Genomic DNA, 57396 nt, shown 5'->3' with positions numbered 1-57396 from the left:
TGCCGTAATGGCCGACGAACACGAGACCGAAAGCAAGGCATGGGCAATTGAGGCCGCCGCGGCAGAGGCGGCGTCGCGTGCTGCCGAGGAGGTGCATCGTCCTCCCGTAGTGCCGATGGAGCGCGTGGTCGATCGCGATGTTATCGAGCGGGGCGAGCGCGCTGGTCGCAAGCGCAGCCAGGAGCCGGGCTTTCCGCGCTTTTTTGCCGAGCTCAATTTGGGTCTGATCCTCACGGCCTTTGCCATCGTCGCGTTTAAAACCCCTAATCACTTTGCTTTTGGCGGCACCTCGGGCGTGTCGGTCATTCTGTCCACGCTGTTCCCGACCCTGCCCGTCGGCGTTTTTATGTGGATTATCAATGCGGTCCTGGTCGTTTTGGGCTTTATCTTTTTGGAGCGCAAGGCAATCCTGTGGAGCGTCTTTGCCTCGTTTGCGCTGTCCGCCTATGTCTCGCTGTTTGAGCTCTTTATTCCGACCGATGTCTCGATGACGGGCGATATGTGGCTCGACCTGTGCTTTGCCGTGATTCTGCCGGCGCTCGGCAGCGCCATCGTCTTTGATATTGGTGCCTCGACGGGCGGCACGGACATCCTCGCCATGATTCTCAAACGCCGCACGACGCTTGAGATCGGCCGTGCCCTGCTGTTGGTCGATATCGGCATCGTGACCATCGCGGCCTTCTTGTACGGCCCGCGCGTCGGTCTGTATTGCGTGCTCGGCCTGTTTGCCAAGACGCTTGTGGTCGACAAAGCCATCGAGAGCATCCACCTGCGTAAAGTCTGCACGGTCATTTGCTCCGAGCCCCTTAAGGTCGAGGAGTTTATCGTCAAGCATCTCAACCGTACGGCGACTATCAGCCGCGGCTACGGTGCTTTCTCGGGCAAGTGCGTGACGGTGATCATGAGCGTGCTAAGCCGTCGCGAGGCCGTGCAACTGCGCCGCTATGCGCGCGAAGTCGATCCGGGTGCCTTTATCACGATCGTCGACAGCTCCGAGATCGTCGGCAAGGGTTTCCGCGGAACGAACTAACGCGGTCGAGCTCATCAAACAATCGAATAGCGCCCTGCGCGTTGCAAATACGTCATGTTGGAGCATTTGTCCCCACATTGGGTGATAATGATGCTAAAACATCGTTTGCGATCCAGATGATTCGCTCATGATACGAAGGGATGATTTCGATGTTCTGTTCGCAGTGTGGTGCCCCCATGGGCGTCAACGACAAGTTCTGTGGCGCGTGCGGTGCTCCTAATGCCGGTGCCGCAGCCTCTGCCCCTCAGGGTCAGCCCCAGCAGTTTGTTCCGCAACCGCCCGTGGCGAATGCGTCCAAGGGCTGTGTGGCTCAGGCGTTTGAGGATATGACCAAGACGCCGGGCGTGCTGCAGCGCGTGTGCCAGATTGCCTTTTTACCGGCGCTGATTTGTGTTGTGTCGGTACTCGTGCTGTTTATTCCCGTTATTGGCGGCATTGCAGCTGCCATCGGCTTTTTGGCAGCTTGCATTGCGAGCGTGTGTGGTTCCGGCTTTGGTATTGAGTGGGGTCGCGATCTGTCGCTCAAGGTTGATGGCGGTATGGATCGACCACTCATGCGTTCCACGTCGTTTGGCCTCGGAGTCTTTTCGAGCGTTATCTCGGTCGTGCTCGAGGTTATCGCTGCCATTCCCGTTATCGGTGTAGTGCTTTCGCTGGTGGAGAGCGTGGTAATTGGCGCCGCGGGCTCGTATTCGTATTACGGCTCCTATGCACTCGAGGCAGCGCTGTTTGGCTCGCTTGGCCTGCTTGTCCTGGCTATGATTGCCACGGCGGTCTTGGGGGTCTTCTTTAAGATGTTCGCCGACATTGCCGTGATGCACTTTGCGGTGACCGGTCGTGTCGAGAGCGCGTTTTCGCTCGACAAGGTCTGGGCGGCGTTTAAGCACAACAAGACCAAGCTGTTCTGCGCTTCGTTCCTTCCCGAGTTTTTGACGGGTCTGGTCGCCAACGTTGTCACATGGATCTTGACGATCGTCTTTGGTGCCATCGCCGGAATTGGCGCGTACGGCTATTACTATCGCCCCACGGGTATCGAGGCGATCGTCTCCGGTGGTGGCCTTATACTCGTGCTGTTCCTGGTGCTGGTCGCTTTCGTCACCGTATTTCTTACGGTCTTTGGCAAGATGCTCAAGCACCGTGCCATTGGCTATTGGGTTGCACGTTATGCAAGCGAATGGGCCGACGAGGACAAGGACGACGTCCTGACTTTTGTGCTGCCGTTTGAGAAGAAGTCTGCTCCGGCTGGTTTTAGCGCCGACGCAGCGCCCGTATCCGATTCCGCTGCGGCGCCGGCGCCTGCGCCCGAGCCCGAGCCCGCGCCCGTGCCTGAGCCTGAGCCTGAGCCCGAGCCCGCGCCCATGCCGGAACCGGAGCCCGAGCCTGCACCTGAGCCCGAGCCTGCGCCAAGCTCCGACGAGGACCCGCAGGACGAGTAACCCTGCCACCTGCCATTTGGGGACGGGGTAGAAACGGTAGAAATAGCGCTTGACAAATAAGCGGGGGCGGACGTGCCGAAGCGTCCGCCCCCGCTTTGATATCGCGATGTGGCTATGACTGCGAGACGGTCGCGAATCGGCTACTCGTCGTGCTTCTCCTCGCGGCGCGCGGCGGCGCGTGCATCGTGGATGCCCTTGATCGCGGCGTGGCGAGCCGTGCGGGCATCGTGGATGGCGTCACGAGCCTCGGCGGTCGTCGCCTTGGCAGAGCGCAACTTGGCGGCCAGATCGGGGTTGGTTTCGGCGACCGCGGTGATCGCGGGGCCGTCGAGCTCCTCTTGCGTGGGCTCGGCCAAAAAGTCGATGGCATACTGGGCGGCCACCATGGAGCCCTTGGCCAGCACCGACTCGTCAATCTTGTAGAAGCAAGAATGTTGGGCGTACGTGGCGCCAATCTGGGGGTTGCGCGTGCCAACAAAGGCGAGCACGCCCGGTACGCGGCGCAGATACTCCGAGAAGTCCTCGCCCGAAAGTGTGCCGCGATAATGGCCTTCGCCGGCTGCACCCAGGCACTTGACCACGGCCTGACGACAACGCTCGCTCGAGGCGACGTCGTTTTCGACCTTGTAGTTGGCGATGGTGTAGTCGGTGAGTTCGGCCTCGGCGCCCAGGGCCGCCGCAGTGTGCTCCACGATGCGGCGCATAAGTTCGGGCATCTCCTCATGCGTCTTGTCGCCATAGGTGCGCACCGTGCCGGCGAGGTAGGCCGTGCCGGCGATAACGTTGCGCGCGGTGCCGCCGTGCAGTTCGCCAACGGTGATGACGGCGGGTTCGTAGGGGCTAATCTCGCGCGAAACGATGGTCTGCAGGGCATTGACGATCTCGGCGGCCACCATGACGGCGTCGTGGCCGCGCTGGGGCATGGCGCCGTGGCACGAGGTGCCGCGGACATCGATGCGGAACCAGTCGGTATTGGCCATGCGCGGGCCGGGCTCGCAGCTTACGGTGCCGGCGTCGACCTCGCTCCAGATGTGCGCGGCGTAGGCGCCGTCGACGCCGTTGAGGACACCCGTGCCGATCATGAGCTTGGCGCCCTGGCCGTTTTCCTCGCTGGGCTGGAAGACGATGCGGACTTCGCCGTGGATGTCGTCGGTCATATGGCGCAGGATTTGCAGCGTGCCGAGCATCATGGCGATATGGCAGTCGTGGCCGCAGGCGTGCATGCAGCCCTCGTTGACGCTGGCGAACTCTTCGCCGGTCTGCTCGGTGACGGGCAGGGCGTCGATGTCGGCGCGCAGCAGGATGCGGCGGCGTGGCGTGCCGTCCTCGCGATAGGCGTCGGGCGCGGTGCCGCGAAGGGTTGCCACAAGGCCCGTCTTAAGGGGACGCTCGTAGGGGATATTCATGGCGTCGAGCTGGTTGGCGATGTCAGAAGTCGTGCGCTCCTCGGCAAGGCTCAGCTCCGGGTGCTTATGGAAGTGGCGGCGCTGCTTGATGATATAGGGTTCAAACTCGGTAGCGATATCTTTGATGGCTGCGGTGACGTCGTCAGCCGCACGAGCCTCGGTCGCCGCCATAATCTGCTGTGCCTTGGTCTTCGTCATGGTCGATTTGCTCCTTGCTGGGTTGATCGCAAAATCGTACAGGCTCTCTCCAGTATGCCACCTGCCGCTAGGGCTGGTAAAGTTGCCGTTTGCCGCTTGGGGTTTTGTTGCAAGGGCGGGGGAGTACACTCGGGGGTGTTGAATTTCCTGCCAGAGATGGGGATGCCCATGCAACATATCGATCGGATTATCCGCTCCAAGAACGTCTTTACCGCGCAAGACGGCATCGATACTGCCCGCGAGCTGGCGATTGCCATCGCAGGCGACCGTATCGTCGCAGTCGGCAAGCCCGATGACGTGATCGCCGCCGCTCCCGCCGCCACGCCGGTTATCGACTACGGCGAGCAGTTTGTCTGCCCCGGTTTCCATGACGCTCATCTGCACTTCTTCCATACCTCGGTCGGTTCCTCGCCGTACATGCTCATGGATATGGGCACGTCCGAGGCGGCGCTGGTGCAGCACGCGCTCGAGTTTTCCCAGGACCTGCCCGATGACGCTTGGGTTGTGACGCAGGGCTGGCGCGACTACCGTTGGGACCCGCCCGCGCATCCTACCAAGGCGTCGCTCGATGCGGCATTCCCCGATCGCCCCTGCGTTATGTATTCGGGCGACGGGCACACGCTGTGGCTCAACAGCCGCGCACTCGAAGCCCTCGGCGTGACACGCGACAGCGAGCCTCCGGCGGGTGGTAGCTACGACAAAGATGCAAATGGCGAGCTTACGGGTATCGCCCACGAGGCGGCTGCTATGCAGCTGCTGCCGCGCTGCCTGGAGTGGCTGGGCGAGGACCGCATCGCGAGCGCTTACGCCGACCAGATGAAGCGTATGGCCGAGCAAGGCATCACCTCAATCTGCGATATGTCGCTCATGCCCACGCCGGGCTGCGACTTTATTCGCGACGATGTTTACGACAAGCTGCAGGCCTCCGGCAAGCTGGGCATCCGCGCCCATCTGTTTCCCACGCTGCTGGATGACCAGTCGCGCTTGGAAGAACTCCAGACCCGCTACGCGAACAACGCGCTGCTCTCGGCGCCAGGCTTTAAACAGTTCTTCGACGGCGTGTCGAGCGAGCATACCGCATACCTCACTGAGCCCTATACCAACCCGCGCTTCCCGGGCGACCAGGGCCGCCTGACGGTCCCTGTCGAGCGTATGCGCAAGTTGGTTTTGGCGGCAGCCGAGCGTGACCATACCGTGCGCATCCACGTTATCGGCGACGGTGCCATCCATGCCGCACTCGATATCTTTGAGGAGGCGGCAGAGCTCTACGGCTTGCCCCAGCACGGCCATAACACACTCGAGCATCTGGAGAACCTCCTGCCCGAGGACATCGACCGCCTGCGCAAGCTCAACGTGGTCGCCTCGAGCCAGCCCTGCCACATCACGCTCGATCCGGGTGGCCCAGAGCGCGACCTTGGCCTGGAGCGAAGCCGAATCATGTGGCCGTTCGCAACCTATAAGCAGCGCGGCATCCGCCAAGCCTTCGGTACTGACAGCCCTATCACGTCCGTTACCAGCATGAACGTGCTCTACACGGCTATTACGCGCCAAGACCCCAAAAGCCACTGGCCCGAGGGCGGCTGGCTGCCGAGCGAGCGCATCGATGCGGCAACGGCCCTGCGCAACTACACCCTGGGCAGCGCCTACGCGGCAGGCGACGAGCAAAACCTCGGCAGCCTGGAACCCGGCAAATACGCCGACCTGGTAGTCCTGGACCAAAACCCACTCATCATCGACCCCCAAGAGCTGCAAGCCACCAAGGTTCAGGCCACCTACCTGGCGGGCAACTTAATCTACGAGCGCTAACCTCATACCCCACTCATAAGGGGCACGTTTCAGCAACGTGTCCCTTTCTTATTCGCACCATCCGCATCGCCATTTTGCTGCACTGACTTTTCTGAATGCCGGGTCCGAATTAGTTAACCTGGCTCCCGTGTGGCTCCGGAGGGGCGGGGCATAAGGTTTATCGCGAGTTCCGCACGAGCCGAAGGCCACTTAATGTGGCCTTCGTGCGAGCAGGACTGCCCGAGCAGGAAACCTTATGCCCCGCCCCTCCGGAGCCACACGGGAGCCACTGCTAAGTTATCCCCCGGCATTCAGAAAATCTAAGTGCCAAAAAATAAGATTTTTTGACTCCGTGTTGTATAACCCGTCATTCGTGGGTACCATTCAACGCGTACGCAAACAAAAAGGGTTAATCCGCGCGGCATGACCGCGCGGCCCACAAAGGAGGAAACAAGCATGTCGTCTTTGAAGCCGCTTGCAGATCGCGTCCTGGTCAAGCCCGACGAGGCCGAGCAGAAGACCGCTTCTGGTCTGTACATCGCCAGCAACGCTCAGGAGAAGCCGCAGCGCGGCACCATCGTTGCCGTGGGTGCCGGTAAGGTCAACGACAAGGGCGAGCGCATCCCCATGGACGTTCAGGTCGGCGACGTTGTCATTTACGGTAAGTTTGGTGGCAACGAGGTCAAGGTCGACGGCGAGAAATATCTGCTGATGCGCGCCGACGACATCTACGCCGTCGTCGAGGCCTAGTCTCGTCAGAATCTCTGATTCGTCTTTGAGCGCGCTCGCCGCATAGGACTCGGAAGCGGCGACGCGAGTCACATTTCTTTTGGAGGATTACTCACCATGGCAAAGAACATTACGTTCAACACCGATGCCCGCGCTAAGCTCGCCAAGGGCGTCAACACTCTGGCCGACGCCGTTACCGTCACCATGGGCCCCAAGGGCCGCTATGTCGCTCTGCAGCGCACGTTCGGTGCTCCGACCATCACCAACGACGGCGTTTCCGTCGCTAAGGAGATCGAGCTCGAGGACAACATCGAGAACATGGGCGCTCAGCTGGTGAAGGAGGTCGCCACCAAGACCAACGACACCGTGGGTGACGGCACCACCACCGCAACCCTGCTCGCTCAGGCTATCGTCAACGACGGTCTGCGCAACGTCGCCGCCGGCGCCAACCCGCTGGCCATCCGTCGCGGCATCGACAAGGCCGTAAACGCCGCCGTCGCCGAGATGAAGAAGCAGGCCAAGCCGGTCGAGACCAAGGAGCAGATCGCTTCCGTCGGCACCATCTCCGCTGGTGACCCCGAGGTCGGCGAGAAGATCGCCGAGGCCATGGAGGTCGTGGGCAAGGACGGCGTCATCACCGTCGAGGATTCCCAGACGTTCGACATCACCATCGACACCGTCGAGGGCATGCAGTTCGACAAGGGCTATGTCTCCGCTTATTTCGTCACGGACAACGACCGCATGGAGGCCGTGATGAAGGATCCGTACATCCTCATCACCGACCAGAAGATCTCCAGCGTTCAGGACATCATGCCTGTTCTCGAGGCTGTCCAGCGCGCCGGCCGTGGCCTGCTCATCATCGCTGAGGACATCGACGGCGAGGCTCTGCCGACCCTGGTCCTCAACAAGATCCGTGGCGCCCTCAACGTCTGCGCCGTCAAGGCCCCGGGCTACGGCGATCGCCGCAAGCGCATCCTCGAGGACATCGCCGTCCTCACCGGTGGCCAGGCCGCTCTGGACGAGCTGGGCGTGAAGGTCGCTGACATCACCGCCGATATGCTCGGTACCGCTAAGTCCGTCACCATCTCCAAGGACAACACCGTCGTCGTCGGCGGCGCTGGCTCCAAGGAGGCCATCGACGCCCGCATCGCTCAGATTAAGGGCGAGATGGAGAACACCACCTCTGACTTCGACCGTGAGAAGCTCCAGGAGCGCCTGGCCAAGCTCTCCGGTGGCGTTGCCGTCATCAAGGTCGGCGCTGCTACCGAGTCCGAGCTCAAGGAGATCAAGCACCGCGTCGAGGATGCCCTGCAGGCTACCCGCGCTGCTGTCGAGGAGGGCATCGTCGCCGGCGGTGGCGTCGCCTTCATGGACGCTGCTCCTGCGCTCGATGCTGTCGAGATCGACGACCCCGAGGAGAAGATCGGCGTCGACATCGTCAAGAAGGCTCTGACCGCTCCGGTCGCCACCATCGCCAAGAACGCTGGCTTTGAGGGCGCTGTCGTGGTCGACAAGGTTGCCGAGCTGCCCGCCGGCCAGGGTCTCAACTCTGCCAACGGCGAGTGGGGCGACATGATCGAGATGGGCGTCCTCGACCCCGTCAAGGTCAGCCGCGTCACCCTGCAGAACGCTGCTTCTGTCGCCAGCCTGATCCTCATCACCGAGGCCACCGTCTCCGATGTGCCCAAAAACACTCAGCTTGAGGACGCTATCGCTGCTGCTACCGCTGGTCAGCAGGGCGGCGGTATGTACTAAGGCCGACAAGGTCTAGAACTCCCACCGGGAATCCGGGGGCGTGACGGGGGCTTCTCTCCGGAACGTCCTCGGATTCCCTGCGTTTACGGCCTTGAGGTCGGCGGGCGGAGAAGGACGTGGTCGATAGGGATACGTGTCCCCTTCGCTGTTTCGCGCCTTGCGCGAAAGGCGCGCTACTTTGGGATGGATGGGGAACGTGGTTGTTGCGGTGGCTTTTCCCTTTTGCTGTTTCGCGGCTTTGCCGCGAAAAGCGCAGCACTTTGGGATGGGCGGGTACGTTATTGTCGCGCTGCTCTGTCCCGGCCGCATTTCTAGAGCGTTTCCCCCGCCATAAATTACCCTTGGCATACTTGCGCGAAAGCCTACTGGTGCTACACTTGCAATTGCTGTTTCAGGGCGGGGTGAAATTCCCCACTGGCGGTAAATCGGGCGGTGCTAAAGGGGTGCCGTGGCGCAGTCGAGGTGCCTGCGGCCGAGCCGATGAGTCCGCGACCCGTGTGTGCGTTGGTTCGCATGCCGGCTGAACTGGTGAGATCCCAGTACCAACGGTTAGAGTCCGGATGAAAGAGGCAGGTGATCTTATGTCTGAACAGTCGCAGCATATCCATTTTGAGAACACGAATAGGTGGAGCACCAAACAGCTCGTTACCATGGCGCTGATGTGTGCCTTGGGCGCCCTGTTTATGTACGTGCAGCTGCCTATCCTTCCTTCGGCGCCGTTTTTGACGTATGACCCGTCGCTGGTGCCGGCGATGGTGTGCGGTTTTGCGTATGGTCCTGGCGCCGGTACTGCTGTTGCCGCTATGGCGATTGTTATCCATGCGCTTACCACGGGCGATTGGGTCGGCGCACTTATGAACCTGGTTGCTACGCTGGGCTACATTCTGCCCGCGGCTATCGTGTACCAGAAGATGCATACCTATAAGGGTGCCGTGATTGGCCTGGTGCTCGGCGTCATTGCCGCTACGGCGTTGTCTATGGTCGCAAACCTTACCATTGGCGTATGGTTCTGGTATGGCTCGGTCGATGTGATCGCCCCGCTCATGGTTCCTGCCGTGCTGCCGTTCAACCTTATCAAGACCGTCCTTAACTCGGTATTGACACTTGCGGTGTACAAGGCGGTCTCCAACCTCATCACGCCTAAAAAGGACCAGGTCAAAGGCCGCGCATGATTGAGTGTCAGGGCGTTTCCTTTAGCTATGACGGTGCCGTACCGGCACTCGACGGCGTCGATCTGAACATCGAGGACGGGGAGTTTTTCTGTATCCTCGGTGGCAATGGGTCGGGCAAGTCGACGTTTGCCAAGCATCTGAATGCGCTGCTGCAGCCCGATGCGGGCACGGTACGCATCAACGGCATGGATGCGTCCGATCCCGAGCTGGTCTACGACATTCGTTCGACCGCGGGCATGGTATTCCAGAATCCCGATGACCAGCTGGTGGCAACGCTTGTCGAAGATGACGTTGCGTTTGGTCCCGAAAACCTTGGCGTGCCATCTGCACAAATTGCGCAGCGTGTACGCGAGGCGCTGAAGGGCGTGGGCCTGGTGGGCTTTGAGCGCCACGAGACCCATGCGCTTTCGGGCGGTCAAAAGCAGCGTGTGGCGCTTGCCGGTGTGCTCGCCATGGAACCGCGCGTGCTCATTTTGGACGAGGCGTCCTCGATGCTCGATCCGCGCGGGCGCAAGGGCCTTATGAAGGCCTGTCACGTGCTGCACGAACGCGGCATGACCATCGTGATGATTACGCACTTTATGGAAGAGGCCGCCGAGGCCGATCGTGTCGCGGTGTTTCGGGCGGGGCGCGTTGCCATGCTCGGTACGCCCGAGGAGATTCTGACGCGGGCAGATGGGCTCGTGGAGCTCAACCTGGATATGCCGGCGTCGTGCTGCTTGGGCATGGCGCTTCGTGCGAAGGGCGTGCCCGTTCATGCGCGGGTGCGCGAGGCGGATATGGTCGCCGAGATTGCGCAGGTATATGCCGACCGGAGTGGGGAAGACACCGCAGGGCGGCCTTCTGCATCCGATTCTCGTGTGCTCGACAACGTCTCCTCTGCAACCGACGGGACAGCCGTGTCGGAGCCCGTCATCGAGATTTCGCACCTCTCGCATAGTTACTCGCTGAGTGCCCGCGAGCGCCGTCGATGGCGCAAGCGCTCGGCCACTGCGGGCAAATCGAATAAACAGGCTCTCTGGGGAAACGACCCCAGCAGCCCGTGGGCGCTGCGCGATGTATCGCTGACGGTGCGTCGCGGCGAGTTCCTGGGCTTGGCAGGTCATACCGGTTCGGGTAAGTCGACGCTAGTCCAGCATCTCAACGGTTTGATTCGCCCCCAGGAGGGATTCGTTCGCGCGCTGGGGCTCGACCTGGCAAACAAGAAAGATGCCGCCGCGGTTAAGGCCAAGGTCGGCGTGGTGTTTCAATATCCCGAGCGTCAGCTGTTTGCCGAAACCGTGACGCAGGACGTGGCGTTTGGCCCGCACAACCTTGGCTTGCCGCAAGATGAAGTCGACCGTCGCGTCGAGTCGTCGCTCTCGCGCGTGGGCCTCGACCTTTCTACGGTCGGCGACAAGAGTCCCTTTGAGCTTTCGGGCGGTCAGCAACGGCGTGTGGCATTCGCCGGTGTGCTCGCCATGGAGCCCGAAGTCCTGGTGCTCGATGAACCCATGGCGGGGCTCGATCCGGCTGCGCACAGGGATTTCCTTGAGCTTATCGATCGACTTCACCGCGATGGCCTGACCGTTGTCATGGTTTCGCATAGTATGGATGACCTGGCCAATTGCTGCGACCGCATCGTCGTGATGAACGAAGGTGCGGTGTTTGCAGAGGGAACCCCCGCGCAGGTGTTTGCACATGCCGATGAGCTCAAGTCGATCGGCTTGGGCGTACCTGCTGCCCAGCGCATGGCGTTGGCGCTCGCGGAGGCGGGCGTGCCGCTGCGTTGCGGCGGGCTCTATACGGTTGAGTCGCTGGCAGACGAGTTGGTGGACCTGCTAATCGGTCGCTCGGACGGTCCTTCTAACGTCGCGGACATTGCTAAATCCAAGACGGTCGCGCGAGAGGAGGGCTGCTAATGGAGGCGTTTTCGTTTGGCAGCTACTATCCGAGCGATAGTGCGATCCATCGCCTGGATCCGCGCACCAAGCTGCTCCTGGGCTTTGTGTTTTTAATCACGACGCTGACCGTCGGCGGCTTCCGCGGACTGGCTCCTGTCGCAATTTTCGTCGTGCTGATCTATGCCGTGTCCCGGGTGCCGGCTCGTCGCGTTCTGTCGTCGATGGCGCCGCTGCTGGCAATCGTCGTCGTGGTCGCGGTGCTCAACTTGTTTACCGATCAGAGTGGGCGCATCCTGTGGCAGCTCGGCTTTTTGCAGATAAGCGAGGGCTCGCTGCATTCCGCCGTCTTTATGGCATGCCGCCTGACCTTGATGATGGCCGGCATGAGCGCCATTACGCTCACCACGCCTACGCTCGACCTCACCGCGGGCTTTGAGCGCCTGCTCGCACCGTTTGCGCGCGTGGGGCTCCCTGCGCATGAGCTCGGCATGATCATGGGCATCGCGTTGCGCTTTATGCCGCAGTTTGCCACCGAGATGAAGCAGACGGCGGACGCGCAGGCAAGCCGCGGCGCACGCGTAACAGGTGGCCCGCTCGGCGGCGTGCGTATGCTCGGCAGTGTGGCGATTCCACTGTTCACGGGCGTGTTCCGTCATGCCGAGACGTTGTCTGCCGCCATGGATGCACGCTGCTATCACGGCGAGCAGGGCCGCACGCGTCTGCATGCACTTGCATTTCGCCGCGGGGATGCGCTGGCTGCGGTTGTGACGATGCTGCTGCTTGCGTGTGTTATCGTCGTCAACCTTCAACTTGTTTAGGCGCGATTCGAGCGCAAGAAAGGGGCCCCTATGACCGACAACGACCGCACGGCTCAGCTTGAGCGCGCCTGTTCGTATCTCAGGCGCATTCCGGCGTGGTATCTGGCCACGACCGATGTGACCGACGGGCATCAGCCTCGCGTGAGGCCGTTTTCGTTTGCCATGGTCGATGACGGTAAGCTGTGGTTTTGCACGTCGCGCGACAAGGATGTGTGGGCGGAGCTGAGTGCGAATCCCAAGTTTGAGCTCTCGGGCTGGAAGCCGGGGGAATGTTGGATCGTGTTGACCGGCGAGGCCGCACTTGAGGACGACGCGGTTGCGAGCGACAAGGTGCGTCAAGCGGGTTTTAAGCACATGGTGGGCATCGGCGAGGAACACGAGAGTGCCAACGACGGCCGCCTTGCTTTCTTTTCGGCCCGCAACATTGCCGCGCGCTTCTGTGATATCGACGGCAGCGAGGAGCGCCTGGAGCTCTAGAGCGTCTCAAATTAACTACCCGTTCCGAATTAGCTAGCGCCAGGAGGACACATGGACGGATTGAATACGGTGCTGGAGTATCTGACGTCGGTGCCGGCGTGGTATCTGGCGACGAGTGTGGACGGGCAGCCGCATGTGCGTCCGTGCTCGTTTGCGCAGATTCAGGACGGCAAGCTGTGGTTTGTAACGGCGCGCACCAAAGATGTGTGGCAAGAGCTGCTGCAAAACCAGCGTTTTGAGGCCACGAGTTGGTGGCCGGGCCATGGCTGGTTGATCTTGCGCGGGCATGCGGGCCTGGATGACCGGGCTTCGAGCGAAATGCGCGAGGCCGGATGGAAGCATCTTGAGCGCTTGAGTGAGCACTATGAGGGGCCCGACGACCCCACGCTTGTCTTCTTTAGCGTCGAGGATCCCGAGGCGTTTATCTGCAATCACGACGAATGGCTACCGGTCGAGCTCTAGCCAGGCTGGCTCATCCTACAACTTGGTTTTCGCATGGGCGGGCCCCGTATTGCCCGGCGCCGTAAGGAGTGCCGGTCAATACGGGGCCCGCTCCTATTTGTCAATTACTTCAAGCAAATATGTCGGGCATGTTTCAATGCATGAAGATGCAAACTATTTGCGTGAATATGCATCTTTTGGTGCTAAAGTTTCAACCCACCTCATAACGACGGCTGCGGGATGCGCATTGCTGCATAACTGCAGACAAGGAGTCTGATATGTCTGTAAAGGTTGGAATTGTCGGTGCGGCTGGATATGCCGGCGCCGAGCTCATTCGCCTCGTCCTCGGTCATTCCGAGTTTGAACTTGTTGTCATTACGTCTAACGCCGATGCCGGCCAGCCGTTGTCTGCGGTGCACCCGAGCTTCACCGGCGTAAGCGATCTTGTCTTTACGACGCATGATGCCCCTGAGCTCAAGAACTGCGACGCGGTCTTTTTGGCCGTGCCGCACACGGCTGCCATGGCACAGGTGCCCGCGCTGCTTGCATCGGGCGTCTCCTGCTTTGATCTTTCGGCCGACTACCGTCTGAACGACGCGTCCGTTTTTGAGGCTTGGTATGCCGCCGAGCATACGAGCCCCGAGCTGCTCAAGACCCGTGCCTTCGGTCTGCCCGAGCTGTTCTGCCAGGACTTGGAGACCGCCGCATCCGACCATGCCGACGGCAAATCCGTGCTGGTCGCCTGCGCCGGTTGCTATCCCACCGCAACGAGCCTTGCCGCCGCGCCCGCCGTGCGCGCGGGCTGGGTGGCCGAGAACGGCCCCGTGATTGTCGATGCCATTAGCGGCGTGACGGGCGCCGGTAAGTCCTGCAACGCCCGCACCCATTTTTGCAGCGCCGACGAGAACTTGGAGGCCTACGGCGTGGGCAAGCATCGCCACACGCCCGAGATTGAGCAAATCCTTGGCCTGACCGATCGCGTCGTCTTTACCCCGCACCTGGCACCGCTCAAGCGCGGTCTGCTCTCCACGGTGACGCTGCCGCTCACGCCGCAGGCTCTCGATACCTTGACCCTTGAGGACGTTGTCGACCATTACAAGCAGTTCTACGCCGGTCGCACCTTTGTGCGCGTGCTCGATGCCGGCCAGCAGCCCAAGACGGCTTCGGTCGTCGGCACCAACGCTGCCCAGATTGGCCTCGCGCTCAACAAGCGCGCGGGCGTGCTGGTGGCGACGGGTGCTATCGACAATTTGTGCAAGGGCGCTGCGGGCCAAGCAGTCCAGTGCGCCAATATCGTCTTTGGCTTTGACGAGCGACGAGGCTTGCCCACAGTGGCGTGCCCGGTGTAGCACATTCGATTGTTAACGATTTGGTAGTCGGGCATCGAATGGGGCGCCACTCTTAAGCTGGTCTCATGATCACGACTGGCATGGCGCACCAACCGATGTCCGTTTTTTGTTTGACATAAGGAGTCATAAAGACGATGAATACCGAGCTGTTTGATATCAAGATTCGCGCCGTCGAGGGTGGCGTTACGGCTGCGGCTGGTTTTAAGGCTGCAGGCATCCACGCTGGGTTCCGCAAGAACCCCGAGCGTCTGGATTACGCGCTCGTCGTGCCCGATAAACCCTGTCCCGGTGCTGGCGTGTTTACCACCAATCGCTTTTGCGCGGCGCCCGTGCAGGTGAGCCGTGCCAACCTGGGCGGTACCGACAAGGGGTACGGTATCATCGCCGGCATTTCGGTCAACTCTGGCAATGCCAACGCCGCCACGGGTGAGACCGGCCTTGCATGCGCGCGCGAGACGTGCAGCATCGCATCGCAGGTCATCGGCTGCGAGCCTCAGCAGATTCTGATTGCCTCCACGGGTGTGATTGGCCAGATTCTGCCGATCGACACGTTTGAGACCGCCATTCCTGCTGCCTACGAGGCGCTCTCCGCCCACGGTGGCGCCGATGCCGCTCGCGCCATCATGACGACCGACACGCACTCCAAGGAGTACGCCGTGTCCTACGTCAGTGAGGCTGCGGGTCATGCGAGCAATGTCTATACGGTAGGCGGAATGTGCAAGGGCTCGGGTATGATCATGCCCAACATGGCCACCATGATCGCAGCTATCACCACCGATGCCCCCGTCGAGCCGGCGGCACTTCATGCCCTGCTGCTCTCGACCGTCAAGCAGACCTTTAACAAGGTAACGGTCGATTCCGACACCTCGACCAACGACACCTGCATCATGCTTGCCTCCGGTGCCGCTGCCGCAGATGCCGAGCCTATCGTCGAGGGCTCCGATGCTTTTGACGAGTTGGCATTTGCCGTGCACGAGGTGTGCGAGAGCCTGGCGCGCAATATTGCCGCCGATGGTGAGGGCGCATCCAAGCTTGTTACAGTCAACGTTACCGGCGCCGTGAACGACGAGGAGGCCGATATCGCCGCCCGTGCCGTTGCCAACTCGCCGCTCGTTAAGACCTGCATCGCCGGCCACGACTGCAACTGGGGCCGCGTTGCTATGGCGCTTGGCAAGTGCGGCGTGAAGTTTAATCAGGAAGACGTTTCCATCGACATGATGGGCATGCCTGTCTGTCGCGACGGTCTGACTGTTCCCTTTGACGAGGACGAGGCTCTACGACGTTTCGAGGCGCCCGAGATCGTGATCTCGGCCGACCTGGGCGCAGGCGACGCGGCAACGACCGTGTGGACCTGCGACCTCACGCATGAGTACATCTCCATCAACGGCGACTACCGTTCCTAGATTCCGGGCACGCTGCGCATCTTGCCGCGATTGCGGACAGCGGAGCACGGCGCGATAACGATATGAAAGACGAGGCAGATTATGAAATTCGCACGCGATTGTCGTTCGAGCGAATCCAACGAAGCAACCGCGCAGCTGCTGTTCGAAGCGCTGCCGTGGATTAAGAACCTGACCGGCAAGACGGTTGTTATCAAATATGGCGGAGCCGCCATGGTTGATGAGCAGCTGCGCCGCGACGTGATGAGCGACATCGTTTTGCTCAAGATCATCGGTATGCGCCCCGTCATCGTGCACGGCGGCGGCAAGGCTATTAACGAGGCGCTGAGCCATTACGATATTCCCGTCGAGTTTAAGAACGGCCAGCGCGTGACCACGCCGGCGACGATGGATATCGTGCGCGAGGTGCTGGGCGGCAAGGTTAACCAGGAGCTGGTTGCTGCCATCAACCACCACGGCAACCTGGCCGTGGGCGTGTCGGGCAGCGATGCCGGCACGCTCATCGCCGAGCCGCTCGACCCCGAGCTCGGTCGCGTGGGCAAAGTGACGCACGTCAACACCGACTATATCGAGCGCTTACTCGATAGCGAGTACATCCCCGTCATCGCTACCGTCGCGGCGGGGGAGGACGGCGGTTTCTTCAACATCAACGCCGATACCGCCGCCGGTGCCGTTGCGGCAGCGCTCCACGCGCACAAGGCGATCTTTTTGACCGACGTCGACGGCCTGTACAAGGACTTTAGCGATAAAGACTCACTCATCTCCAACCTAACACTCGACGAGGTTAACGAAATGCTCTACGGCGGCGAGGTCGATAAGGGCATGATTCCCAAGCTGCACGCGGCCGTCGATGCGCTTGCCGGCGGCGTATTTCGCGCTCACATCATCAACGGCACCACGCCGCATTCGCTGCTGCTGGAGCTGCTGACCGATGCCGGCGTCGGCACCGTGATCCATTCCACCGAGACGGCTTACGAGTTCGATACGCATCCGCATCCGCTTTCGACGTTTGCTGCGCGTCTGACCGAGAACCTCGACGAGGTCGAGAAGCTTCAGACGGTCTAACTGACCCTCAGCCGCCCCATTTCTGCACCCATAGGCCTGCGCCGTCCGGCGCTCAACGAAAGGCATCCCATGTCACTTGCAGCTCAGCAATCGCTTGAATCCCATTACGTTATGCATACCTTTGGCCGCTCTCCGGTCGAGCTTGTCGAGGGTCACGGCATGAAGCTCACCGGCGACGATGGTCGTGAGTACCTCGACTTTCTTGCCGGCATCGGCGTGTGCAGCCTAGGTCATGGCGACCCGGCTGTGCTCTCGGCGCTCGAGGCACAGACCAAAAAGCTCATGCATGTCTCCAATTACTTCTACATCGAGCAGCGTGGACAGGTCGCGGCGCTGCTGTCCAAGCTTGCTAACGACGACGTAGATGGTGCGCGCGTGCTTGCCGATGCCATTGTCGCCGGCGATGAGACCACGGCAGCTGCTCTTGGTGCCCCGGCTGCGGATGAGCAGGTTTGGGAGACCTTCTTTGCCAACTCCGGCGCCGAGGCCAACGAGGGCTCGATGAAGCTCGCGCGCCTGTACGCCAAGCGTGCCGGTAACGGCGGCAACACCATCGTGTGCATGCGCGGCGGCTTCCATGGCCGCACGCTCGAGACTATTGCCGCCACCATGCAGGATTGGTTGCAGGACAGTTTCCGCCCGCTGCCGGGCGGCTTTGTGGCATGCACGCCCAACGATGTTGATGAACTGCGCGCAATCTTTAAGCAGCTCGGAAGCGAGATCTGCGCCGTGATGCTCGAGCCGATTCAGGGCGAGAGCGGTGTGCACCCCATGACCGAGGAGTTTATGGCAGCGGCGCGCGACTTGGCGCACGAGGTGGGCGCCGTGCTTATCGCCGACGAGGTCCAGTGTGGCATCTTCCGTTCCGGCAAGCCGTTTGCGTTCCAGACCTATGGCGTGGAGCCCGACATCATGAGCCTTGCCAAGGGTATTGCCGACGGCGTGCCCATGGGCGCTGTGGTGGCAAAGAAGGGTATTGCCGACGTCTTTAAGCCCGGCGATCATGGTTCGACCTTTGGCGGTAGCTGCTTGGCAGTCGCGGCGTGCGCCGCGACGCTCTCCGCGCTTGTGCGCGGCGACTACGCAGAACATGCCGCCAAGGTGAGTGCCTATATGGAGGCAAAGCTCGCCAAGTTACCGCACGTTACCGAGGTGCGCGGCCGCGGCTTGATGCTCGGCTGCGACCTGGATGACGCTGCGGGCGATGCGCATGACATTGTTGCCCGAGCGCTGGAGGCCGGTGCCGTGATTAACGCGACCGGAGCTCATACGTTGCGTTTCCTGCCGCCACTCGTGTGCGAAGAGGCCGATGTGGACAGCCTAATCGAGATTCTGGCGGGTGTTTTGGCTTGGCACCATCAGGCATAGCAATTTGGGACGGGTTCCAGACCGTCACGTGCCGGTCGGCGCATGATTGGGCGAACTGGAGCCCGTTTTGCTATCGATTTACCATGGCTGGGATAGGCCGTGTGCAAAAAGTGGCAAATATGAGTATGGGTACTAACTTCGTAACATATAAATTAGGCACTTTTAGATGAGTTGGGCCACATATGTCCAGTTTTGTAGTTAGCAAATTGGCTTAACTGGACTATCGATCGTCGTTCTAATGCCGGATTTGCCTTTTATGACTTCGAAAACGCTGCTACTAAAAAGGTAGCAGTACTCATATTTGGCATTTTTTGCACACGGGTATTCGCCAAGGGTCCATTTCGCCGCCCGCTCCCCGCTTCGTTCCTCGCGTGCTGCGCTGGAAAACGCTTCGCGTTTCCTCAGCTCCGCACCCTTGCGGGTTCGAATCCCTCTGCACTGGGCACAAAAAAGAAAGGCCCCCATCGCTGGGAGCCTTTTCAATCAAGTGGTGGGCGATGAGGGATGTCCGCGTGCGGCTGGCGCCGCCCGCGCCCCGCTTCGTCGCTTCGCTCCTCGCGTGCTGCGCTGGAAAACGCTTGTGCGTTTCCTCAGCTCCGCACCCTGGCGGGTTCGAATCCCTCTGCACGGGGCCCAAAAAGGAAAGGCTCCCATCGCTGGGAGCCTTTTCAATCAAGTGGTGGGCGATGAGGGATTCGAACCCCCAGCCTTGTGCGTGTAAAGCACCTGCGCTAACCGTTGCGCCAATCGCCCGCAGGGATTGAGTATAGCGGAAACCCTGCGCTGTTCATCGCTAATTCATAACGAAACTTACGCGGCGACTTCGGCGCCCTTGTCCTCGTCGATAAAGAAGCGCTTGTACCAGATGAGGAACGTCAGCGTGGTATAGATCTTACGCTGGTTGAGCGCGCGACCCTCAAAGTGATCGTCAAGCAGTTTCATGAGCGCATCGGTGTCAAAGAAATCAGCAGCCCACGATGCGGTGAAGTATTCCTTTACGTAGTCGTAGTACTTTTGCTCGCGTAGCCAGAACTTGACCGGTACGGGGAAGCCCACCTTCTTGCGCGTTGCCCACTCGTCGGGCAGCGTGCGGTTGGCAGCGTGACGCAGGACGAGCTTGCAGCCTTCTTCGTTAACACGGTAGTTGGCGGGAATGTGCTCGGCAAACTCCATGACCTTCTTGTCCAGGAACGGAACGCGGAGCTCCAGAGAATGCGCCATGCACATCTTGTCGGCCTTGAGCAGAATGTCGCCCGGCAGCCACATGTTCATATCCAGATACTGTTTCTTGGAAAGCTCGCAGCAGTTGGGAACCTGCTTGTAGTACTCGGCGCACATCTCGGCGGCGTTCTTGCCGGTGTCATAAGCGGGCTTGAGCACCTCGTCGACCTCGGAGGGATCGAACACCTTTGCCTGGCCCACATACCAGCGCTCGGGAACCTCGGCGCACTTGGTCAGAAAGTTGTGGCCCTTAAAGTAAGGGAGATGCTGAACGAGTGAGCCCAGGGCGCGACGCACGCCGAGCGGCACGCGCTTCTTGAAGGAGCGCATCTGAGGGGTGTCCTCGTACCACTCGTAGCCGGCGAACAGCTCGTCTGCACCCTCGCCCGATAGGACCACGGTGACTTCCTTGGCTGCCATCTGGGCCAGATAGTACAGTGGCACGCTCGAGAGGTTCGATTGCGGCTCGTCCATGTGATACTGGATGTCGGGCAGCGTGTCGAAGAACTCGTCGGCGGTGATCATCTTGCGCACGTTCTTGATGCCCAGTTTGTCAGAAAGCTCGGCGGCGTAGTTGGTCTCGTTGAAGTTCTTGTAATCGAAGCCGACAGAATACGTGGTGTCGGGCATGAGACAGGCGGCAATGTAGCTGGAGTCTACGCCGCCAGAAAGGAACGAGCCCACCTTAACATCGGCAATTCGGTGCGCAGCGACGCTTTCGTGCACGACCTTGTCGCACTCGTCTACGTACTCCTCGAAGGTCTTGGAGTTGTCGTCGGTAAAGTCGCAGCTCCAGTAACGCTTGATGTCCATGGTGTTGGTCGTCAGGTCATACGTAAAGCAATGCGCCGGGGCAAGCTTGAACACGCCCTTAAAGAAGGTCTCCTCCGTGGCGGGGAATTGCAGCGTCAGGTAGGGGCGCAGCGCGTCGTGGTTGACAGCCTTCTCAAACTTGGGATGGTCCAGGAAGCTCTTGATCTCGGAGCCAAACAGCAGCGAGCCATCGGATGCCTGGTAGTAATAGAACGGCTTGATACCAAAGATGTCACGAGCACCAAAGAGTTTGTTCTTGTTCTGGTCGTGAATCACGAACGCGTACATGCCGCGCAGGCGGTTGACCAGGTCCTCGCCCCACTCCTCGTAACCGTGTACCAGGACCTCGGTATCAGCGTTGCAGTGGAAGGCGTAGCCGGCTGCCTCCAGCTCGGCGCGAAGCTCCTGGAAGTTGTAGATCTCTCCGTTGAAGACAATCGTGACCTTGCCGTCGTCGCTCGACATGGGCTGAGCTCCAGCTTCGGAAAGATCAAGAATCGAAAGACGACGGAAGCCAAGGGCAACGTTGTCGACGATATGCTGGCCGCCCATATCGGGGCCACGGTGGATGATGCGATTCATCATGGCCGTGAGAACCAGCTCACTCTGTTCATCTGTACCGGTAAAACCGACAAAACCGCACATGCAAGATCCTTTCTGCTGACGGCTCAGGTGTACTGCCGCGAGGATTGCGGTAGCTGATGTCAAATAATCTTTACTATCATGCCAATCTTTTGTTTCGTGATAGGGCATAAGCGCCGAGCGAACCGAAAAAACCACGTCCCGATCTTCAGACGAAGCGGCGGGCCGTGGTTGCGAACGCGATGTTAAAGAATGGCACCCAGATTTCCTTGTTTTTACACGGGGTGAACACCGCTGCCATTTATTGACCCAGGGCACAGTCCATGCATTTTTTTAGAAGGCTGCAGTGCGCGCAAGGTCAGGTGGCATATTAGGATGGTTGATAATGCAGGGACGCGACCGGATTCATCCGAGACGGTTTTTGCTCTTTTAAGGTTAGGTTTAGCGAGAGAGGTCGTTATATGTCGGGTACGACGCAGGAGAAGCTGGCTTTGATGCGCTATGTGGAGCTGCTCGAGGCCGAGGCCCTTGTTGTTTCCAAGCCGGATGCTCTATACGACCAGCGCATCGAGTTTGCGACCGACGACTCGCGCCAGGTGCGTCCGGGCACATTGTTTGTCTGTAAGGGCCGCGCGTTCAAACGCGAGTATCTGATCTCGGCGATTGCCGAAGGCGCCGTGGCGTACGTGTCCGAGGTCGATTACGACGTCGATATTCCTGCTGTGATCGTCAACGATATCCGCCGTACGCTCGCTGTGGTGGCGGACGCCTATTACGGTCATCCCTCGGGCAAGGTGAAGGTCTGCGCTTTTACGGGCACCAAGGGCAAGTCGACCTGCAGCTTTTATCTGCGTGGCATTCTTGCCAACGAGGCTAAGCTCACGGGTTGTCATCGACCTGCCCTCAACACGGGTATCGAGTTCGATGACGGTATCGAGACCGGTCCTTCCAAGCTGACGACCCCCGAGTCCTTCCTTTTGCAGTCGCGTATCGCACATGCCGCCGAGGCGGGCGCTCCGTGGCTGGTCATGGAGGCGTCGAGCCAGGGCCTCAAATACCAGCGTACGGGCAAGATTACCCTTGAAGTGGGCGCCTTTACCAATATCGGTGAGGACCACATTTCGCCGATTGAGCACCCCACGCTCGAGGATTACTTTGCTAGCAAGCTCAAGATTTTTTTGCAGAGCCGTTTTGCCGTGGTCAACCTCGATATGGACCACGTCGATCGTGTGCTCGAGGCGGCGTCCCGCTGCGAGCGTACGGTAACGTTCTCGCTGACCGACGAGCGTGCCGACGTGCTTGCGCTGGCGATTCGTAACGGCGATTGCGGCGTGGTTGCCACGGTCCGCACGCCGCGCTTTACGCGTGACATCGTGATTCCCACGCCCGTCAAGTTCAACGTGTCCAATGCGCTTGCCGCCATTGCCTGCGCCGAGGCCCTGGGCATTTCCGAAGAGGGGATCGTCCACGGCTTTGAGGGCGTCTTCGTTCCCGGCCGCATGGAGCTCTATCCGTCCGTATCGGGCAAAATCTTGGGCGTCGTTGACTTTGCGCACAACGGCATGAGCCTCGAGACGCTTTTGCGCGACCTGCGCGAGAACTATCCCGAGCGCGAGCTGGCGGTTGTCTTTGGCGCAACGGGTGGCAAGGGTGTCGATCGCCGCACCACGATGGGTATTGCCGCCGGCAAGTATGCCGACCGAATCGTGATTACCGAGGATGACCCCGGTCCCGAGGATGTCGAGGACATTTGCGCCGAGATTGCGCGCAATGTCCAGGCGCAGGGAAACGATAACTGGCAGATTGTGACCGACCGCACCGCCGCTATCGAGGCGGCCGTGCGCGAAACCGAGCGCCCCGCTGTGGTTATCGTGACCGGCAAGGGCGAGGAGGAGTGCATGCTGCGCAAGAACGGACCCGAGCCCTGCGAGCGCGATGGCTTGGTTCTCAAGCGCATCCTTGCGGCGTACGACGCCTAAACGCTGCCGCCTTTAGGATGGCGTTTGCGGACCCCGGCGTCTGATGATGCAATGCCTTCCAAGCGTGCTTGCCTTAGGGAAAACACGCTATCAAGATTAAACCTCTTCTACGTAAACGGAGTAACCATGTCCCACAACACCTTGCCGACCGTTGCCGAGCTTTCGGGCGAGATGCGCGAGCGCTTGGCCAAGGTCAAGTACGTCTTTACCGACCTGGATGCCACGATGCTCGCACCCGGCTCGTGCGTGCTGTGCGACAACGACGGCAACCCCTCGACCAAACTCGTCGAGGCCGTCGTGGCACTTGCCCGCGCTGGTATTCAGGTGGTTCCCACCTCGGGCCGCAACCGTACCATGATCCACGAGGACGCGCGCGTGCTCGGCCTCAACTCTTACATTGGTGAGATGGGCGGCCTGGTCATGTACGACCTCAAAGCCAACGATTGGGAGTATCTGACTGGCGACATGCCTTACGACCCCGTCTGCGGCCTTACTCCGCACCAGGTGATCGAGCAGACCGGCGTGTGCGAGAAGATCCTCGCCCGCTGGCCGCACAAGATCGAGTATCACAACGACATGTCGACCGGCTACAAGTACCGCGAGGTCACCGTCGGCATGCGCGGCGATGTGCCCGACGATGAGGTCCAGGCCATCCTCGACGAGGCCGGCTGCGGCCTGGTGTGGGCCTGTAACGGTCACCTGACGCATCTGTCCAAGCCGACGACGCTCGAGCTCGATCGCGTCGAGGACGGTCGCGCGTTCAACATCAACCCCGCGGGTCTCAACAAAGGCGTCGCCATTGCGCGCTTCTGCGAGCACCTGGGGATCGAGCGCGAGGAGACGCTCGCGCTCGGCGACTCCGAGTCCGACTTCTACATGGCCGATCACGTGGGCACGTTCTGTCTGGTCGAGAATGGCCTGACGAGCGCCGGCGCGCCCGAGTTCCTGGCTGCTTGCGAGAACGCTTTCGTTACGCGCGGCAAAATTGTCGACGGTTGGGCGGCGACGGCAGAGCTGCTGGTCGCGGCGCGTTCGTAGCGCGGCGTCGCCGCACTTGGATATGTCTTTTCGAGAGAGACTGGTGAGGTAATGTCCGATATCGAGAATCCGACAGGCGACACGCGCCCGATTGGCGTGTTCGATTCTGGTTTGGGCGGTCTGACGGTTGCGCGCGCCATCGCGACGGTGCTGCCGCGCGAGTCCGTCTACTACTTCGGCGACACCAAACGCTGCCCCTACGGCACGCGCACCGAGGATGAGGTGCGCTCGTTTGCGTTGCAGGCGGGCCGTTGGCTGTCGAAGCACGACGTCAAGATTATGGTCATCGCCTGCAACACGGCGACAGCTGCGGCCTTGCGTCTGGCCCAGCAGGTGCTCGACGTTCCCGTGATCGGCGTGATCGCGCCGGGTGCCCGTGCGGCAATCAACAGCACCCGCACGCGTCGCGTGGGCGTGCTCGCCACCAACCTCACCATTCGCTCGGGCGCTTACACGCGCGCCATTCAGGACCTAGATGCCGGCGTCGACGTATACGGCTGCCCCGCCTCGAGCTTTGTCGAGGTTGTCGAACACGAGCTCGCCTCGGGTGCGCATCTGCAAGAGCAGTGGCTTGAGAACGAGGACATCTTCGATACGCCTGCCGTGCGTGCGCTGGTGGGTGCCACGGTTGAGCCACTGCGCGACCACGGTATCGATACCGTGGTGCTCGGCTGTACGCATTTTCCGCTGTTGGTGGGACCTATCCGCCATGCGCTGGGGTCTGGGGTGCGCGTCGTGAGTTCCGCCGAGGAGACCACACGAGAGCTGACCGATATCCTCACGCGCCGCGAGCAGCTGGCGGGTGACGCCGCCGAGCCGCAGCATCGTTTTGCCACGACGGCCGATAACATTGCCGAGTTTGCGGTGGCGGGCAGCTTTATCTTTGGTCAGCCGCTCAAGAGCATTGAGCATATCGATATCGATGAGCTGAAATAGATGTAAGGCCGCCGTCAGAGCCTTCGCCACACCTTTTGCCGAAAGGATTTTTCTATGGAGTACATGCAGGTCAACCGCGCCAACGGTCGCGCCGCCAACGAGTTGCGCCCCGTTAAGCTCACCCGTGGCGTCATGAAGCACGCCCACGGCTCGTGTTTTGCCGAGTTCGGTGACACGCGCGTGCTTTGTGCCGCCACCATCGAGGAGGGCGTGCCGGGCTGGCGCAAGGGTGCCAAGGCCGGTTGGGTAACCGCAGAGTATGCCATGCTGCCGGCATCGACCGGCAAGCGCTGCAAGCGCGAGCACGCCAACCGCAAGGGCCGCTCCATGGAGATTGAGCGCCTCATTGGCCGCAGCCTGCGTACCGTCGTCAACATGAAGGCGCTCGGCGAGTACACCGTTACCGTCGACTGCGATGTGATCCAGGCGGATGGCGGCACGCGTACGGCGAGCATTACCGGTGCCTGGGTGGCGCTGCACGACGCCCTTGCTATGTGGGTCGAGGCCGGCAAGATCGAGCGCATCCCGCTCACGGGCCAGGTTGCTGCCATCTCTATGGGCGTTGTCGACGGCAATACGCTGCTTGACCTCGATTATTCCGAGGACAGCCATGCCGAAGTCGACATGAACCTCGTCGCCACCGACACCGGTGAGATGATCGAGCTCCAGGGCACCGGCGAGCAGGCGCCCTTTGACCGTAAGCGCCTCAACGCCCTGCTCGACCTGGGCGACAAAGGCATCGCCGAGCTCATCGAGCTCCAGCGCCAGGCCCTCGCCTAACCTGCCAAAAAGGGACAGGTTTATTTTGGCAGGTTTTATCTGGGAAAACGTCGAAGTATAAGACTGCCGTTGATTGAGAGGGGAGAGGCGGAGGCCCTCGTTGCCCTCGGCGCGGCATTGCTATAGAGACAAGGAGACCACTCATGGCACTTGAGAAGATCGACATCGACACCCTCGACCCGGCGGCGACCATTGTCGTGGCAACGGGCAACGCCCATAAGCTCACCGAGATCGAGGCCATTTTGGGCAAGGTCATGCCCGAGGTTCGCTTTGTGGCGCTCGGCCAGCTGGGCGATTTTGAGGACCCCGAGGAAAACGGCACGACGTTTTTGGAGAACGCCATCATCAAGGCGCAGGCTGCCGTCGAAGAGACGGGGCTCATGGCCATTGCCGACGATTCGGGCTTGGTCGTCGACGCGCTTGACGGCGAGCCGGGCGTGTATAGCGCGCGCTATGCGGGCGTGCACGGAGACGATGCCGCCAACAACGCCAAGCTTCTCGTTAACCTGGAAGGCGTGGCGGACGAGGACCGCACCGCGCGCTTTATGAGCGTCGTTGCGCTTATCGACACGGATGGTCTGGTCACCTATGGCGAGGGCGCCTGCGAGGGCGTTATCGCACACGAGGGCCGCGGCGATCACGGCTTTGGCTATGACCCGCTATTCCTGCCGGTCGACACGCCGGGCAAGACCATGGCCGAGCTGACGGCGGACGAGAAGAACGCCATCAGCCATCGTTTCCACGCGCTCGAGCATCTGTCCGCCAAACTGACGGGCGAGGAGTAGGCCGTGCGTGCGGTGGTGCAGCGCGTACTCAACGCCGGCGTGACGGTCGACGGCGAGTGCGTGGGCAAAATTGGGCGCGGCTATCTGGTGCTGCTGGGCGTGGGCCACGGCGACACGCGCGCCGAGGCCGATAAGCTGTGGGGCAAGCTCCGGGGCTTGCGCATCAACGAGGACGAGAACGGCAAGACCAACCTGGCACTTGCCGATGTCGACGGCGAGGTGCTCGTGGTGTCGCAGTTCACGCTGTTCGCTGACTGCCGCCACGGTCGCCGTCCGTCGTTTACCGATGCAGGCGCGCCCGATGTTGCCAACGAGCTCTACGAGTACTTCCTGACGCTCGTTCGTCAAGATGTCGAACACGTGGCGCACGGCATCTTTGGCGCCGATATGAAAGTCGACTTGGTCAACGACGGCCCATTCACCATCGTCTTGGACACGGACAACCTTTAGGTTACGCGGTTTTACCAAACCGCGTAACAACTGGTCATGCGAGGTTGTCGTCTGGTACGTATTTGGGACGGGGTTTATTTAGCTACTTGCATATGGCGGCAGCAGGGTGCTATAGTATTAGAGTTTTGTCTATCTTAGGGGTATTATCCCCTTTTTGAATTGCACCTTCTGGAGGCCCTGTTCATGGAAGAGATGGAAGTCAATCACGTCGACGACATCCACGAGAAGCTGACCGATATGGTGGGCGATCGCGTCAAGGTGAAGGCCAACATGGGCCGCACCCGCGTCGTCGAGCGCATGGGCACCATCAAGAGCGTCCACCCCGCCGTCTTTATCGTCGAGGTTGACGAACGTCGCGGCCGCAAGTCGCGTCAGTCCTACCAGTATATCGATGTCCTCACCGGGCAGGTCGAGCTGTTCGACCCCGAGAGCGGTGAGCACATTTTTACCCCGCTCGGCAATCAGCTCGAGGAGCACTAACGGTGACCGATCGGTCCCTGACTCTTTCCGCGCCGGCAAAGATTAACCTCTACCTGGGGGTTCATACCGAGCGCGATGACCGCGGCTACCACAGGGTCGATTCCCTGATGGCAGCCGTCGGTCTTTCCGATTCCGTGACGGTCGCGCCGGCGCAGGCGCTGACCGTCCAGACGGTTCCGGCATCAGATTTTCCCATGCAAAAGAATACGGCGTATCGGGCTGCGGTTGCTATGGCCGAGCATTATGGTCGCGAGGCAAACATCTGCGTGACGATTGAGAAGCGCATTCCATTGTGCGCCGGCTTGGGCGGCCCCTCGACGGATGCGGCCGCGGTCATTGTCGCCTTGGCGGAGCTCTGGGGAATTGATCGCACCGACCCCGCGCTCGACGACATTGCGCGGGGTATTGGTGCTGACGTTCCCTTCTTTTTGCATGCCAGCCCAGCATTTTACGTGGGTGGGGGAGACGTGCTGGCCACCGAGTACCCCGCACTACCCGCGACGCCCGTCGTGCTGGTCAAGCCGCGCGAGGCAAGCGTTTCAACAATTGAAGCCTATCGACGTTTTGACGAGGCTCCGGTGCCTGCAGACAAGCCCGGCGCGATAGCTTCTGCCTTGCATGCTGGTGATGCCGAGACGGCATATGCGCTCATCCATAACAACCTAGGTGTCATTTCCGCACAGATGGAGCCGCAGATTCAAATGGTTCTCGATTGGCTGCGTAAACAGGACGGCACCGTTGCTGTAGATGTGTGCGGATCGGGTGCCTGCTCATTTGCCATTTGCGACACCGCCGCCACGGCCGAAAGGCTTGCCGACGCTGCCCTGCAAAACGGCTGGTGGTCCTGCGCGACGGAGCTCATTCCCAACACGGTTCGCATCGAAGTGCCAAAGAAGTAAAAATTTCTCTAGCACACGACGGAAATCTTTGTTACTATAGTCGAGCTAACGGGTTGTGGCTCAGTTTGGTAGAGCACTGCGTTCGGGACGCAGGGGTCGCTGGTTCAAATCCAGTCAACCCGACCAGAGCATGAGGAGGGACCGCTTCTTGCGGTCCCTTTTTTTAGCTATTGTTGTGATACCGCGATACCCGCGGTATACTCATTCGAGCTTGTCTCGCTGTATTGTGGAGGTCTACATGTTTGGACTGAGGGCTCCTGAGCTCATCATTATTCTCGTCGTTGTCCTGATTATCTTCGGGCCCAAGAACCTGCCGAAGCTCGGCAAGTCCCTCGGCTCTACCGTCAAGAATATCCGCGAGGGTATGGAGGGCGACGATAAGGCCGAGACCAAGCAGGCCGAGGAGGTCGTGGTCGAGCAGTCCGAGGAGGACAAGGAGATCGCTGAGCTCGAGGCCAAGCTCGCTGCTGCCAAGAAGAAGCAGGCAGAGGACAGCGACGCGGACGCAGAGTAGTCCCATCCCTTTGGGGTGAGCACCTGACCGGCTTGCCCGCAGGCTAGCCGGTCTTTTTCGTTTTGTTGACAGTTGATTGTTTGATCAGAGTTGGGGAGATATCCGTATGGACGCAAGCCAGATCGTACTGACCGCTGAGGGCCGCCAGAAGCTCGTCGAGGAGCTCGCTTGGCGTGAGGGCGATTACGCCAAGGAGATCGTCGAGGACATCAAGGAAGCCCGCGCGTTCGGCGACCTTTCGGAGAACTCCGAGTACGATGCCGCCAAGGACAAGCAGGCCCAGAACGCCGCTCGTATTGCCGAGATCCAGGCCATCCTTGCCAACGCTCAGGTTGCTGCCACCACAGGTGATCTGACCGTCTCCATCGGTTCCACCGTTTCTCTGATTGATCCCAACGGTGAGGTCATGGAAGTCACGCTCGTCGGTACCACCGAGACCAACTCGCTCGAGCACAAGATTTCCAACGAGTCTCCGGTCGGCCACGCCATCATCGGTCACGGCGAGGGCGACTCCGTCGAGGTCGTTACGCCTTCCGGCAAGACTCGCGTCTACACCATCGCCAAGATTGCACGCTAGACCACGGTCCCGCGTAAAGGTATGTTTTCGCTCCCTGGGACCGAATCCTGGGGAGCGTTTTAGTTTGAGGAGCTAACTTATGGCAGAGAACCAGAACGCCGCAGATCAGGCATCGACGCTCAACGACGAGCGCGCCACCCGCCTGGCCAAGCGCGCCGCCCTGTTCGAGGCGGGCCAGAACCCCTATCCCGAGCACTCTGAGCTTGAGGACTACGTTGCCGATATCGAGGCTAAGTACGCCGAGCTTGCCGATGGCGAGGACACCGAGGACGTCGTGAAGATCGCCGGCCGCGTGGTCGCCAAGCGCGGTCAGGGCAAGATCATGTTCATCGTCGTGCGCGATGCGACTGCCGAGATTCAGCTGTTCTGCCGCATCAACGACATGGACGAGGCTGCCTGGAATACGCTCAAGTCCCTCGACCTGGGCGACATCTTGGGCGTGACCGGCGTGGTTGTGCGCACCCAGCGCGGCCAGCTTTCCGTTGCCCCTAAGAGCGCGACCCTGCTTTCCAAGGCCGTTCGTCCGCTGCCCGAGAAGTTCCACGGTCTTTCCGACAAGGAGACCCGCTATCGCCAGCGCTATGTCGACCTGATCGCCAACGACGACGTTCGCGAGACCTTCCGTAAGCGTTCGCAGATTCTCTCCACCTTCCGTCGCTTTATGGAGTCCGACGGCTACATGGAGGTCGAGACCCCCATCCTGCAGACCATCCAGGGTGGTGCCACGGCCAAGCCGTTCATTACCCACTTCAACGCGCTCGATCAGGAGTGCTACCTGCGTATTGCCACCGAGCTGCACCTCAAGCGCTGCATCGTCGGTGGTTTTGAGCGCGTGTTCGAGATCGGCCGTATCTTCCGTAACGAGGGCATGGACCTTACCCACAATCCCGAGTTCACCACGATGGAGGCCTACCGTGCCTTCTCCGACCTCGAGGGTATGAAGGCGCTCGCCCAGGGTGTCATTAAGGCGGCTAACAAGGCCATCGGCAACCCCGAGGTCATCGAGTACCAGGGCCAGACCATCGACCTTTCTGGTGAGTGGGCCAGCCGTCCCATGACCGACATCGTCTCCGACGTGCTCGGCAAGCAGGTCACCATTGACACGCCGGTCGAGGAGCTTGCTGCCGCCGCGCGCGAGAAGGGCCTGGAGATTAAGCCCGAGTGGACCGCCGGCAAGATTATCGCCGAGATTTACGATGAGCTGGGCGAGGACACCATCGTCAACCCCACGTTCGTGTGCGATTACCCCATCGAGGTCAGCCCGCTTGCCAAGCGCTTTGAGGACGACCCGCGTCTGACGCACCGCTTTGAGCTGGTTATTGCCGGTCACGAGTACGCCAACGCGTTCTCCGAGCTCAACGACCCGGTCGACCAGGCTGAGCGCTTTGCTGCCCAGATGGCCGAGAAGGCCGGCGGCGACGACGAGGCCATGGAGTATGACGAGGACTACGTGCGCGCCCTCGAGTACGGTATGCCTCCCGCGGGCGGCATCGGCATCGGCATCGACCGCGTGGTCATGCTGCTCACCAACCAGGCTTCCATCCGCGACGTGCTGCTGTTCCCGCACATGAAGCCCGAGAAGGGTTTCCAGTCCGGTGCCGCTGCCGCCAAGGCTGCCGAGGCCGGCAACGCCGCGAGCCCCTTCGTCAAGCCGCTCAAGCCCACGGTTGATTATTCCAAGATTGCCGTCGAGCCGCTGTTTGAGGAGTTCGTCGACTTTGATACCTTCTCCAAGAGCGACTTCCGCGCCGTGAAGGTCAAGGCATGCGAGGCCGTCAAGAAGTCCAAGAAGCTGCTGAACTTTACGCTCGACGACGGTACCGGTACCGACCGCACCATCCTTTCCGGCATCCATGAATACTATGAGCCCGAGGACTTGGTCGGCAAGACCCTGCTCGCCATCACCAACCTTCCTCCGCGCAAGATGATGGGCATTCCCAGCTGCGGCATGCTGATCAGCGCTATTCACGAGGAGGAGGGCGAGGAGCGCCTCAATCTGATTCAGCTCGACGCTTCCATCCCCGCCGGCGCAAAGATGTGCTAACTAGTTACGCGGTTCTACGAACCGCGTAACGGCTCGACGCTGCGCGCCGCCCAGGGCGACAATTTGTCATTCAAAAGGTAAGGCATGACCAGAAGGTCTATGTCTTGCCTTTTTCATGCCAACTTGTTCGCCCTGGACGTCGCTCGCTGTCCGTCCTCTACCTGCGGCGTTGCCTTGGTTGGCACTTAGGGACGTTCTTAAACGACTAGCCATTCAAGAACGTCCCCAACGACTACCTAACGGCTATTGCGTACATGACTCACATGACAGTTGTCTCTTTTATGTTTCCTTTAGCCGTCGCTGCCTAGGATGGGAGTTAGTCGGCAGGAAGGGGGCGTCTGTATGGACGATGCGAGCGAGCGTGCAATCGAAGAGGACATGCTCGATCAGTTCAATTACTTTGACGATGAGGATGAGGAGCTAATCGATTGTCGCGAGCCGGCATCGCTTGACTCATTTGATCTGGTCGATGAAGAGACTGATGAGGTTGAGGACGAATCAACGGAGCCCCCACAGTCTTCGCGCCTTGACCCGCTGCTTTCGAGAGCCCCCATGCACCACGGTGTTCGTGCCGGCGCACTCCATATGAAAACAGACTGGCACCAGATCGTGACGGCAGGCGATGAGCTTGCCGTCGATGCGCCGCTCACCGATAAGTCATCCATCATCTGCCGCACCGGTATGCTTATGCTCGCGAGCGGAACGGGTGCCTGGCGTGTACGCGATACCATGAATCGCGTTGCCGCCGTACTCGGTGTCACCGTCCACGTTGACTTAAGTCTTCTGTCGTTTGAGTGCACCTGCATCGAAGATGGCCACTGCTTTAACGAGGTTGTCAGCCTGCCCACAACGGGAGTCAATACCCATCGCATTTGGATGATGGAGAGCTTCCTAAAGGAAATCGAGACGTATGGGCGCCGGTTTACCGTGCACGAATACCACGAGATGCTCAAGACCGTTGAGAGTTCAAAACCCGATTACTCTCCCTGGCAACAGGGCCTTGCGGCAGCTTGTGCTTGCGGCGCCTTCGTCTTTTTGCTCGGCGGCGGCCCTATCGAGATGGCCTGCGCATTCGTAGGCGCTGGTGTTGGCAACTTTGCTCGCTCTCATATTCTCAAGCAGGGTCTTGGCCAGTTTAGCGCGCTGACGATTGGCGTTGCGCTCGCTTGCGTTTCGTATCTGCTGGCATTGCTCGGCCTTGGCCAGGTCGTACCGGGGGCAATGTCGCACCAAGAAGGCTATATCGGCGCCATGCTCTTTGTGATTCCCGGCTTTCCCCTCATTACGGCAGGCCTCGACATCGCTAAGCTCGATATGCGAAGCGGCATTGAGCGTCTTTCGTATGCCGTGTCGATTATTGTGATGGCGACCCTTGTGGGCTGGATGGTTGCCGAGTGTGTGGGGCTGGCACCGGATGATTTTGCTCCGCTCGGCCTTTCGCCGCTTGCCCTTACGCTCCTGCGCGTGGTGATGAGCTTCGTTGGCGTATTCGGCTTCTCGGTGATGTTCAACAGCCCGGTAAAGATGGCCGCGGCAGCTGGGCTGATCGGCGCCGTGTCCAATACCTTGCGCCTTACGCTCGTCGATGCGCCGGCGCTGTTTCCCTTCCTGGGCCTGAGCGTAGGTATGCCTCCCGAGGCGGCAGCGTTTATTGGCGCGCTGGTATCGGGGCTGCTCGCGAGCTTAGCCGAAATCAAGCTCACCTACCCACGTATCGCCCTCACGGTGCCATCGATTGTCATTATGGTGCCGGGCTTGTATCTGTATCGCTCGATGTATTACATGTGCACATTCGACACGGTCAATATGCTCGGCTGGTTTGTGCGTGCAGTGCTCATCGTGGCGTTTTTGCCCGTTGGCCTGGGTGTGGCGCGTACGCTCACCGACCCTCGCTGGCGCCACACCAGCTAATTGGTGCAAATGAAACTGATCCGCAAAACATGAACGTGGAAAATCTCCCGTTTTTGGCTTGTTTACGGGCTCAAAACGGGAGATTATCCACGTTCGTGGAATGGGTGTCCGAAAATCCACGCTCGTTGGGCCGATGCAGACGCACCTGGCAATTCCTTTTTTGTAGACGTTGTCGCGCGGCTACGGGCGGGAAAGGTCCCAACGGTTAACATATACTCCATATGGGTAAAGAGACCAAAGCGCTGCCGCGGGGCGGCGCTTTGCGTTTGAAAAAAACTAGCTCGTCTAAGAGGAACTAGCATGTTAGACCGTTTTACCGATCGCGCGCGCAAGGTCATGTCCATGGCCAAGCAAGAGGCGCTCGATCTGCACTCAAATAAGGTGGGCACCGAGCACCTGCTGCTTGCGCTCGCTAAGGAGGACGAGGGTATTGCCGCCGAGGCACTGCGTTCGCTCGATATCTCCTACGATGACGTCATGGATACCCTCAAAGAGGTCCAGACCACGGTTCCCGAGCCCAGCGAGGAGACCGAGGCTGCCAAGCTCGCCTTTACGCCGCTCGTCATCAGCGTGATGGAACGCTCCTTCCGCGTGGCACGCGAGAACAACCAGACCTACGTTTCGACCGAGCACTTGCTGATCGGCATCGTCGAAGAAGGCAACGGCATGGCCATGGACATCCTCATGCGCCTGGGCGTGTCGTCTGCTTCCATTAAAAAGGCCATCGAAAAGCTCACTGCCAAGGATCAGGACAAGAAGCGTCCGCTCGCTGGCGCTGGCGCTGGTCGTCCCGGTGCGGGCCTGCCGTTCTTTAGCGGCTCGGATGCCTCTCAGCAAAAGGGGAGCGGCACCGACACGCTCAAGCAGTTCGCCACCAACCTCACGCAAAAGGCGCGCGACGGCGAGCTCGATCCCGTGATTGGCCGCGAAAAGGAAGTTCAGCGCATGATGGAGATCCTTTCGCGCCGCACCAAGAACAATCCGCTTATCCTGGGCGATCCCGGCGTGGGCAAAACGGCCATCGTCGAGGGACTGGCGCAACAGATTGCTGCCGGCAACGTGCCCGAGAACCTCATGAACCAGAATATCTGGACGCTCGACCTGCCGGGTCTCGTTGCGGGCGCCAAGTATCGCGGTGAGTTCGAGGAGCGCCTCAAGAACGTGATCCAGGAGGCAACCGAGGCCGACGACGTCATCTTGTTTATCGATGAGATGCACACCATCATCGGTGCCGGTTCTGCCGAGGGCTCCATCGACGCGAGCTCCATGCTCAAGCCCGTGCTCGCGCGCGGTGCCTTCCAGATTATCGGCGCCACCACGGCCGAGGAGTTCCGCAAGTACCTCACCAAGGACCCGGCCTTCGAGCGTCGCTTCCAGACCATCGATGTCGAGGAGCCGAGCGTCGAGGACACGGTCAAGATCCTGACCGCGCTCAAGCCGCGCTACGAGGAGCACCACCATGTGCGCTATACGCAGGGTGCTATCGAGGCCGCCGCGAACCTTTCCAACCGCTACATTCAGGATCGCTTCCTGCCCGATAAGGCCATCGACCTCATTGACGAGGCCGGTGCCCGCGCCCGAATCGCCGCCAACCGCGCGCCCGAGCCGGTGCGCGAGGCCGAGCATCGCATAGAGGAGCTCAAGGCCGCCGCGCAGGAGGCCACCGAGAGCGACGACATGAACAAGGCCGCCGAGATCACCGAGCAGCAGAAGGCTGCCGAGATTGAACTCGCCGAGGCCAAGGCTGCCTGGACCGCCGAGCTCGACGCCAGCCCGCTCACCATCGATGTGAGTCAGATCGCCGATATCGTGTCCGTGACTTCGGGCGTGCCGGTATCCTCGCTTACCGAGAGCGAGAGCCGGCGCCTGCTGCAGACCGAAAGCGTGCTCAAGACGCGCATCATCGGCCAGGACGAGGCCGTCGAGGCCGTCGCCAAGGCCGTGCGCCGCAGCCGCTCGCCGCTCAAGGACCCGCGTCGTCCCGGCGGCAGCTTTATCTTCCTGGGTCCCACCGGCACGGGCAAGACCGAGCTCGCCAAGACGCTCGCCGAGTATCTCTTTGGCAGCAAGGACGCGCTCATCAGCTTCGACATGTCCGAGTTCGGTAGCGAGTTCGAGGTCTCCAAGCTCATCGGTAGCCCTCCGGGCTACGTCGGTCACGACGAGGGCGGCCAGCTCACCAAGGCCGTTCGTCGCCACCCGTACTCGGTCGTGCTGTTCGACGAGATCGAGAAGGCGCACCCCGATATCTTCAACATCTTGCTGCAGGTGCTGGAGGAGGGCCGCCTGACCGATAGCCAGGGCAAGACGGTCGACTTCCGCAACACCGTGATCATCATGACGTCCAATGTGGGCGCCCGCGAGATTGCGCAGGATGCGAGCGTGGGCTTTGGCACCACCGGCGAGCAGGGTCTCACGTCGAGTGAGATCCGCGGCCGCGCGATGGGCGAGCTCAAGCGCCTGTTCCGCCCCGAGCTGCTCAACCGCATCGACGACATCGTGGTGTTCCAGAAGCTCTCGGGCGAGAATCTCACCAAGATCGCGCACCTGCTGGTGGACGACCTGCGCCAGCGTCTGATTGCCAACGGCATGAACATCAAGCTCACCGATGCGGCCTATGACAAGATCGTGGCCGAGGGCACCGACCTCACCAACGGTGCGCGTCCGCTGCGCCGTGCTATTCAAAAGCTCATCGAGGACCCGCTGTCCGAGGAACTTCTGGCCGGCGAGTGGGGCGAGGGCGATACCGTCCTGTGCGACGTGGCCGATGGCAAGTTTGTCTTTAGCCACGGCACGGGCGAGATTCCGGCACCGCGTCCGGCAGGTACGCTCGGTGGCGATACCACCCCGGCGGCACCGCACACTGGCAGCGCCGCGCCCGTGAGCGGCGGCGTGACCTCGGGCCCCGGCGGCATGATGCAAGCCGGTTCTGGCGCGCTGTAGGGCGTAACAAAACCTTGTGTCCACGAGGGCGTTCCAAAGGAGCGCCCTTTTTCTGTTGGAAAGCCCCCTTCGTTCAAAGTAGATCTCATTAAACATGTCAATGGCGTATGCATAAACGTTGATCAAGCGTTGAGGTTGGTTGAAGGGTCCAACGTCCCTTCGGCGCGGCCCGTCTAACCTGCTTTATCTTAATAAAGTGGCGTCTCCCCACCGTTAGCCGATGATGCGAGGGCGCTCGGCGTTTTCGACTGGTTTATGCACGCAAAGTCTGGGAATATACAAGGCGCATGTCTTACTGTCTAACCAGTTGCGCCAAGGAGGCACCATGGATTACAAGATCACCGGCTACGAGCCCGCCCAGCTGTTCCATTTCTTTGAGGAGGTCAGCGCGATCCCCCGTGGGTCTGGCAACGAGAAGGGCATCAGCGATTTCCTGGTTGCGTTTGCCAAGGAGCGCGGCCTCGATGTGTACCAGGACGAGGTCTACAACGTCATCATTCGCAAGCCCGCTTCTGCCGGCGCCGAGAATGCCCCGACTGTGATGCTGCAGGGCCACATCGATATGGTGTGCGACAAGTTGGGCTCTGTTGAGCACGACTTTACGACCGACGGTATCGACCTGGTCGTGAAGGACGGCGTCCTCACCGCTAACGGCACCACCCTGGGCGCCGACAACGGTATTGCTGTCGCTCTGATGCTTACTGTGCTCAACGACGATTCGATCGTTCACCCCGCCCTCGAGTGCGTATTCACCACCGACGAGGAGACTGGCCTGGTCGGCGCCGAGACGCTCGACAAGTCCCAGATTAGCGCCCGCACCATGATTAACCTTGACTCCGAGGAAGAGGGCGTTGCCACCGTCAGCTGCGCTGGCGGCGTCGTTGTTACCTACACCTGCCCCATCGTGCGCGAGCACAAGACCGGCAGCACCCTCACGCTCGACATCTCCGGCCTACTGGGTGGTCATTCCGGCAACGATATCAACCTGGAGCGCGGCAACGGCAACCTCATCATGGCCCGCATCATCGACCGCCTGATGGTCGCCGGCGAGCCCGCCATCGTTAGCTTTAACGGCGGCACTAAGGACAACGCCATCAACCGTGAGTGCAAGGCCGAGCTGGTTTACGCCGACCACGCTGCCGCCGAGGCCGCGGCCCAGATCGCAAAGGACATCATCGCCGACGTCACTGCCGAGCTCGAGGTCTTCGACCCCGGCTTTACCTGCACCGTCGAGATTGCCGACGACGCCGAGGTCGAGGCCATGGATCAGAAGTCCGCGCTTGCCCTCATCCGCGCCCTGCGTCTTGCCCCTAACGGCGTGATTCGCCGCAACGTCGCCACTGACGGCTCCGTCGAGGTTTCCTCCAACATCGGCGTGGTCGCCACTTCCGACGACCAGGTCAAGATCATGCTGTCCCCGCGCTCCTCGATCACCTCGCTGCAGAACGAGTTCAAGGACCGCCTGCAGACGCTGGCCGATGTCTTGGGCTTCGACGCCAAGTTCGAGTTCGAGTATCCCGGCTGGAGCTATGCCGAGCATTCGCCGATCCGCGACGTTTTTGTCGAGAGCTATCGCGAGCTCTTTGGCTCCGAGCTGCGCATCGAGTCCATTCACGCTGGCCTTGAGTGCGGCCTGTTTGCTGAGGCCCTGCACGGCCTGGACGCCATCGCCGTGGGCCCGACGCTCTCCGATGTCCACACCCCGGACGAGAGCATGGAGCTCGCTTCTGCCGAGCGCTTCTACGAGCTGCTCATCGACGTCCTCAAGCGCCTTGCCGCGTAAGGGTCGCGCTAGCAGCAGTTCGAGCCACGTGCTAGCGGATTGCAAATGACATTACGAGAGGGGGCATCCGAACTTTTGCGACGGGTGCCCCCCTCTTCTTTTAAGAAATGTGGATTGATTGGCGCCTAGCCCATATCCGCCTTGATGAGGTCGAGGGTGCGCTGGCAGTTTTCGCGGACGGGGCCGAGCATGTGCTCGCGCAGGTCCGCCATGCCGGGCAGGTCGGCGTATTCGTCCATGATCTCTTCCATGCAAATGGGCACCTCGTAGGCGAGGTCCATCATGGTCGCAAAGCAAAACTTCTCGGATAGCCCGGCATCGGTGAGCGCCGCCTCCAGCGCGGGGTCGCCCATACCGTGGTATCGGCGGATAGCGCCTGGACCGATGCGCCCCACTCGATTTTCGCCGCCAACGCTCATGGCAAGGCGCGCCCGGCGGCGCATACGCTCGTACGCCAAGCCCGATGCGACATCGTACATGGGTGCGAGCGCTGCGTTTGTGCCTTTACCTAGGATGAGCGAGTAGTTTTTAGCGTGTGCGTCAGGCGCTCCGATAATGGCGTTATAGAACAACATATAGGTAAAAAGCACAAGATTCATGTGGTGGGGGACTGTGTTAATCAGTCGTTCTTGGATGTCTCGTGTGGTTGGTCCTCCGTCGGCGGTGTATTTCTGGCTTGGCAATACACCGAGCGCCTGGCAAAAGTCCTCCTGATGCAGCCTTTCGATATTTCCGCTGCTATTGACCATTCTGTCGTACCGTTCAACGACGAGCGCGGCTTCGTCTTCAAATGTGCAATAGGAGACGTTGGCAGTTGGAATGCCAACACGCCGAGCCGTTTTCATGCAGACGAATTCGTTTAAGGCCTGATGTTTGAACCCAACGACACCATTTTTGAAGATATGGGTAGTGGGGGATGACCCTAGACATTCGCACCATTGGCCATCATGCCAAGCTAGTGCAAATTTGCCTTGGTTGCCGCCCAGGGACCAGCTTTCGTTGGAGCCCATCCATGTCTCTCTTTCGTCATCGCGAATTGCTTTGAGCTTGTGAGCGATTTGAGAATTGGTAAGCGGGCGGTATGCCGAGACCCTGCCGCGGGCGGCGCCTAATTGATCGGTTCGACAAAACTGAACGGCCCCTGCGCAGTCAAGACCGATATGGCACAAGAGGGCGACGGGGTTGTTGGATGCAACGTCATACTCGGCGGCAATAGCGCGACGCTGCTCTTGACTGTCGGGCAAAAGGCCAAATAGGAACGGGCGGACGATGTTATGGCCATACGTGCGATTGGAAAGCGGCATTGTTAGCGATAGCGGTGCTCCGCGATAGGTTGGGGCGTATACAAAGCTGCAGAGTCCATGCTTGTCTTGCCGGAGAGTGCCTGCGATTTCGCCACAAATGAGGGTTGCAAGCTCCATCTCTGCCATTTATTTCACAACCTTACAGCCAAAGGAGAGGCCTGAAGTGCCGGAAAGGCCTTGCTCGGCTGCGATTTGGGCCAGCAAGGCACCATAGGAAGATGGCGTTCCCTGTCGAGCGGGTCGTCTGCCTACGCTTGGCTTTGGCAGGGCATTCGAGTTCGCGATAGGGAGGTCCGCTTTCGTCGTCGGATGTTCGGAGGGCGATGCGATGGAGTCGTTATCGCTTTGCGCAAAGAGACCTATGCCGAGTGCATTAAAGACGGACAGCAACTTGTCGAGCCGAATACCCGTGGCGTCTCCTAGCTCGAGCGATGCGAGCAGGCGCTCCGAAACGCCGGCTTTTTTAGCGAGGGCCGCACGGGTGATTTCCTGCGACTCGCGTGCCTGACGCACATAGATGCCAGCTTGGCGTGGTGTGGTGATGGGAAGGGTATCCATGGCGATCTCCAACATGTAGACTTTTGCATATCAGTATGACATGCAAAAGTCTGCACGAAAAGGCCTCATGCAAAACTTTGCATGAGGCCTTGTACTGGCGTTGAGTTTTGAGCGATTGTGTTTGGCGTTACAGCGCCAAAATCCCCAGATGCTCAAGCAAGATCTTAAGTCCGATGAGGATGAGCACGATGCCGCCCACGATGGTGGCAGGTTTTTCGTAGCGCGCGCCAAAGGTGTGGCCGATCGCTACGCCGGCGACGGAGAAGATAAACGTTGTGACGCCGATAAGCGATACAGCGGGAACGATGTCAACCGAGAGCGCCGCAAATGAGATGCCTACGGCTAGGGCGTCGATTGAGGTGGCGATGGCGAGGATCAGGTACTCGCCCAGGTCAATCTTTTCGGCATCCTTGCCGTCGCCTTCATTCTCGTCCTCGGTAAAGGCTTCCCACAGCATTTTGCCGCCGATAAAGGCCAAAAGGATAAAGGCAATCCAATGGTCGATGGGTCCGATGATGCCCATGAATTGACTGCCAAGCGCCCATCCGATTACGGGCATGCCGGCCTGAAAGCCGCCAAAGAACAGGCCGAGCACCACGGCGACTTTAAGGTTGATCTTCTTCATGCCAAGGCCCTTGCAGATGGATACGGCAAAGGCATCCATCGAAAGGCCAACGGCGAGCAGCACGAGCTCTGCGAGTCCCATAGTCTGGCTCCCTCTCTGCGGGCGGGCCCGCGTGTACCTCTTGGGGGAGTAACAAAAAAGACCCGTGGCGTACGCGTTGCGCGCACAGCCACGAGTCTCGTTCATTAAGGCAAGCCAGGCCGCATCGGCCAGTGTGTTGACTTGCCGCGCCACCGGAGGCGAACCCGATCACGCGACTACTCCCTCATTTATGCGAATCCCGATGCTACCACATAAGCAGCTCATTTGGATTGGGGCTCTCAGCTGTGTTCGCTCATTCTGTAAGCATCGGATTTCGCGAGCGCCGCGGGGACAAACCGTGAGAAACTATTTAGCGTTTATGGAGCGTATACGATGGGAGCGATGCCTTGGATAAGAACGAGCTGCAAAAGCGTATGGAACAGGCCATCCGTCTGACGGCACCTGGTCAGCCGATCCGCACTGCCCTCGACATGATCATCGCCGGTCACCTGGGCGCCCTTATCTGCGTTGGCGACACCGAAAACGTGCTCGCTGCCGGTAACGACGGCTTCCCGCTCAACATTTCGTTCACCTCGAACCGTCTGTTCGAGCTCTCCAAGATGGACGGCGCCATCGTCATCGACGGCGACCTCACCCAGATCCTGCGCGCCAACTTCCATCTCAATCCCGATCCCTCGCTTGCCACGAGCGAGACGGGCATGCGTCATCGCACCGCCGCTCGCATGTCGGTGCTCACCGATGCCATTGTGATCTCGGTCTCGGCCCGTCGTGCCGTCGTCAACGTGTACGTTCACGGCAAGAGCTACGAGATCCAGCCCGTCACCACCATCATGAGCTCGGTCAACCAGCTCGTCGCCACGCTCCAGACTACCCGTCAGTCGCTCGACCGCTCCCTGCTGCGTCTGACGGCCCTCGAGCTCGACGACTACGTTACGCTCGCCGACATTACCGGTATTTTCTCGAGCTTCGAGATCATGCAGCAGGCAAAGACTGAGCTTAAGGATTGCATCGTCAAGTTGGGCAACCAGGGCAAGCTCGTGCAGATGCAGCTCGAGCAGCTCGCGGGCTCCAGCATGGATACCGAGTATGACCTGATGATCCGCGACTACGCAAGTGATTCTTCCGAGGCTAATGCCGAGAAGATTCGCGCCAACCTAAGCCGTATGACACCTAAGGACCTGTCCGACCCACAGCATGTGGCGGCGGTTCTGGGTTACGACGACCTGGACGAGGACTCCGTCATGACGCCACTGGGCCTGCGCACGCTTTCGCGCGTGTCCGTCGTGCGCGACGGCGTGGCCGAGAAGATCGTCGACGAGTACGGCTCGTTGCAGGAGCTCATGGACGACATTAGCGAGGATCCGGAGCGCCTGGGCGACTTTGGCGTCAACAACCCTGCCATTCTTGCGGACTCGCTGTACCGCATGAAGGGCACCAAACAGGGGAACGCATAATGGCGCCCGTATGCGCCGTGGTCGTTGCCGGCGGCAGCGGCCAGCGCTTTGGAAATCCCGGCGGCAAGCAGCTCGTTAACGTGGCGGGTCGTCCGCTCATGAGCTGGTCCATCCGCGCGTTCGATCGTAGCGACAAGGTCGGCCACATCGTGGTGGTGTGCCCTGCCGAGCGCCGTGCCGAGATGCGCCGCCTGGCCATCGACCCGTTTGACTATGACACGCCCATCAGCTTCGCCGATGCCGGCGATACCCGCCAGGACTCCACCCGTGCCGGCGTGCATGCGGTACCGGCGGGTTTCGAATATGTCGCCATCCACGACGGCGCCCGTCCGCTCATCACGACCGAGGCCATCGATCATGCGATCGACGTGCTCGTGAGCGACCGCGCCCTCGACGGTGTCGTGTGCGGTCAGCCCGCGATCGACACGCTCAAGATTGTCGACGGCGACAATATCGTCGAGACGCCGCCGCGCGAGCTCTATTGGGCCGCGCAGACGCCGCAGATCTTTAGCGTCGACGCCATGAAGCGCGCCCACACCGCAGCTATCGCCGAGGGCTTTATCGGGACCGACGATTCTTCGCTGGTCGAGCGCATGGGCGGGCGCGTCCGCTGTGTCCAGAGCCCGCGCGATAACCTTAAGGTGACGGTGCCCGAGGACCTGCGTCCCGTAACCGCGATTCTGCTTGGCCGCATGGCCGAGGGAGAGGACCTTCCCCATGTTCAGTAACCTGCGCATTGGCCACGGCTACGACGTTCACCGTTTGGTGGAGGGGCGTCGATGTATCATCGGCGGGGTTGACATTCCCTACGAGCGCGGCCTGCTGGGCCACTCGGATGCCGATGTGCTCGCGCATGCCTTGGCCGACGCCATTCTGGGCGCCTGCCGCGGGGGAGACATCGGCAAGCTATTCCCCGACACCGATCCCGCCTACGAGGGTGCCGATTCGATGGTGCTGCTCGCTCGCGTGATGGACTATGCGCGCGAGCTGGGCTTTGAGTTTGTCGATGCCGATTGCACCATTGCCTGCCAGCAACCCAAGATCACCCCGCACCGCGATGCCATGCGCGCCAACCTTGCCCATGCCCTGGGCGTCGACGTCGAAAACGTGGGCGTCGCCGCCACTACGACCGAAAAGCTCGGTTGGGAAGGCCAGGGCGAGGGAATCGGCGCCTGGGCCGTCTGCCTGCTACAGAAAACCGTTAAGGAGTAACGAATGCGTATCTACAACAGCGCTACCCATAAAAAGGAAGAGTTCCAGCCCATCGAGTCCGGCAAGGTCCGCATGTACGTGTGCGGCCCCACGGTCTACGACAACATCCACATCGGCAATGCCCGCACGTTCATCAGCTTTGACGTGATTCGTCGCTGGCTCATCGCGAGCGGCTACGAGGTCACGTTCGCCCAGAACCTCACCGATGTCGACGACAAGATCATCAAGCGCGCCAACGAGCAGGGCCGTACGGCTGCCGAGGTCGCGACGGAGTTCTCCGACAAGTTCATCGGCGTCATGCGTGCCGCCAACGTGCTCGATCCCGATGTGCGCCCCCGCGCCACCAAAGAGATCGGCCCCATGATCGCCATGATCAAGACGCTCATCGAGCAGGGCCACGCCTACGCCGCCGATAACGGCGACGTGTACTTTGCCGTGCGCAGCGATTCCAACTATGGTCAGGTCTCGGGCCGCAACATCGACGACCTTATGGTTGGCGCGCGCATCGAGGAGAACGAGGACAAGAACGACCCGCTCGACTTTGCCCTGTGGAAGGCTGCCAAGCCCGGCGAGCCCAGCTGGCCGAGCCCCTGGGGCGAGGGCCGTCCCGGTTGGCACACCGAGTGCGCCGCCATGGTGCATCGCTACCTGGGCACCCCGATCGACATCCACGGCGGCGGCTCCGACCTTGCCTTCCCGCATCACGAGAACGAGTGCGCCCAGGCCACCTGCGCCTGGCACCAGGGCTTCTCCAACACCTGGATGCACACGGGCATGCTGCTGGTAGACGGCGAGAAAATGTCCAAGTCGCTCGGCAACTTCTTTACGCTGGCCGAGGTCCTCGAGCAGCATTCCGCTGCCGCCCTGCGCCTGCTGATGCTGCAGACGAGCTATCGCTCGCCGCTCGACTTTTCTTGGGAGCGCTTGGAGGGTGCCGAGAACTCGCTCACGCGTATCGCCGGTACGGTCGAGAACCTGCGCTGGGCCGCGAACCATGCGACGGCCGATGCCGATGAGGCAGCATCCGAGGCGTTTGCCGCCAAGGCCGCCGAGACCCGTGCCACCTTTAAGGAGTGCATGGACGACGACTTTAACACCGCCGGTGCCATGGGTGCCGTCTTTGGCTTTGTGACCGAGTGCAACCAGTACCTGGAGCAGGCGGGCGACGCTGCCGATAAGGCCGCCGCGTTTGCCGCCGCCGATACGCTGGTCGAGCTGCTCGATACGTTTGGCGTTGAGCTCCCCGAGCCAAAGGTCGAGTTGCCGCTGGGCCTGCTGGGCGTAGCCGCCGGCCTGGTTGCCTACACGGGCGACGACGTGGACGAGGCCGCTGCCAAGATTCTCGAGGCCCGCGCCGAGGCCCGCGCTGCCAAGAACTGGGATCTGGCCGACGCCATCCGCGACCAGCTCAAGGACCTGGGCCTCACCATTGAGGATACTGCCGCGGGCACTCGTATTAAATCTCTCTAATCCCCGCGGGTTTCCCAAGCACCCGACCTTGCCGTTCAAACCGTCGCTCGCGTACTCAAGTACGCGTCGCTCCTCTTTCACGGCAATCTCGGGCACTTGGAAAACCCGTACCGACCGCTTGAGCTATTCGTCTTAAGCGGTCGCTTCTTTTGTCCTGTTTGAAAATTATTTAAAGGAGGCCGTTTTATGGCCGACAATCGCAAGCGTGCGCCTCGTGGCGGCAAGCAGACTGCTTCTGGCTCGCGTCCGATTCGCCGCAACGACCGCGCTGCCGCTCCCAAGGGCCAGCGCGATCGCGCCCAGGCCGCACGTCCGCAACGCGATCGTAACCGCGACGCTATCCAGGTTCCCAAGGGCGAGTTTATCGAAGGTCGTCGTGCTGCCGCCGAGGCGCTGCGCACCGGTTTTCCCATCAAGTGCGCGCTCATCGCCGAGGGCGGGGAGCGCGATGCCGCTCTGTCGCGCCTGGTCGATGACCTCAACGCCACGGGCGTCCGCATTAAGTATGTGCCGCGCGCGCAGCTCGATGCGCTGTCGAGCCATGGCGCTCACCAGGGCATTGCGCTCGAGGTGGGCAACTTCCCTTACGCCGATGTCGCCGACATCCTCGACCGCGCAGGCGAGGGCCCGGCGCTTGTCGTGGTGCTCGACCATGTGACCGACGACGGTAACTTTGGCGCCATCGTGCGCTCTGCCGAGGTTGTGGGCGCAGCGGGCGTCATCATCGCCAACAAGCGTGCCGCCGGCGTGACCGTGGGCAGCTACAAGACCTCCGCCGGCGCCGTCATGCATCTGCCTATCGCGCAGGTGCCCAATATCTCCCGTGCGCTCGATGACCTCAAGGCCGCCGGCTTTTGGGTGGGTGGCGCTTCCGAGCATGCCGAGGGCAGCTGCTGGGATGCTCCCTTCGAGGGCCGCGTGGCGCTCGTCATGGGCTCCGAGGGCGACGGCATCTCGCGTCTGGTGCTCGAGAAATGTGACTTTTTGACCAAGCTTCCCCAGCGCGGCATGACCGAGAGTCTCAACGTGGCCCAGGCGACCACCGCGCTGTGCTTTGAGTGGCTGCGCCGCAATGCCGGCGAGCTCATGGGGGAGGAGTAGCGCATGTCCAAGAAGAACCGCGCCAAGTCCAAGGCCAAGCGCTTTGGCGAAGGCTCGGCCAAGCCGATTGTTTCGGCCGCGACCTATGGCGTGGGCGGCAATGCGTTTGCGCAGGCCATCGCCGACCCGGTCTCGACGGTGCACTCCAATAAGCCCGAGCTGCTGGTGGTCGACGGCTACAACGTGATCCACTGCACGCCGCGCTACGAAAAGCTCGTCTACGACCATTCCGATGATCCGTATTCCAGCGACGTTCACGATATGGCGCGCACGGCACTCATCAACGATGTTGCCGCGTTTGCCCAGGGCCGCTACGAGGCCGTGATCGTGTTCGACGGTGCGGGCAATATCTCCAGCGAGCGCCCCAACCTGCCGGCCCGTGGCGTGCGCATCGAGTTTTCGCCGACGGGTGTCTCTGCCGATACCGTGGTGCAAAAGCTCTGCATTGAGGCGCGCGAGGAAGGTCGCGCGTGCTCCGTGGTGTCGAGCGACGGCACGATCCAGGCCGTCGTCATGGGCAAGGGAGTCACGCGCATCTCGAGCCGCATGCTGGTGGACGAGATCAAGCAGATCGATAACGACGTTCACGAGGCAGAGGAAGCTCCGCAGATCAAGATGACCCTGGGCAGCCGCCTGAGCCCCGATGCCCTGGCAAAGCTCAAGGCCCTCCGCGGGAGGTAGGGGAGCTGACGGTGCGACGCTGTCTCGCTAACTCCATTCAGCGATGTCGATCATTCTACGGAGGCGCCATGTAAGTGCCTCTTTTAGATATGGCAGCCTTGCCGTGAGCGCGTCGTTTCTGGACAGAATCTCGAGTGCCTCGTCAACGAAGCCTTCGAGTTTGTCGCCGTCAAACCAGCTCATATCCTCAACAAGCAGCATTTGTTTCGCGGGGCTTGAATGAAACTGCGCGCTGGTAAAACTGTGCTCTCCTGCCCGAAGCTCCTCAAGAGAAATGTTGCACCAGAGCGATGAGCCCGAATCGAAGATGGGGGCAGGTCTGCAGGTTAGCGTGTTGACGTTTCGTACAAGGCCAAAGTTACGCCAATGGCGGTCATAGTTGGCGATGATGTCGTCGCATACAATCATGCGGTCAAGGGCATCCTTGACGCCTGTCACCCCGAGCTCTTCGCAGTTTGCTACATATCGCTCGTAGTCGGTTAGCCGTTCATCTGCGTTTGCGTGCTGGTTTACATAGAACGCAGGGACATACTCTTCTTCATCAGTTAAGAAGACATCGCATATGCTCAGGGCAGAAGTACCCACGCCTTCGAGCGAATAGGGTACATAATCGCAAGCGTTTAGGATGCGACGGTGAAGTGCAGTCGCCACCATCTCGTTATAGGGTTCCTGGTTTAGATGCGCACCTGCCTTGTGGAGGATTCGACGGTCACCCTCGCATGTCCAGTACTTTTGAAGATTGCCGTCCGAGGTGTTGTCGGGCTTTGCGGCAGCCGCCTTGCCCTCTGGGGCGAAGGGCGCGATGCTGAGAGAGACGTCGTCAAAAGCATTATTGAAGAAATTGATATCTTCCCACGCGAGACCGGAGTCTTGGGGCCTAATCCAATACTGGTCGGATAAGGAGAGACCAAGATTTCGCTGTACGAGTTCATCGGGAACATCGACTGCGGCTTCTGCAAGCAGGGAGGCTAGCCCAATGCGTGCGAGCGGGATACCGCGGCCGCGCCACCAGATGCGGAAGGAGTCGAGCGATATGGGGCTATTAGGGCCAAATACTCCAATAGGGGCGTGGGCGTAATCGATGTCGGCACCGATGTGGGTAAAGTCTTTTCGCGATGTGCTGTAGACCAGCTGGGCGACCTCGTGCGTGCGATTCATGAGGGTGAATGCGATCTCGCTTTTCCCGTGTCCACGACGAGGCCGTCCCCCTCTTTTGGTTGCGGAGCGGAGTCGCGTGTCTACGCTGTCTTTGTCGATAAGCCACACGCCAGAAGCCTTCCGGGCCTCAAGTGCTCCGTTTTTTATGAGCTCCTGCACCCTGCGCGGAGTGATGTCGAGCAGTTCGGCGGCTTCCTTGGTAGTTAACATCGCGAAACCCTTCGCCAGAACGAATAGTTTTATCTATTTCATTGTAATTAAAACTATTCGTTTTGACGAAGGGTTTTAAGATTGAGGGCGAACTGACAGAAATGAACGGGCCTGGTACGTGTTGTTGCTGGATTTTGCATATTTGTATAACGCTGTGCGTCCTGTTGCGCCTCGTCCGCAATTCCTTTATTCTTAATTGGCTTCGCGCGAAAGCGCCAAGTGTGCCAGTGTGGCGCAACGGTAGCGCAACTGATTTGTAATCAGTGGGTTGCGGGTTCGATTCCTGTCACTGGCTCCATGAGTTTTCGCAGGTCAGAGGCGATATAGCCTCTGATTCTGCCTTCTCATGCAACAGCTCATGCAACAAATATGCAACAATTAAATCTGAAAGTGCACTTGTGTGCTTTGCAACCGATGCTCATTGTCAATAAACGCGTGCAATGAGGCGGGAAAAGCCAAGCTTACAGTTGCTGTCTCCATTAGAGTTTTGGGCTTTGTGTCTCCAACTGGGATAGAGTGGAAAGTGACCAAGGCGCTGAGAGCTCCGATGCCGCTTCTCGAAAGATCGCACGCCGTGCACGGCTCTCTTTCCTGTAGCCCATGGGTATTACTATAGTCTAGATTTAATTCGGCGCGAGAAGTCAAGAGCGACAAGGATTTCCCGTCGTTTGTGAGCAAGGCGATTGAAAGGACCCATGATGATTAATAGCGTAGAGGACCCAACGGTTGCCAATATTCTGTCGACCGATATGCTAAAAATCTATGACATTCCTCGTTACCAGCGCGAATACACTTGGAATCAGCGCGACTGGGCGAATCTCTATGATGACATCACCCAAAACGACGCCGGTTACTTCCTGGGCTCGTTTATTGTCGTGAACGGGACCGTGAATTCCAAGATGGATACCATTCACTATGAAGTTATCGATGGCCAGCAACGCCTGACGACGCTCAGTCTTCTCCTTGCCGCCCTCTATACTCGCATCATGGAGCATAAGGATTCTATCGATGACGACATGATGTTGGACGATATTCGACCCTTGCGCAATCGTCTGATCTTGAAATCTGACAAGTCAATCACGCGCGTTATTCCTCAGGTTCAGAATCATAACCTTGAGGATTACCGCTGGATTTTGAAGGAACATATCGGCTTAGATACGGTTATACAAAAGCCGAAGTTCCTTGGTCTAAGAAAGATGTCTAAGGCATTCAACTATTTTTACGATCGGCTGGGTGAGGACGTTGAGGGCAGGGATGGAATCGAGTGCGTTCGCTGCCTCCTTGATATCTGCAGGTTGGTGTGTTCGGCGGTCGTGGTCCAGATTACCGTCGATAGTCATGCTGACGCCTACACCTTGTTCGCGTCCCTGAACAACCGCGGTGTTCCCTTGAGCGCCGTTGACCTTATCAAGAACATGCTTCTCGGCAAGGTTGCCGGGGTGGATGACGGACAGCTCAACTATTACTTTGAACGCTGGCAGGAAGTGCTCCACAATCTCGGCGATGACTACAAGACGCAGGAACGCTTCTTCCGCCAGAACTACGACGCCTTCCGCCGGGAGGTGAACAAGCCATTTATCGGCGAATCTGGTTCCCAGCTCCCCCTCGGTTCCGTTGCCACGCGGTCCAACCTTCTGAAAATCTACGAGAAGCGGATGGAATCTGATGACGGCGCCCTTAAGGTGTTGGACGAGCTGACCGAGAATTCCGCACTCTATTCGAGGATCATTGGACTCGATCAAGAGAGCCCGGATTCCGAGCTTTCGCATCAGCTTTTGGAGCTTTCGAGAGCGCAGGGCGTCGCATCTTACCTGTTGCTGCTGTTCCTCTTTAAGAAGCAGAGCCAATTGGAGCTAAAAGATGAAACCCTCGCGCTTCTTGTTAAGCTCCTCGTCTGCTTCTTTGTCCGGCGCAACCTCACCGATACACCTCCCACACGTGATCTTGAGAGACTCTTCATCAGTATTTGTGAGAGCCTCGAAAGCGAGGGGCTCAAGGGCATTGCAGCCGCGGAGTACATCAAGAAGCGTCTCGTCGATGTGTCTGCCAGCGACGCTTTCTTCAAAGAACGTCTTGAGGGGCCGATTTACGACGTCAATCCCGATATGACGCGCTACATCCTTACTGTTATCGCATCTCCGAGCGTTACGAAAGAGATGAAGCCACTTTGGGAACGATACGCCTCCGGAAACTACGTCTGGACAATCGAGCACATCTTCCCTCAGGGCAAGAACATTCCAGATGAATGGGTGAAGATGGTTGCGGACGGCGACATGTCTAAGGCGATTGAGGTGCAGGAGAAACAGGTCCACACGCTTGGTAATCTAACCATCACCGGGTATAACTCAAAGCTGAGCAACATGCCCTTTGTGACCAAGCGAGACCGCAAGGATGTCAACGGGGCGAATGTCGGATACCGCAACGGGTTGAACCTGAACAACGAGTTGGTAAACACTGATACCTGGACGAGCGAGCAGATTCAGGAGCGCACAGACAAACTCGTTGGACTCACTTTGAAAGCTTTTGACTTTGACGAGATTGAGTTCTAGTGACCGCCAGCCAATATCTTGGGGACATTCAGCCCAAGCGATTCAATCTTGATCCGCAACATCTAGACCGGTATTTCTCTTCAAGCTGTTACAGATTGAGATGTTAAGACGGGTTGGTGGGTAATATCTCAATCTGTAACACGAAGAGGCTGAAAACCGTTCAAGCTGTTACAGAATGAGACGTAAGCTGGGGTCGCTGCGTGGTATCTCGATCTGTAACAGATAGGGGAGGAATAACCCTCTTACTGTTACAGATCGAGATGAAAACGGTGAAGCCCCTGGTCTGCTTGATCGAGCGTGGATTATCGGACATACGAGGGTGGATAATCTCCCACCTGGAGACTGAGCGTGGATAATCTGCCACTTTGGGCCCAGTGGCACGTCAAAAGCGGGAGATTATCCACGCTCGATTTCAAACGGGAGAACATCCACGCTCGAATTTGCCAAGGAAGCCCGATCTCGACCTATATATAGGTGCAAATGAGTCGTTATCGAAGTAATAATCTGCAGGCTCACTCCACTACGCCAAAGTGTTCCCTCGGGAAATGTTACCGCTATATGCAAATCCAGCGTCCTTCATATCCAAACTCAACAAAACCGCAGGTCACGGGGCTATAGATACGCCCGGGGCCGTGTATCTAGAGGTTTTCGTTGACAGCCCCCAAGGTTGCATCGTATTATCTTTTTCGTTCGCGGGGGCGGCGGTCCAAAAGACCAAAGGACCTGCGGATACTTGAACGATTGGGAGTTTGCCCGAGTGGTTAATGGGGACGGGCTGTAAACCCGTTGGCTCTGCCTACATAGGTTCGAATCCTATAGCTCCCACCCGTCAAGTGCCTGTATAGCTCAGTCGGTAGAGCACTTCGTTGGTAACGAAGAGGTCACCAGTTCAAGTCTGGTTGCAGGCTCCATCCGGCGGTGTAGCTCAGTTGGTTAGAGCACACGGTTCATACCCGTGGCGTCACTGGTTCGAATCCAGTCACCGCTACCATAGGTAACACGGTGGCTTCTCAATAGTATGTTGAGAGGCCACTATGGTATAAAGGCAAAGTCCCGTCCGGGGACGACCTGTTTAGAGGAGGGCTTTATGGCCAAAGAGAAGTTTGAGCGCACTAAGCCGCATGTTAACATCGGCACCATTGGTCACGTCGACCACGGCAAGACCACGCTGACCGCTGCCATCACCAAGGTTCTCTCCGAGACCGAGGGCTGCAAGGCTGACTTCACTGCGTTCGAGAACATCGACAAGGCTCCCGAGGAGCGCGAGCGCGGCATTACGATCTCCGTCTCCCACGTCGAGTACGAGACTGCTGCCCGTCACTACGCTCACGTTGATTGCCCGGGCCACGCTGACTACGTCAAGAACATGATCTCCGGTGCTGCTCAGATGGACGGCGCTATCCTGGTCATCGCCGCTACCGACGGCCCCATGGCTCAGACCCGCGAGCACATCCTGCTCGCCCGTCAGGTTGGCGTTCCCTACATCGTCGTCTTCCTGAACAAGTGCGACATGGTCGACGATGACGAGCTCATCGACCTCGTCGAGATGGAGACCCGCGAGCTCCTCTCCGAGTACGATTTCCCCGGCGACGACATCCCCGTCATCCGTGGTTCCGCTCTGGGCGCTCTCGAGGGCGACGCCAAGTGGATGGACGCCATTCGCGAGCTCATGAACGCTGTCGACGAGTACATCCCGACGCCTGCTCGTAACAACGACCTCCCGTTCCTGATGGCCGTTGAGGACGTTATGACCATCTCCGGCCGTGGTACCGTTGCTACCGGCCGTGTCGAGCGCGGTGAGCTCAAGCTCAACGAGCCCGTCGAGATTGTCGGCATCAAGGATACCCAGAACACCGTCGTTACCGGTATCGAGATGTTCCGTAAGTCCATGGACTTCTGCGAGGCTGGCGACAACGTCGGTCTGCTGCTCCGCGGCATCAAGCGCGAGGACATCGAGCGCGGCCAGGTTCTCTGCAAGCCCGGTTCGGTTACCCCGCACACCAAGTTCACCGGTGAGATTTACGTTCTGACCAAGGAGGAGGGCGGCCGTCACACCCCGTTCTTCGATGGTTATCGTCCTCAGTTCTACTTCCGTACCACCGACGTTACCGGTACGGTCAAGCTCCCCGAGGGCACCGAGATGGCTATGCCTGGTGACCACATCACCATCGAGGGCGACCTCATCCACCCGATCGCCATGGAGGAGGGCCTGCGCTTCGCTATCCGCGAGGGTGGCCACACCGTCGGTTCGGGCATCGTCTCCACGATCATTGAGTAAATTAGCTCTTTGATATAGCTGACTTAGAGAACCCGGCACTTATATGGGTGCCGGGTTCTTTTCTGCAATGGATGTTGAGCCGTTGCTGGTGTCGAGAGGATCGATAATGGTCCTGGATGCACCGTCGATTAGATCTCGATGGCTTCATTGATGTGTTCCAAATATGAATGGATCCACCGAGAACCAATTGACTCGAGGTTTTCATTGACAGCACTTACGTGGAGCTGATAAAGTAACAACTCGTGCCCGTACGGGGCGGAAATGAAAGGTTCAGGATACATGCGTACTCTAGTTACTCTTGCGTGCACTGAGTGCAAGCGCCGCAACTATACGACCACCAAGAACAAGTCGACCATGCCTGATCGTATGGAGATCAAGAAGTATTGCCCCTGGTGCCGTCACCACACGCTGCACAAAGAGACTCGCTAGTCTCTAGTCATATACGCCAGTAGTTCAATTGGTAGAGCATCGGTCTCCAAAACCGAGTGTTGAGGGTTCGAGTCCTTCCTGGCGTGCCAGTCATTATTCCGTAAGCTCCCACTTGGGGGCTTACGGTTTACTCATGTATAAGCGCATTGCGCGGAGGTAACCCAAATGGCCAACAAGAAGAACAAGAAGAAGGCACAGCAGCCGGCACCTGCCAACAACGCTGCCGCCAACTCCAAGGTTGAGGCCAAGAAGGCCGTTGCCAAGAAGAGCGAGAAGGCTGCGAAGTCTAAGAAGAACGAGAAGCCTGGTTTCTTCGCCCGCACCAAGAAGTATTTCGCTTCGGTGAAGTCCGAGATGAAGCGTGTCACGTGGCCCGATAAGAAGGAGCTCATGAACTACTCGGTCGTCGTTTGCGCTTCTCTGATCGTCGTCGGCGTCGTCATCGCTCTGCTCGATGCTGGCTTTGGCGAGGCTCTTGCTCTGTTCTCTGGATTGAGGGGCTAAACCATGTCTAAGCGTTGGTACGTCGTTCACACTTACTCTGGATACGAGAACCGCGTTAAGTCCGATCTTGAGCATCGCATCGAGACCATGGGCATGCAGGACCGTATCTTTGATATCGAGATTCCTATGGAGCGCGTCACCGAGATCAAAGAGGGTGGCAAGCGCGAGACCAAGGATTCCAAGATCTTCCCGGGTTATGTCCTGGTCCGCATGGAGATGGATGACGATGCTTGGACGTGTGTTCGCAACACGCCCGGCGTCACCGGTTTCCTAGGCGGCAACGGCAAGCCCGCTCCGCTTTCCCGCGACGAGTACAACAAGATGACTCGTCGTCCCGGTAAGGGCGATTCGCCCAAGCGCACCTCGGTTGATATTCAGGTCGGCACGTCCGTCCGCGTCACCGATGGCCCGCTTACCGACTTTGATGGCAAGGTCTCCGAGGTTAACACCGAGGCTGGCAAGCTCAAGGTCACGCTGATGATCTTTGGCCGCGAGACGCCGGTCGAGCTCGACTTTAACCAGGTCGCTGTCATCGCTTAAGTTTTCGTCCGTTCGCGCGAGCGTGCTTCTTCTGTGACTGCTCATCTCAGGAGTGCTTCTAACACGTGCGTGCTTACGATATAGCAAGTACTTCACACTCGTGATTCGAAAGGAATGACCATGGCTGAGAAGAAGGTTGCCAACGTCATTAAGCTCCAGATTCCTGCTGGTGCAGCTAACCCCGCTCCTCCCGTCGGCCCCGCCCTGGGCGCTGCTGGCGTGAACATCATGCAGTTCTGCCAGGCCTTTAACGCCGAGACGCAGGACAAGAAGGGCGACATCATCCCCGTTGAGATCTCTGTCTACGAGGACAAGTCCTTCTCCTTCATCACCAAGACCCCGCCGGCGGCTCACCTCATCAAGAAGGAGCTGAACCTCAAGTCTGGTTCCGCTAAGCCCCAGGCCGACAAGGTCGGTCAGCTCTCCCAGGAGCAGCTCACCAAGATCGCCGAGATCAAGATGCCGGACCTCAATGCCAACGACATTGACGCCGCCAAGAAGATCATCGCCGGTACCGCCCGTTCCATGGGCGTCACCATCGCTGAGTAGCGATTTCTTTAGGTAATGACGGGTGCTCCGACCGGGGCGCCCGTTAAATGTGTGCAATAGGGCACACGATACGATGTGGGAGGGCTCACGCCCGTTTAACCACAGGAGGTAATGCACATGGCTAAGCATGGTAAGAGCTATAACGCCGCTGCCGAGAAGATCGACCGCGCCACGCTCTACACCCCCCTTCAGGCTGCCAAGCTCATCAAGGAGCTCGACACCGCCAAGTTCGACGAGACCGTCGAGGCCCACTTCCGTCTGGGCATCGATACTCGTAAGGCTGACCAGAACATCCGTGGTTCCATCTCCCTGCCCCACGGCACCGGCAAGACCGTTCGTGTTGCCGTCTTCGCCGAGGGCGAGAAGGCCCGCGAGGCTGAGGCTGCCGGCGCCGACATCATCGGTTCCGACGAGCTTGTCGCCCAGATTCAGAAGGGCGAGATCAACTTCGACGCCGCTATCGCTACGCCGAACATGATGGCCAAGGTTGGCCGCATCGGTAAGATCCTTGGTCCCCGTGGCCTCATGCCGAACCCCAAGCTCGGCACCGTGACCATGGACGTCGCCAAGATGGTCTCCGAGCTCAAGGCTGGCCGCGTTGAGTACCGCGCCGACCGCTACGGCATCTGCCACGTGCCCCTGGGCAAGAAGTCCTTCACCGAGCAGCAGCTCGTCGAGAACTACGCTGCCCTGTACACCGAGATCCTGCGCGTCAAGCCCTCTTCTGCTAAGGGCAAGTACGTCAAGTCCATCTCCGTGTCTTCCACCATGGGCCCTGGCGTCAAGGTCGATCCTGCTATCCAGCGCGACTTCCTGGCTGAGTAACTAACAGTTACTGCCTGAGCAAAGCAAGCATTGCTAAAGAGACCCGGTTCTGCCTCGTGCAGGACCAGGTCTCTTGCTTTTGAGTCAACGAAACCACCACGAAGGGGACAGGCACCCTTGTGGTGGTTTTACTTGTGTTGTACTTTAGCGCGATGTAGTACTACCCGAGGCCGAAGGGAGCCCAACATGTTTAAGAACACGCAACAGCTCCTAGGCCTAGCGCTACTAGATTGGATAGCGCGCTAGGGTTGTAATCTCGCTATAACGATTTGTTGTACCCGGGTGCGCTATCGTCTTCCGCTTTCAGGCGTGATGAGCGACACGGGTATTTTTCTATCTCTAGGCCTTCTCTCTCTCCTGAAAGCCATCTGTCATAAAACGGTCAATCAGGAGGAACATATAAGCCGCAAAATCACAATCTTTGACGCCACCCTGTGCGACGGTGAGCAGTCGCCGGGCGCCAGCATGAATACCGAGGAAAAGCTCTTCATCGCCCGCCAGCTGGTGCGCATGAACGTGGACGTTATCGAGGCGGGCTTTCCCATCTCGAGTCCTGGTGACTTTCGCTCCGTACAGGAGATTGGCAAGATTGCGGGCGACCGATGCACGGTATGCGGCCTGACGCGCGCTGTCGACAGGGATATCGAAGTGGCTGCAGAGGCGCTCAAAACGGCCCAGAGGCCCCGTATCCATACAGGGCTGGGTGTGAGCACCAGTCACCTGCGCGACAAGCTCCATATGACTGAGGAAAGGGCAATTGAGTGAGCGATCCATGCCGTCAAACATGCTCGCAAGTTCGTTGACGATGTTGAGTTTTATGCCGAGGATGCCGGCCGCTCCGATCAGGAGTTTCTGGTGCGCATTATCGAGGCGGCCGTAAAGGCCGGTGCCACGGTCGTGAACATCCCCGATACGATGGGCTACAACATGCCGTGGGACTTTGGCGCCCGCATCCGTGACCTGCGCGGGCGCTGCGGGTGCGGCCGGTCAGCGTGCGGTCGACGTGATGGAGTATCGCGAGTACGAGATTGAGCGCATTGCGCGCCAGGCATTTGAGGCGGCGCGCAAACGTCGCGGCAAGGTGACGAGCGTTGACAAGCGCAACGTGCTGGAGACGAGCCGCATGTGGCGCGAGATCGTGCATCGCGTGCAAGACGAGGAGTACTCCGACGTGGAGCTTGAGGACCTGCTCGTCGACAACGCCGCCATGCAGCTCATCAGTCGACCGGCAGACTTTGACGTCGTGGTGACGGAGAACATGTTCGGCGACATCCTGTCCGATGAGGCGGCTCAGATTACCGGATCGCTCGGTATGCTTGCCTCTGCCTCGCTGGATGATGGCGTATCGCTGTTTGGGCCGAGCGCTGGCAGCGCTCCTGACATCGCGGGGCTCGGCGTGGCCAATCCGCTGGCTCAAATCTTGTCGGTGGCGATGCTGCTGACCTACGCGCTCGACATGGGCGAGCAAGCCGCGTGGATCGAGAGCGCCGTGGCGCGCGTGCTCGACGAGGGCTGGCGCACCCGTGACATCGCCGATGTCAACACCCCGGCAGATAAGATCCTCGGCACCACGACGATGGGCGACAAGGTCGTCGCCGCGCTGTAGGCGATGCCGATTCAAGCTGTCAAATATCTCAATCTGTAACATCTAAGGGGCAAAATCGTTCCTACCTGTTACAGATTGAGATTTTCGGCCGAGCATCCGTGGTCTGTCTCGATCTGTAACAGCTAACCGATTATTTGGGCCCTACCTGTTACAGATTGAGACAAACCGTTGGGACAGGTCGGACGAGTCAGCAAAACCACCACAAAGGTGCCGGTGAACTGCCTCCCATTTCTTGGACATCGGGAAATGGGAGG

Annotated in this window: 48 protein-coding genes, 7 tRNA genes, 1 pseudogene and 1 riboswitch; of the genes and pseudogenes, 49 read left to right on the top strand and 7 right to left on the bottom strand. The window is 59.6% G+C overall.

The annotated features are described in order from the left end of the window. Nucleotides 1-7 precede the first annotated feature (7 nt). Nucleotides 8-1030 carry a YitT family protein gene (locus tag DW151_RS01625; RefSeq protein ID WP_117584120.1) on the top strand — a complete coding sequence of 341 codons (1023 nt, stop codon included), beginning with the start codon at nucleotides 8-10 and terminating at the stop codon, nucleotides 1028-1030. A gap of 149 nt (nucleotides 1031-1179) precedes the next feature. Next, a complete protein-coding gene (locus DW151_RS01620) occupies nucleotides 1180-2466 on the top strand; it encodes a DUF4013 domain-containing protein (RefSeq protein ID WP_158571635.1) in 1287 nt (428 codons plus the stop codon). Between the two features lie 140 nt (nucleotides 2467-2606). Here DW151_RS01620 and DW151_RS01615 read toward each other — a convergent pair whose 3' ends face one another. Continuing rightward, nucleotides 2607-4070, bottom strand: a complete 1464-nt coding sequence (locus tag DW151_RS01615; RefSeq protein WP_118334122.1) for a M20 family metallopeptidase — start codon at nucleotides 4068-4070, stop codon at nucleotides 2607-2609. Between the two features lie 168 nt (nucleotides 4071-4238). Between DW151_RS01615 and DW151_RS01610 the strand changes: the two genes are divergently transcribed. The 12 genes from DW151_RS01610 to DW151_RS01555 all read left to right on the top strand — a co-directional run bounded on the left by DW151_RS01610 (nucleotide 4239) and on the right by DW151_RS01555 (nucleotide 18312). Beyond that, nucleotides 4239-5876, top strand: coding sequence for an amidohydrolase (locus DW151_RS01610; protein WP_233543280.1), 1638 nt, complete (start codon nucleotides 4239-4241; stop codon nucleotides 5874-5876). 435 nt (nucleotides 5877-6311) lie between these two features. Beyond that, nucleotides 6312-6605 (top strand): co-chaperone GroES, encoded by a 294-nt coding sequence (gene groES / locus DW151_RS01605; protein WP_040358989.1) that lies wholly within the window; start codon nucleotides 6312-6314, stop codon nucleotides 6603-6605. A 96-nt stretch (nucleotides 6606-6701) separates the two neighbouring features. After that, nucleotides 6702-8339 (top strand): chaperonin GroEL, encoded by a 1638-nt coding sequence (gene groL, locus DW151_RS01600; protein WP_006234938.1) that lies wholly within the window; start codon nucleotides 6702-6704, stop codon nucleotides 8337-8339. Between the two features lie 383 nt (nucleotides 8340-8722). Then, nucleotides 8723-8915: riboswitch (FMN riboswitch) on the top strand. 5 nt (nucleotides 8916-8920) lie between these two features. Further along, the gene (locus DW151_RS01595; protein ID WP_118334121.1) at nucleotides 8921-9511 is read left to right on the top strand and encodes an ECF transporter S component; all 591 of its coding nucleotides are present in this window, start codon (nucleotides 8921-8923) and stop codon (nucleotides 9509-9511) included. After that, a complete protein-coding gene (locus DW151_RS01590; RefSeq protein ID WP_118334119.1) occupies nucleotides 9508-11412 on the top strand; it encodes an energy-coupling factor transporter ATPase in 1905 nt (634 codons plus the stop codon). Before DW151_RS01595 ends, DW151_RS01590 begins: the two co-directional genes overlap by 4 nt. Further along, a complete protein-coding gene (locus tag DW151_RS01585; protein WP_118065866.1) occupies nucleotides 11412-12212 on the top strand; it encodes an energy-coupling factor transporter transmembrane protein EcfT in 801 nt (266 codons plus the stop codon). Before DW151_RS01590 ends, DW151_RS01585 begins: the two co-directional genes overlap by 1 nt. 30 nt (nucleotides 12213-12242) lie before the next feature. Then, on the top strand, nucleotides 12243-12689 hold the full coding sequence (locus DW151_RS01580) for a pyridoxamine 5'-phosphate oxidase family protein (RefSeq protein WP_118334118.1): 447 nt from the start codon (nucleotides 12243-12245) through the stop codon (nucleotides 12687-12689). 51 nt (nucleotides 12690-12740) lie between these two features. After that, nucleotides 12741-13151, top strand: a complete 411-nt coding sequence (locus DW151_RS01575; RefSeq protein ID WP_118334116.1) for a pyridoxamine 5'-phosphate oxidase family protein — start codon at nucleotides 12741-12743, stop codon at nucleotides 13149-13151. A 257-nt stretch (nucleotides 13152-13408) separates the two neighbouring features. Continuing rightward, entirely contained in the window at nucleotides 13409-14479 is a 1071-nt protein-coding gene (gene argC, locus DW151_RS01570) for an N-acetyl-gamma-glutamyl-phosphate reductase (RefSeq protein ID WP_118334115.1), read from the top strand. Nucleotides 14480-14613: 134 nt separating this feature from the next. Beyond that, entirely contained in the window at nucleotides 14614-15882 is a 1269-nt protein-coding gene (argJ, locus tag DW151_RS01565) for a bifunctional glutamate N-acetyltransferase/amino-acid acetyltransferase ArgJ (RefSeq protein ID WP_199579871.1), read from the top strand. Between the two features lie 81 nt (nucleotides 15883-15963). Continuing rightward, nucleotides 15964-16944 (top strand): acetylglutamate kinase, encoded by a 981-nt coding sequence (gene argB, locus DW151_RS01560; protein WP_118334112.1) that lies wholly within the window; start codon nucleotides 15964-15966, stop codon nucleotides 16942-16944. A 69-nt stretch (nucleotides 16945-17013) separates the two neighbouring features. Continuing rightward, the gene (locus DW151_RS01555; RefSeq protein WP_118334110.1) at nucleotides 17014-18312 is read left to right on the top strand and encodes an aminotransferase class III-fold pyridoxal phosphate-dependent enzyme; all 1299 of its coding nucleotides are present in this window, start codon (nucleotides 17014-17016) and stop codon (nucleotides 18310-18312) included. A gap of 677 nt (nucleotides 18313-18989) precedes the next feature. Here DW151_RS01555 and DW151_RS01550 read toward each other — a convergent pair. Then, nucleotides 18990-19065, bottom strand: a tRNA-Val gene (locus DW151_RS01550). 57 nt (nucleotides 19066-19122) lie between these two features. Continuing rightward, a complete protein-coding gene (gene asnB / locus DW151_RS01545) occupies nucleotides 19123-20991 on the bottom strand; it encodes an asparagine synthase (glutamine-hydrolyzing) (RefSeq protein ID WP_118334109.1) in 1869 nt (622 codons plus the stop codon). Nucleotides 20992-21389: 398 nt separating this feature from the next. Here asnB and DW151_RS01540 point away from each other — a divergent pair, with 398 nt between their 5' ends. The 15 genes from DW151_RS01540 (at nucleotide 21390) to DW151_RS01470 (ending at nucleotide 38047) form a co-directional block, all read left to right on the top strand. Further along, nucleotides 21390-22907 (top strand): Mur ligase family protein, encoded by a 1518-nt coding sequence (locus DW151_RS01540; protein WP_118334107.1) that lies wholly within the window; start codon nucleotides 21390-21392, stop codon nucleotides 22905-22907. Between the two features lie 126 nt (nucleotides 22908-23033). Beyond that, nucleotides 23034-23945 (top strand): HAD family hydrolase, encoded by a 912-nt coding sequence (locus DW151_RS01535; RefSeq protein WP_117563806.1) that lies wholly within the window; start codon nucleotides 23034-23036, stop codon nucleotides 23943-23945. 51 nt (nucleotides 23946-23996) lie between these two features. Further along, on the top strand, nucleotides 23997-24881 hold the full coding sequence (gene murI, locus DW151_RS01530; protein ID WP_118334105.1) for a glutamate racemase: 885 nt from the start codon (nucleotides 23997-23999) through the stop codon (nucleotides 24879-24881). 54 nt (nucleotides 24882-24935) lie between these two features. Beyond that, nucleotides 24936-25661, top strand: coding sequence for a ribonuclease PH (rph, locus tag DW151_RS01525; protein ID WP_117758663.1), 726 nt, complete (start codon nucleotides 24936-24938; stop codon nucleotides 25659-25661). Between the two features lie 143 nt (nucleotides 25662-25804). After that, nucleotides 25805-26446, top strand: a complete 642-nt coding sequence (rdgB, locus tag DW151_RS01520) for an RdgB/HAM1 family non-canonical purine NTP pyrophosphatase (RefSeq protein WP_022094898.1) — start codon at nucleotides 25805-25807, stop codon at nucleotides 26444-26446. Between the two features lie 3 nt (nucleotides 26447-26449). Further along, entirely contained in the window at nucleotides 26450-26896 is a 447-nt protein-coding gene (gene dtd, locus DW151_RS01515; protein WP_089572532.1) for a D-aminoacyl-tRNA deacylase, read from the top strand. A gap of 183 nt (nucleotides 26897-27079) precedes the next feature. Further along, nucleotides 27080-27376 (top strand): Veg family protein, encoded by a 297-nt coding sequence (locus DW151_RS01510; protein ID WP_006234957.1) that lies wholly within the window; start codon nucleotides 27080-27082, stop codon nucleotides 27374-27376. Nucleotides 27377-27378: 2 nt separating this feature from the next. Beyond that, on the top strand, nucleotides 27379-28275 hold the full coding sequence (gene ispE / locus DW151_RS01505; protein WP_118334104.1) for a 4-(cytidine 5'-diphospho)-2-C-methyl-D-erythritol kinase: 897 nt from the start codon (nucleotides 27379-27381) through the stop codon (nucleotides 28273-28275). Between the two features lie 49 nt (nucleotides 28276-28324). Continuing rightward, nucleotides 28325-28401, top strand: a tRNA-Pro gene (locus DW151_RS01500). A gap of 112 nt (nucleotides 28402-28513) precedes the next feature. Beyond that, on the top strand, nucleotides 28514-28789 hold the full coding sequence (gene tatA / locus DW151_RS01495; protein WP_022094895.1) for a twin-arginine translocase TatA/TatE family subunit: 276 nt from the start codon (nucleotides 28514-28516) through the stop codon (nucleotides 28787-28789). A 106-nt stretch (nucleotides 28790-28895) separates the two neighbouring features. Then, nucleotides 28896-29366 (top strand): transcription elongation factor GreA, encoded by a 471-nt coding sequence (gene greA / locus DW151_RS01490; RefSeq protein WP_006234960.1) that lies wholly within the window; start codon nucleotides 28896-28898, stop codon nucleotides 29364-29366. A 79-nt stretch (nucleotides 29367-29445) separates the two neighbouring features. Continuing rightward, entirely contained in the window at nucleotides 29446-31410 is a 1965-nt protein-coding gene (gene lysS, locus DW151_RS01485; protein ID WP_118334102.1) for a lysine--tRNA ligase, read from the top strand. 342 nt (nucleotides 31411-31752) lie between these two features. Further along, nucleotides 31753-33321, top strand: coding sequence for a threonine/serine exporter ThrE family protein (locus tag DW151_RS01480; RefSeq protein WP_233543279.1), 1569 nt, complete (start codon nucleotides 31753-31755; stop codon nucleotides 33319-33321). Nucleotides 33322-33621: 300 nt separating this feature from the next. After that, the gene (locus tag DW151_RS01475) at nucleotides 33622-36264 is read left to right on the top strand and encodes an ATP-dependent Clp protease ATP-binding subunit (RefSeq protein WP_118334099.1); all 2643 of its coding nucleotides are present in this window, start codon (nucleotides 33622-33624) and stop codon (nucleotides 36262-36264) included. Between the two features lie 325 nt (nucleotides 36265-36589). Then, nucleotides 36590-38047 carry an aminoacyl-histidine dipeptidase gene (locus DW151_RS01470; RefSeq protein ID WP_118334097.1) on the top strand — a complete coding sequence of 486 codons (1458 nt, stop codon included), beginning with the start codon at nucleotides 36590-36592 and terminating at the stop codon, nucleotides 38045-38047. A gap of 125 nt (nucleotides 38048-38172) precedes the next feature. Here the strand turns inward: DW151_RS01470 and DW151_RS01465 are convergent, their stop codons facing one another. From DW151_RS01465 to DW151_RS01455, 3 genes are all read right to left on the bottom strand, one after another. Further along, a complete protein-coding gene (locus DW151_RS01465; protein WP_118334095.1) occupies nucleotides 38173-39477 on the bottom strand; it encodes a type II toxin-antitoxin system HipA family toxin in 1305 nt (434 codons plus the stop codon). After that, complete coding sequence (locus DW151_RS01460; protein ID WP_117775884.1) at nucleotides 39478-39909, bottom strand: helix-turn-helix domain-containing protein; 432 nt, start codon at nucleotides 39907-39909, stop codon at nucleotides 39478-39480. Nucleotides 39910-40036: 127 nt separating this feature from the next. After that, nucleotides 40037-40615: a manganese efflux pump MntP family protein gene (locus tag DW151_RS01455; protein ID WP_117758652.1), complete on the bottom strand. Its 579-nt coding sequence runs from the start codon at nucleotides 40613-40615 to the stop codon at nucleotides 40037-40039. 374 nt (nucleotides 40616-40989) lie between these two features. Between DW151_RS01455 and disA the strand changes: the two genes are divergently transcribed. The 6 genes from disA to DW151_RS01425 all read left to right on the top strand — a co-directional run bounded on the left by disA (nucleotide 40990) and on the right by DW151_RS01425 (nucleotide 46494). Further along, nucleotides 40990-42030 carry a DNA integrity scanning diadenylate cyclase DisA gene (gene disA, locus DW151_RS01450; RefSeq protein WP_369831362.1) on the top strand — a complete coding sequence of 347 codons (1041 nt, stop codon included), beginning with the start codon at nucleotides 40990-40992 and terminating at the stop codon, nucleotides 42028-42030. After that, nucleotides 42030-42758 (top strand): 2-C-methyl-D-erythritol 4-phosphate cytidylyltransferase, encoded by a 729-nt coding sequence (gene ispD / locus DW151_RS01445; protein WP_117820779.1) that lies wholly within the window; start codon nucleotides 42030-42032, stop codon nucleotides 42756-42758. Before disA ends, ispD begins: the two co-directional genes overlap by 1 nt. Further along, nucleotides 42748-43242 carry a 2-C-methyl-D-erythritol 2,4-cyclodiphosphate synthase gene (ispF, locus tag DW151_RS01440; protein ID WP_006234975.1) on the top strand — a complete coding sequence of 165 codons (495 nt, stop codon included), beginning with the start codon at nucleotides 42748-42750 and terminating at the stop codon, nucleotides 43240-43242. Before ispD ends, ispF begins: the two co-directional genes overlap by 11 nt. Before the next feature lie 3 nt (nucleotides 43243-43245). Beyond that, the gene (gene cysS, locus DW151_RS01435) at nucleotides 43246-44712 is read left to right on the top strand and encodes a cysteine--tRNA ligase (RefSeq protein WP_118334094.1); all 1467 of its coding nucleotides are present in this window, start codon (nucleotides 43246-43248) and stop codon (nucleotides 44710-44712) included. A gap of 186 nt (nucleotides 44713-44898) precedes the next feature. Further along, nucleotides 44899-45813 (top strand): 23S rRNA (guanosine(2251)-2'-O)-methyltransferase RlmB, encoded by a 915-nt coding sequence (rlmB, locus tag DW151_RS01430; protein ID WP_118334092.1) that lies wholly within the window; start codon nucleotides 44899-44901, stop codon nucleotides 45811-45813. Nucleotides 45814-45816: 3 nt separating this feature from the next. After that, nucleotides 45817-46494: an NYN domain-containing protein gene (locus tag DW151_RS01425; RefSeq protein ID WP_006234978.1), complete on the top strand. Its 678-nt coding sequence runs from the start codon at nucleotides 45817-45819 to the stop codon at nucleotides 46492-46494. A gap of 27 nt (nucleotides 46495-46521) precedes the next feature. On the opposite strand, the gene DW151_RS01420 is transcribed toward DW151_RS01425, so the two are convergent. Beyond that, complete coding sequence (locus DW151_RS01420) at nucleotides 46522-47862, bottom strand: DNA-binding protein (RefSeq protein WP_118334091.1); 1341 nt, start codon at nucleotides 47860-47862, stop codon at nucleotides 46522-46524. 223 nt (nucleotides 47863-48085) lie between these two features. Between DW151_RS01420 and DW151_RS01415 the strand changes: the two genes are divergently transcribed. The 14 genes and pseudogenes from DW151_RS01415 (at nucleotide 48086) to DW151_RS01350 (ending at nucleotide 57142) form a co-directional block, all read left to right on the top strand. Beyond that, nucleotides 48086-48160 (top strand) — tRNA-Thr (locus tag DW151_RS01415). Nucleotides 48161-48560: 400 nt separating this feature from the next. Continuing rightward, a complete protein-coding gene (locus tag DW151_RS01410; RefSeq protein ID WP_158571634.1) occupies nucleotides 48561-50411 on the top strand; it encodes a DUF262 domain-containing protein in 1851 nt (616 codons plus the stop codon). A gap of 743 nt (nucleotides 50412-51154) precedes the next feature. Beyond that, nucleotides 51155-51236, top strand: a tRNA-Tyr gene (locus DW151_RS01405). Between the two features lie 10 nt (nucleotides 51237-51246). Further along, nucleotides 51247-51322: transfer RNA gene (locus tag DW151_RS01400), tRNA-Thr, on the top strand. A gap of 3 nt (nucleotides 51323-51325) precedes the next feature. Next, nucleotides 51326-51402, top strand: a tRNA-Met gene (locus DW151_RS01395). Nucleotides 51403-51498: 96 nt separating this feature from the next. Next, the gene (tuf, locus tag DW151_RS01390) at nucleotides 51499-52689 is read left to right on the top strand and encodes an elongation factor Tu (RefSeq protein WP_117563790.1); all 1191 of its coding nucleotides are present in this window, start codon (nucleotides 51499-51501) and stop codon (nucleotides 52687-52689) included. Nucleotides 52690-52968: 279 nt separating this feature from the next. After that, the gene (rpmG, locus tag DW151_RS01385) at nucleotides 52969-53118 is read left to right on the top strand and encodes a 50S ribosomal protein L33 (RefSeq protein WP_022093895.1); all 150 of its coding nucleotides are present in this window, start codon (nucleotides 52969-52971) and stop codon (nucleotides 53116-53118) included. Between the two features lie 13 nt (nucleotides 53119-53131). Beyond that, a tRNA-Trp gene (locus DW151_RS01380) sits at nucleotides 53132-53207 on the top strand. A gap of 76 nt (nucleotides 53208-53283) precedes the next feature. After that, nucleotides 53284-53622 carry a preprotein translocase subunit SecE gene (gene secE, locus DW151_RS01375; protein WP_118334088.1) on the top strand — a complete coding sequence of 113 codons (339 nt, stop codon included), beginning with the start codon at nucleotides 53284-53286 and terminating at the stop codon, nucleotides 53620-53622. Between the two features lie 3 nt (nucleotides 53623-53625). Further along, complete coding sequence (gene nusG, locus DW151_RS01370; RefSeq protein WP_006234984.1) at nucleotides 53626-54162, top strand: transcription termination/antitermination protein NusG; 537 nt, start codon at nucleotides 53626-53628, stop codon at nucleotides 54160-54162. A 120-nt stretch (nucleotides 54163-54282) separates the two neighbouring features. Then, nucleotides 54283-54711, top strand: a complete 429-nt coding sequence (gene rplK, locus DW151_RS01365; protein ID WP_022093893.1) for a 50S ribosomal protein L11 — start codon at nucleotides 54283-54285, stop codon at nucleotides 54709-54711. A 117-nt stretch (nucleotides 54712-54828) separates the two neighbouring features. Continuing rightward, on the top strand, nucleotides 54829-55536 hold the full coding sequence (gene rplA, locus DW151_RS01360; RefSeq protein WP_117736544.1) for a 50S ribosomal protein L1: 708 nt from the start codon (nucleotides 54829-54831) through the stop codon (nucleotides 55534-55536). 312 nt (nucleotides 55537-55848) lie between these two features. Then, nucleotides 55849-56568: pseudogene (locus DW151_RS01355) on the top strand (hypothetical protein). Then, nucleotides 56477-57142: an isocitrate/isopropylmalate family dehydrogenase gene (locus DW151_RS01350; protein ID WP_226790685.1), complete on the top strand. Its 666-nt coding sequence runs from the start codon at nucleotides 56477-56479 to the stop codon at nucleotides 57140-57142. The pseudogene DW151_RS01355 and the gene DW151_RS01350 overlap by 92 nt, the downstream one beginning before the upstream one ends. Nucleotides 57143-57396 lie beyond the last annotated feature (254 nt).

This window comes from Collinsella sp. AM13-34, from assembly GCF_003473055.1.
Classification (GTDB): Bacteria; Actinomycetota; Coriobacteriia; order Coriobacteriales; family Coriobacteriaceae; genus Collinsella.
This window is presented reverse-complemented; position numbering and strand designations above follow the sequence as displayed.

What these genes read in the sequence shown, in the direction of transcription:
- argB (WP_118334112.1), top strand. Translation starts at nt 15,964, where the DNA reads ATGAAATTCGCACGCGATTGTCGTTCGAGCGAATCCAACGAAGCAACC.
- DW151_RS01455 (WP_117758652.1), bottom strand. Translation starts at nt 40,615, where the DNA reads ATGGGACTCGCAGAGCTCGTGCTGCTCGCCGTTGGCCTTTCGATGGAT.
- nusG (WP_006234984.1), top strand. Translation starts at nt 53,626, where the DNA reads ATGTCTAAGCGTTGGTACGTCGTTCACACTTACTCTGGATACGAGAAC.
- DW151_RS01555 (WP_118334110.1), top strand. Translation starts at nt 17,014, where the DNA reads ATGTCACTTGCAGCTCAGCAATCGCTTGAATCCCATTACGTTATGCAT.
- secE (WP_118334088.1), top strand. Translation starts at nt 53,284, where the DNA reads ATGGCCAACAAGAAGAACAAGAAGAAGGCACAGCAGCCGGCACCTGCC.
- cysS (WP_118334094.1), top strand. Translation starts at nt 43,246, where the DNA reads ATGCGTATCTACAACAGCGCTACCCATAAAAAGGAAGAGTTCCAGCCC.
- ispD (WP_117820779.1), top strand. Translation starts at nt 42,030, where the DNA reads ATGGCGCCCGTATGCGCCGTGGTCGTTGCCGGCGGCAGCGGCCAGCGC.
- DW151_RS01595 (WP_118334121.1), top strand. Translation starts at nt 8,921, where the DNA reads ATGTCTGAACAGTCGCAGCATATCCATTTTGAGAACACGAATAGGTGG.
- greA (WP_006234960.1), top strand. Translation starts at nt 28,896, where the DNA reads ATGGACGCAAGCCAGATCGTACTGACCGCTGAGGGCCGCCAGAAGCTC.
- rplK (WP_022093893.1), top strand. Translation starts at nt 54,283, where the DNA reads ATGGCTGAGAAGAAGGTTGCCAACGTCATTAAGCTCCAGATTCCTGCT.
- ispF (WP_006234975.1), top strand. Translation starts at nt 42,748, where the DNA reads ATGTTCAGTAACCTGCGCATTGGCCACGGCTACGACGTTCACCGTTTG.
- DW151_RS01610 (WP_233543280.1), top strand. Translation starts at nt 4,239, where the DNA reads ATGCAACATATCGATCGGATTATCCGCTCCAAGAACGTCTTTACCGCG.
- murI (WP_118334105.1), top strand. Translation starts at nt 23,997, where the DNA reads ATGTCCGATATCGAGAATCCGACAGGCGACACGCGCCCGATTGGCGTG.
- lysS (WP_118334102.1), top strand. Translation starts at nt 29,446, where the DNA reads ATGGCAGAGAACCAGAACGCCGCAGATCAGGCATCGACGCTCAACGAC.
- argJ (WP_199579871.1), top strand. Translation starts at nt 14,614, where the DNA reads ATGAATACCGAGCTGTTTGATATCAAGATTCGCGCCGTCGAGGGTGGC.
- DW151_RS01535 (WP_117563806.1), top strand. Translation starts at nt 23,034, where the DNA reads ATGTCCCACAACACCTTGCCGACCGTTGCCGAGCTTTCGGGCGAGATG.
- tuf (WP_117563790.1), top strand. Translation starts at nt 51,499, where the DNA reads ATGGCCAAAGAGAAGTTTGAGCGCACTAAGCCGCATGTTAACATCGGC.
- DW151_RS01590 (WP_118334119.1), top strand. Translation starts at nt 9,508, where the DNA reads ATGATTGAGTGTCAGGGCGTTTCCTTTAGCTATGACGGTGCCGTACCG.
- DW151_RS01465 (WP_118334095.1), bottom strand. Translation starts at nt 39,477, where the DNA reads ATGGCAGAGATGGAGCTTGCAACCCTCATTTGTGGCGAAATCGCAGGC.
- rpmG (WP_022093895.1), top strand. Translation starts at nt 52,969, where the DNA reads ATGCGTACTCTAGTTACTCTTGCGTGCACTGAGTGCAAGCGCCGCAAC.
- DW151_RS01625 (WP_117584120.1), top strand. Translation starts at nt 8, where the DNA reads ATGGCCGACGAACACGAGACCGAAAGCAAGGCATGGGCAATTGAGGCC.
- disA (WP_369831362.1), top strand. Translation starts at nt 40,990, where the DNA reads ATGGAACAGGCCATCCGTCTGACGGCACCTGGTCAGCCGATCCGCACT.
- rplA (WP_117736544.1), top strand. Translation starts at nt 54,829, where the DNA reads ATGGCTAAGCATGGTAAGAGCTATAACGCCGCTGCCGAGAAGATCGAC.
- rdgB (WP_022094898.1), top strand. Translation starts at nt 25,805, where the DNA reads ATGGCACTTGAGAAGATCGACATCGACACCCTCGACCCGGCGGCGACC.
- tatA (WP_022094895.1), top strand. Translation starts at nt 28,514, where the DNA reads ATGTTTGGACTGAGGGCTCCTGAGCTCATCATTATTCTCGTCGTTGTC.
- DW151_RS01425 (WP_006234978.1), top strand. Translation starts at nt 45,817, where the DNA reads ATGTCCAAGAAGAACCGCGCCAAGTCCAAGGCCAAGCGCTTTGGCGAA.
- DW151_RS01585 (WP_118065866.1), top strand. Translation starts at nt 11,412, where the DNA reads ATGGAGGCGTTTTCGTTTGGCAGCTACTATCCGAGCGATAGTGCGATC.
- asnB (WP_118334109.1), bottom strand. Translation starts at nt 20,991, where the DNA reads ATGTGCGGTTTTGTCGGTTTTACCGGTACAGATGAACAGAGTGAGCTG.
- DW151_RS01615 (WP_118334122.1), bottom strand. Translation starts at nt 4,070, where the DNA reads ATGACGAAGACCAAGGCACAGCAGATTATGGCGGCGACCGAGGCTCGT.
- DW151_RS01540 (WP_118334107.1), top strand. Translation starts at nt 21,390, where the DNA reads ATGTCGGGTACGACGCAGGAGAAGCTGGCTTTGATGCGCTATGTGGAG.
- rlmB (WP_118334092.1), top strand. Translation starts at nt 44,899, where the DNA reads ATGGCCGACAATCGCAAGCGTGCGCCTCGTGGCGGCAAGCAGACTGCT.
- rph (WP_117758663.1), top strand. Translation starts at nt 24,936, where the DNA reads ATGGAGTACATGCAGGTCAACCGCGCCAACGGTCGCGCCGCCAACGAG.
- DW151_RS01470 (WP_118334097.1), top strand. Translation starts at nt 36,590, where the DNA reads ATGGATTACAAGATCACCGGCTACGAGCCCGCCCAGCTGTTCCATTTC.
- DW151_RS01620 (WP_158571635.1), top strand. Translation starts at nt 1,180, where the DNA reads ATGTTCTGTTCGCAGTGTGGTGCCCCCATGGGCGTCAACGACAAGTTC.
- DW151_RS01510 (WP_006234957.1), top strand. Translation starts at nt 27,080, where the DNA reads ATGGAAGAGATGGAAGTCAATCACGTCGACGACATCCACGAGAAGCTG.
- DW151_RS01420 (WP_118334091.1), bottom strand. Translation starts at nt 47,862, where the DNA reads ATGTTAACTACCAAGGAAGCCGCCGAACTGCTCGACATCACTCCGCGC.
- DW151_RS01460 (WP_117775884.1), bottom strand. Translation starts at nt 39,909, where the DNA reads ATGGATACCCTTCCCATCACCACACCACGCCAAGCTGGCATCTATGTG.
- DW151_RS01410 (WP_158571634.1), top strand. Translation starts at nt 48,561, where the DNA reads ATGATTAATAGCGTAGAGGACCCAACGGTTGCCAATATTCTGTCGACC.
- DW151_RS01475 (WP_118334099.1), top strand. Translation starts at nt 33,622, where the DNA reads ATGTTAGACCGTTTTACCGATCGCGCGCGCAAGGTCATGTCCATGGCC.
- groES (WP_040358989.1), top strand. Translation starts at nt 6,312, where the DNA reads ATGTCGTCTTTGAAGCCGCTTGCAGATCGCGTCCTGGTCAAGCCCGAC.
- DW151_RS01480 (WP_233543279.1), top strand. Translation starts at nt 31,753, where the DNA reads ATGGACGATGCGAGCGAGCGTGCAATCGAAGAGGACATGCTCGATCAG.
- groL (WP_006234938.1), top strand. Translation starts at nt 6,702, where the DNA reads ATGGCAAAGAACATTACGTTCAACACCGATGCCCGCGCTAAGCTCGCC.
- argC (WP_118334115.1), top strand. Translation starts at nt 13,409, where the DNA reads ATGTCTGTAAAGGTTGGAATTGTCGGTGCGGCTGGATATGCCGGCGCC.
- DW151_RS01575 (WP_118334116.1), top strand. Translation starts at nt 12,741, where the DNA reads ATGGACGGATTGAATACGGTGCTGGAGTATCTGACGTCGGTGCCGGCG.
- DW151_RS01580 (WP_118334118.1), top strand. Translation starts at nt 12,243, where the DNA reads ATGACCGACAACGACCGCACGGCTCAGCTTGAGCGCGCCTGTTCGTAT.